The 57,671-nt window shown below is 55.5% G+C and carries 52 protein-coding genes and 1 riboswitch (2 of these 53 cut by a window edge); of the genes, 24 read left to right on the forward strand and 28 right to left on the reverse strand.

Features of this window, described 5'->3' with window-relative positions:
* Both Q0835_RS21915 and cysK read left to right on the forward strand, forming a co-directional pair.
* A protein-coding gene (locus tag Q0835_RS21915; RefSeq protein ID WP_298964288.1) for an HAD family hydrolase crosses the window boundary here: on the forward strand, window positions 1-263 show its 3' portion. It extends 397 nt beyond the left edge of the window; the window shows 263 of its 660 coding nt (coding positions 398-660); its start codon lies beyond the left edge, outside the window; the stop codon is at window positions 261-263.
* Between the two features lie 143 nt (window positions 264-406).
* A complete protein-coding gene (cysK, locus tag Q0835_RS21920; RefSeq protein WP_298964291.1) occupies window positions 407-1,366 on the forward strand; it encodes a cysteine synthase A in 960 nt (319 codons plus the stop codon).
* A gap of 50 nt (window positions 1,367-1,416) precedes the next feature.
* On the opposite strand, the gene Q0835_RS21925 is transcribed toward cysK, so the two are convergent.
* Together Q0835_RS21925 and Q0835_RS21930 are read right to left on the reverse strand one after the other, a co-directional pair.
* Window positions 1,417-2,007, reverse strand: coding sequence for a GNAT family N-acetyltransferase (locus Q0835_RS21925; protein WP_298964293.1), 591 nt, complete (start codon window positions 2,005-2,007; stop codon window positions 1,417-1,419).
* Between the two features lie 8 nt (window positions 2,008-2,015).
* Window positions 2,016-2,333, reverse strand: coding sequence for a heavy metal-binding domain-containing protein (locus Q0835_RS21930; RefSeq protein ID WP_298812290.1), 318 nt, complete (start codon window positions 2,331-2,333; stop codon window positions 2,016-2,018).
* 225 nt (window positions 2,334-2,558) lie between these two features.
* On the opposite strand from Q0835_RS21930, the gene Q0835_RS21935 reads away from it, so the two are divergent.
* Complete coding sequence (locus tag Q0835_RS21935) at window positions 2,559-3,599, forward strand: zinc-dependent alcohol dehydrogenase family protein (RefSeq protein WP_298964296.1); 1,041 nt, start codon at window positions 2,559-2,561, stop codon at window positions 3,597-3,599.
* Between the two features lie 38 nt (window positions 3,600-3,637).
* Here the strand turns inward: Q0835_RS21935 and Q0835_RS21940 are convergent, their stop codons facing one another.
* From Q0835_RS21940 to Q0835_RS21955, 4 genes are all read right to left on the reverse strand, one after another.
* On the reverse strand, window positions 3,638-5,164 hold the full coding sequence (locus Q0835_RS21940; RefSeq protein WP_298964299.1) for a YifB family Mg chelatase-like AAA ATPase: 1,527 nt from the start codon (window positions 5,162-5,164) through the stop codon (window positions 3,638-3,640).
* 88 nt (window positions 5,165-5,252) lie between these two features.
* Window positions 5,253-5,483, reverse strand: coding sequence for a hypothetical protein (locus Q0835_RS21945; RefSeq protein WP_298812296.1), 231 nt, complete (start codon window positions 5,481-5,483; stop codon window positions 5,253-5,255).
* A 114-nt stretch (window positions 5,484-5,597) separates the two neighbouring features.
* Window positions 5,598-6,797, reverse strand: a complete 1,200-nt coding sequence (locus tag Q0835_RS21950; RefSeq protein WP_298964302.1) for an MFS transporter — start codon at window positions 6,795-6,797, stop codon at window positions 5,598-5,600.
* Complete coding sequence (locus Q0835_RS21955; RefSeq protein WP_298964304.1) at window positions 6,757-7,815, reverse strand: hypothetical protein; 1,059 nt, start codon at window positions 7,813-7,815, stop codon at window positions 6,757-6,759. The genes Q0835_RS21950 and Q0835_RS21955 overlap by 41 nt, the downstream gene beginning before the upstream one ends.
* An 84-nt stretch (window positions 7,816-7,899) precedes the next feature.
* On the opposite strand from Q0835_RS21955, the gene Q0835_RS21960 reads away from it, so the two are divergent.
* Window positions 7,900-8,883 carry a LysR family transcriptional regulator gene (locus Q0835_RS21960; RefSeq protein WP_298964306.1) on the forward strand — a complete coding sequence of 328 codons (984 nt, stop codon included), beginning with the start codon at window positions 7,900-7,902 and terminating at the stop codon, window positions 8,881-8,883.
* 56 nt (window positions 8,884-8,939) lie between these two features.
* On the opposite strand, the gene Q0835_RS21965 is transcribed toward Q0835_RS21960, so the two are convergent.
* Complete coding sequence (locus tag Q0835_RS21965) at window positions 8,940-9,719, reverse strand: LytTR family DNA-binding domain-containing protein (protein ID WP_298964310.1); 780 nt, start codon at window positions 9,717-9,719, stop codon at window positions 8,940-8,942.
* 41 nt (window positions 9,720-9,760) lie between these two features.
* Between Q0835_RS21965 and Q0835_RS21970 the strand changes: the two genes are divergently transcribed.
* Together Q0835_RS21970 and Q0835_RS21975 are read left to right on the forward strand one after the other, a co-directional pair.
* A complete protein-coding gene (locus Q0835_RS21970) occupies window positions 9,761-10,906 on the forward strand; it encodes a linear amide C-N hydrolase (RefSeq protein WP_298964312.1) in 1,146 nt (381 codons plus the stop codon).
* 71 nt (window positions 10,907-10,977) lie between these two features.
* Window positions 10,978-11,799 (forward strand): cyclase family protein, encoded by an 822-nt coding sequence (locus Q0835_RS21975; protein WP_298964314.1) that lies wholly within the window; start codon window positions 10,978-10,980, stop codon window positions 11,797-11,799.
* A 33-nt stretch (window positions 11,800-11,832) separates the two neighbouring features.
* Here Q0835_RS21975 and polA read toward each other — a convergent pair whose 3' ends face one another.
* Window positions 11,833-14,805 (reverse strand): DNA polymerase I, encoded by a 2,973-nt coding sequence (gene polA, locus Q0835_RS21980; protein WP_298964315.1) that lies wholly within the window; start codon window positions 14,803-14,805, stop codon window positions 11,833-11,835.
* Between the two features lie 161 nt (window positions 14,806-14,966).
* A riboswitch (cobalamin riboswitch) is annotated at window positions 14,967-15,194 on the forward strand.
* A gap of 32 nt (window positions 15,195-15,226) precedes the next feature.
* Between polA and Q0835_RS21985 the strand changes: the two genes are divergently transcribed.
* The 3 genes from Q0835_RS21985 (at window position 15,227) to Q0835_RS21995 (ending at window position 16,701) form a co-directional block, all read left to right on the forward strand.
* The gene (locus Q0835_RS21985; RefSeq protein WP_298812315.1) at window positions 15,227-15,397 is read left to right on the forward strand and encodes a CbtB domain-containing protein; all 171 of its coding nucleotides are present in this window, start codon (window positions 15,227-15,229) and stop codon (window positions 15,395-15,397) included.
* A gap of 1 nt (window position 15,398) precedes the next feature.
* Window positions 15,399-16,097 carry a CbtA family protein gene (locus Q0835_RS21990; protein WP_298812318.1) on the forward strand — a complete coding sequence of 233 codons (699 nt, stop codon included), beginning with the start codon at window positions 15,399-15,401 and terminating at the stop codon, window positions 16,095-16,097.
* A 79-nt stretch (window positions 16,098-16,176) separates the two neighbouring features.
* Complete coding sequence (locus Q0835_RS21995; protein WP_298812321.1) at window positions 16,177-16,701, forward strand: hypothetical protein; 525 nt, start codon at window positions 16,177-16,179, stop codon at window positions 16,699-16,701.
* On the opposite strand, the gene Q0835_RS22000 is transcribed toward Q0835_RS21995, so the two are convergent.
* The 3 genes from Q0835_RS22000 to Q0835_RS22010 form a co-directional block, all read right to left on the reverse strand.
* Complete coding sequence (locus tag Q0835_RS22000) at window positions 16,698-17,042, reverse strand: DUF1636 domain-containing protein (RefSeq protein ID WP_298812324.1); 345 nt, start codon at window positions 17,040-17,042, stop codon at window positions 16,698-16,700. The genes Q0835_RS21995 and Q0835_RS22000 overlap by 4 nt on opposite strands.
* Window positions 17,039-18,070, reverse strand: coding sequence for an acyltransferase family protein (locus Q0835_RS22005; RefSeq protein ID WP_298964316.1), 1,032 nt, complete (start codon window positions 18,068-18,070; stop codon window positions 17,039-17,041). Before Q0835_RS22005 ends, Q0835_RS22000 begins: the two co-directional genes overlap by 4 nt.
* A 119-nt stretch (window positions 18,071-18,189) precedes the next feature.
* Window positions 18,190-18,711, reverse strand: a complete 522-nt coding sequence (locus Q0835_RS22010) for an FxsA family protein (protein WP_298964318.1) — start codon at window positions 18,709-18,711, stop codon at window positions 18,190-18,192.
* A 238-nt stretch (window positions 18,712-18,949) separates the two neighbouring features.
* Between Q0835_RS22010 and Q0835_RS22015 the strand changes: the two genes are divergently transcribed.
* The 11 genes from Q0835_RS22015 to Q0835_RS22065 all read left to right on the forward strand — a co-directional run bounded on the left by Q0835_RS22015 (window position 18,950) and on the right by Q0835_RS22065 (window position 34,322).
* On the forward strand, window positions 18,950-19,681 hold the full coding sequence (locus Q0835_RS22015; protein WP_298812333.1) for a Tim44/TimA family putative adaptor protein: 732 nt from the start codon (window positions 18,950-18,952) through the stop codon (window positions 19,679-19,681).
* Between the two features lie 62 nt (window positions 19,682-19,743).
* Window positions 19,744-20,871, forward strand: coding sequence for an MltA domain-containing protein (locus Q0835_RS22020; RefSeq protein ID WP_298964481.1), 1,128 nt, complete (start codon window positions 19,744-19,746; stop codon window positions 20,869-20,871).
* Window positions 20,872-20,874: 3 nt separating this feature from the next.
* The gene (locus Q0835_RS22025; RefSeq protein WP_298964321.1) at window positions 20,875-21,444 is read left to right on the forward strand and encodes a Smr/MutS family protein; all 570 of its coding nucleotides are present in this window, start codon (window positions 20,875-20,877) and stop codon (window positions 21,442-21,444) included.
* 3 nt (window positions 21,445-21,447) lie between these two features.
* The gene (locus tag Q0835_RS22030; RefSeq protein WP_152499120.1) at window positions 21,448-21,819 is read left to right on the forward strand and encodes a helix-turn-helix transcriptional regulator; all 372 of its coding nucleotides are present in this window, start codon (window positions 21,448-21,450) and stop codon (window positions 21,817-21,819) included.
* A 183-nt stretch (window positions 21,820-22,002) separates the two neighbouring features.
* Window positions 22,003-24,837: a [protein-PII] uridylyltransferase gene (locus Q0835_RS22035; RefSeq protein WP_298964323.1), complete on the forward strand. Its 2,835-nt coding sequence runs from the start codon at window positions 22,003-22,005 to the stop codon at window positions 24,835-24,837.
* Window positions 24,838-24,870: 33 nt separating this feature from the next.
* Entirely contained in the window at window positions 24,871-26,433 is a 1,563-nt protein-coding gene (gene murJ / locus Q0835_RS22040; protein ID WP_298964324.1) for a murein biosynthesis integral membrane protein MurJ, read from the forward strand.
* A 121-nt stretch (window positions 26,434-26,554) separates the two neighbouring features.
* Window positions 26,555-27,634 carry a tryptophan--tRNA ligase gene (gene trpS / locus Q0835_RS22045; RefSeq protein WP_298964326.1) on the forward strand — a complete coding sequence of 360 codons (1,080 nt, stop codon included), beginning with the start codon at window positions 26,555-26,557 and terminating at the stop codon, window positions 27,632-27,634.
* Between the two features lie 40 nt (window positions 27,635-27,674).
* Entirely contained in the window at window positions 27,675-28,154 is a 480-nt protein-coding gene (locus tag Q0835_RS22050) for a hypothetical protein (RefSeq protein ID WP_298964327.1), read from the forward strand.
* 90 nt (window positions 28,155-28,244) lie between these two features.
* Complete coding sequence (locus Q0835_RS22055; protein WP_298964329.1) at window positions 28,245-30,659, forward strand: PAS domain-containing hybrid sensor histidine kinase/response regulator; 2,415 nt, start codon at window positions 28,245-28,247, stop codon at window positions 30,657-30,659.
* Window positions 30,660-31,060: 401 nt separating this feature from the next.
* Entirely contained in the window at window positions 31,061-31,891 is an 831-nt protein-coding gene (locus tag Q0835_RS22060) for a GNAT family N-acetyltransferase (protein WP_298964483.1), read from the forward strand.
* Between the two features lie 175 nt (window positions 31,892-32,066).
* The gene (locus tag Q0835_RS22065) at window positions 32,067-34,322 is read left to right on the forward strand and encodes a transglycosylase domain-containing protein (protein WP_298964331.1); all 2,256 of its coding nucleotides are present in this window, start codon (window positions 32,067-32,069) and stop codon (window positions 34,320-34,322) included.
* 57 nt (window positions 34,323-34,379) lie between these two features.
* Here Q0835_RS22065 and Q0835_RS22070 read toward each other — a convergent pair whose 3' ends face one another.
* The 8 genes from Q0835_RS22070 to rph form a co-directional block, all read right to left on the reverse strand.
* On the reverse strand, window positions 34,380-34,814 hold the full coding sequence (locus Q0835_RS22070; protein ID WP_298964333.1) for a hypothetical protein: 435 nt from the start codon (window positions 34,812-34,814) through the stop codon (window positions 34,380-34,382).
* A gap of 63 nt (window positions 34,815-34,877) precedes the next feature.
* Entirely contained in the window at window positions 34,878-35,615 is a 738-nt protein-coding gene (locus tag Q0835_RS22075; protein WP_298816529.1) for a SprT family zinc-dependent metalloprotease, read from the reverse strand.
* 209 nt (window positions 35,616-35,824) lie between these two features.
* The gene (locus tag Q0835_RS22080; RefSeq protein WP_298816531.1) at window positions 35,825-36,253 is read right to left on the reverse strand and encodes a DUF2852 domain-containing protein; all 429 of its coding nucleotides are present in this window, start codon (window positions 36,251-36,253) and stop codon (window positions 35,825-35,827) included.
* A 161-nt stretch (window positions 36,254-36,414) separates the two neighbouring features.
* Window positions 36,415-37,110 carry a glycosyltransferase gene (locus Q0835_RS22085; RefSeq protein ID WP_298964336.1) on the reverse strand — a complete coding sequence of 232 codons (696 nt, stop codon included), beginning with the start codon at window positions 37,108-37,110 and terminating at the stop codon, window positions 36,415-36,417.
* Between the two features lie 143 nt (window positions 37,111-37,253).
* Window positions 37,254-38,813 carry a polyhydroxyalkanoate depolymerase gene (gene phaZ / locus Q0835_RS22090; RefSeq protein ID WP_298964339.1) on the reverse strand — a complete coding sequence of 520 codons (1,560 nt, stop codon included), beginning with the start codon at window positions 38,811-38,813 and terminating at the stop codon, window positions 37,254-37,256.
* Window positions 38,814-39,096: 283 nt separating this feature from the next.
* Window positions 39,097-40,251, reverse strand: a complete 1,155-nt coding sequence (hemW, locus tag Q0835_RS22095) for a radical SAM family heme chaperone HemW (RefSeq protein WP_298817062.1) — start codon at window positions 40,249-40,251, stop codon at window positions 39,097-39,099.
* 15 nt (window positions 40,252-40,266) lie between these two features.
* Complete coding sequence (gene rdgB, locus Q0835_RS22100; protein WP_298816537.1) at window positions 40,267-40,905, reverse strand: RdgB/HAM1 family non-canonical purine NTP pyrophosphatase; 639 nt, start codon at window positions 40,903-40,905, stop codon at window positions 40,267-40,269.
* 21 nt (window positions 40,906-40,926) lie between these two features.
* Window positions 40,927-41,640 (reverse strand): ribonuclease PH, encoded by a 714-nt coding sequence (gene rph, locus Q0835_RS22105; protein WP_298816539.1) that lies wholly within the window; start codon window positions 41,638-41,640, stop codon window positions 40,927-40,929.
* Between the two features lie 176 nt (window positions 41,641-41,816).
* Between rph and hrcA the strand changes: the two genes are divergently transcribed.
* Window positions 41,817-42,866, forward strand: coding sequence for a heat-inducible transcriptional repressor HrcA (hrcA, locus tag Q0835_RS22110; protein ID WP_298964341.1), 1,050 nt, complete (start codon window positions 41,817-41,819; stop codon window positions 42,864-42,866).
* Window positions 42,867-42,923: 57 nt separating this feature from the next.
* On the forward strand, window positions 42,924-43,727 hold the full coding sequence (locus Q0835_RS22115) for a molybdopterin-synthase adenylyltransferase MoeB (protein WP_298816543.1): 804 nt from the start codon (window positions 42,924-42,926) through the stop codon (window positions 43,725-43,727).
* Between the two features lie 19 nt (window positions 43,728-43,746).
* On the opposite strand, the gene Q0835_RS22120 is transcribed toward Q0835_RS22115, so the two are convergent.
* The 8 genes from Q0835_RS22120 to Q0835_RS22155 all read right to left on the reverse strand — a co-directional run bounded on the left by Q0835_RS22120 (window position 43,747) and on the right by Q0835_RS22155 (window position 56,264).
* Window positions 43,747-45,543: an IlvD/Edd family dehydratase gene (locus Q0835_RS22120; RefSeq protein ID WP_298816545.1), complete on the reverse strand. Its 1,797-nt coding sequence runs from the start codon at window positions 45,541-45,543 to the stop codon at window positions 43,747-43,749.
* Between the two features lie 109 nt (window positions 45,544-45,652).
* Window positions 45,653-47,218, reverse strand: coding sequence for an HAD family hydrolase (locus tag Q0835_RS22125; RefSeq protein WP_298964344.1), 1,566 nt, complete (start codon window positions 47,216-47,218; stop codon window positions 45,653-45,655).
* 661 nt (window positions 47,219-47,879) lie between these two features.
* A complete protein-coding gene (locus Q0835_RS22130) occupies window positions 47,880-49,601 on the reverse strand; it encodes an ABC transporter ATP-binding protein (protein WP_298964347.1) in 1,722 nt (573 codons plus the stop codon).
* A gap of 7 nt (window positions 49,602-49,608) precedes the next feature.
* Window positions 49,609-50,586: an ABC transporter permease gene (locus tag Q0835_RS22135; protein WP_298964350.1), complete on the reverse strand. Its 978-nt coding sequence runs from the start codon at window positions 50,584-50,586 to the stop codon at window positions 49,609-49,611.
* Between the two features lie 15 nt (window positions 50,587-50,601).
* Window positions 50,602-51,576: an ABC transporter permease gene (locus tag Q0835_RS22140; protein ID WP_298816551.1), complete on the reverse strand. Its 975-nt coding sequence runs from the start codon at window positions 51,574-51,576 to the stop codon at window positions 50,602-50,604.
* 71 nt (window positions 51,577-51,647) lie between these two features.
* The gene (locus tag Q0835_RS22145; protein ID WP_298964353.1) at window positions 51,648-53,231 is read right to left on the reverse strand and encodes an ABC transporter substrate-binding protein; all 1,584 of its coding nucleotides are present in this window, start codon (window positions 53,229-53,231) and stop codon (window positions 51,648-51,650) included.
* A gap of 132 nt (window positions 53,232-53,363) precedes the next feature.
* Window positions 53,364-54,521, reverse strand: coding sequence for an acetylornithine deacetylase (gene argE, locus Q0835_RS22150; RefSeq protein ID WP_298816555.1), 1,158 nt, complete (start codon window positions 54,519-54,521; stop codon window positions 53,364-53,366).
* 18 nt (window positions 54,522-54,539) lie between these two features.
* On the reverse strand, window positions 54,540-56,264 hold the full coding sequence (locus tag Q0835_RS22155) for an adenylate/guanylate cyclase domain-containing protein (protein WP_298964356.1): 1,725 nt from the start codon (window positions 56,262-56,264) through the stop codon (window positions 54,540-54,542).
* A 211-nt stretch (window positions 56,265-56,475) separates the two neighbouring features.
* Between Q0835_RS22155 and Q0835_RS22160 the strand changes: the two genes are divergently transcribed.
* Complete coding sequence (locus Q0835_RS22160; RefSeq protein ID WP_298816560.1) at window positions 56,476-56,835, forward strand: ArsC family reductase; 360 nt, start codon at window positions 56,476-56,478, stop codon at window positions 56,833-56,835.
* A 9-nt stretch (window positions 56,836-56,844) separates the two neighbouring features.
* On the opposite strand, the gene Q0835_RS22165 is transcribed toward Q0835_RS22160, so the two are convergent.
* Window positions 56,845-57,261 (reverse strand): D-Ala-D-Ala carboxypeptidase family metallohydrolase, encoded by a 417-nt coding sequence (locus Q0835_RS22165; RefSeq protein ID WP_298816562.1) that lies wholly within the window; start codon window positions 57,259-57,261, stop codon window positions 56,845-56,847.
* Window positions 57,262-57,454: 193 nt separating this feature from the next.
* Here Q0835_RS22165 and Q0835_RS22170 point away from each other — a divergent pair, with 193 nt between their 5' ends.
* Window positions 57,455-57,671, forward strand: the 5' end (the start) of a protein-coding gene (locus Q0835_RS22170; protein WP_298964359.1) for an aspartate aminotransferase family protein. Its footprint extends 1,100 nt past the window's final position; 217 of the gene's 1,317 nt are visible here — the first part of the coding sequence; its start codon is at window positions 57,455-57,457; its stop codon lies off the right edge, out of view.

Below are 57,671 nucleotides of genomic sequence, written 5' to 3' on the forward strand. Positions count from 1 at the left end.
TTTTCTCCGCACAGGACTGCGAACGGGGCAAACCTTCACCGGATGTCTTTTTGCTCGCTGCGAAAACAATGGGGCACCCGCCTGAAACCTGCGTCGTCATTGAAGACAGCCTGCCCGGCGTCCGGGCTGCTGTCGCTGCAGGAATGACCGTTTTTGCGTTTGCGGAAGATCCTGCGTCTGACAAAAAGGCACTGCACTCGGCCGGTGCTGTTCTCTTTGAGGAAATGGCTGGCCTTCCCGATCTTCTCTTTTCCAATACTTAGGTAATTCCTAGAAAATGGTTCCGCGGTCCACCGCGGATAGGCGATCTGCACCCCTTATATCTTTGCTGGGCGCATACTATCTTATCGCACTAGACCAAGGATACTGCCGGAAACGCGAATGCCCGGCAAACAGGGAGATTGCCATGTCCATGACGACCAGCGGCCGCGGAAAGATCTATTCCTCGATTACCGAAACCATTGGCGATACACCGATCGTGCGGCTCAACCGGCTTGCCCAGGCTCACGGCGTCAAAGGCAACCTTCTGGCGAAACTTGAGTTCTTCAATCCGATCGCAAGCGTCAAGGACCGCATTGGCGTTGCCATGATCGAAGCGATGGAAAAGGACGGCAAGATCGCTCCAGGCAAGACCACACTTGTCGAGCCGACTTCCGGCAACACAGGCATTGCATTGGCCTTTGTCGCAGCGGCCAAGGGATACCGCCTCATTTTGGTGATGCCTGAGACCATGTCTGTCGAACGCCGTAAGATGTTCAAGATCCTTGGCGCCGAACTGGAACTGACAGAGGGTCCAAAAGGCATGAAGGGCGCAATTGCGCGCGCAGAAGAACTGCTTGGCGAAATCGACGGTGCCGTTATGCCCCAACAATTCGAGAACCCCGCCAACCCCGAAATTCACCGCAACACAACTGCGCAGGAGATCTGGAACGACACCGATGGCAAAATCGATGTGTTTGTTTCAGGAATTGGAACCGGCGGCACAATTACAGGCGTAAGTCAGGTTCTGAAGGAGCGCAAGCCGGACCTTCACGTGGTTGCCGTCGAGCCGTCAGACAGTCCGATCCTGTCGGGTGGCAATCCTGGCCCGCACAAAATCCAGGGCATTGGAGCGGGCTTCGTCCCGGGTGTCCTTGAAACATCGATCTATGACGAAGTTCAAACCGTCGAGAATGACGCCGCTTTTGCGATGGCCCGCGAAGTTGCCAAGCTTGAAGGCGTGCCCGTCGGCATTTCCTCCGGAGCTGCGCTGACCGCGGCCATTCGTGTTGGGAAACGTGACGGGATGGAAGACAAGAACATTGTCGTGATCATCCCGTCTTTTGCGGAACGCTACTTGTCGACAGCGCTCTTTGACGACGTCTGATGACATCCGTCCCGCGGCAACCGCCGTGGGGCGGCCTGCCGGTAAGAACGTCAGACCGGCCTCTCCATTCTGGTTGCTGAGGAAAACCCGAACACGTATTTGAGCGGGCCTGTTTCCTCGCGGCTCAATGGCATGAACCCCTGCCTTTCGTAAAGAGCACGCGCGCGGGGATTTGTGTCGATCACGTCAAGGCGCACCCGAGACAGTTGCTGTCTTTGTGCTTCAATGCAAACTGCGTCCAGCAGCTTTGTGCCGATGCCCTGACCTCGCGCCCGCTCGCTGACGAAAATACCATCCATCAACAAGATCCCTGGCTCCACGTCACGCTCGAGCACATCAAGCACCATACCACGCCAGAAGCCCCCGAAGGGGCCGAATACGGCCGTCATGTCCGACAGCTCACCGGCAACCAGAGCTCCTTTGGCGGTCTTGAAACCGGCGAGACCAAGCAAGTCTCCCTCTTGGCCGAGTGCGCTGATGGCAAAGTCCGGATCCAGGATCCTCTCGATCAACTGCATCGCTTTGCGTTCAGGTGACAGGACCTTGCCGAGCTTTCCCCTGAAGGCCTGCCAGAAAAGGCCTGCTGCAACAGGCCGCTGATCTTCCGGAAACCCCGGAACAATTGTTATGCCAGCCGACATAAACAGGCCTAACGAACGATGACAGCTGTTCCCGTTGCGCTGACCATGAGCATCGATCCGTTCTGGCCAACCGTTTCGTAGTCAAGATCAACCCCGATGACGGCATTTGCACCAAGTGCCTGGGCTTGTTGACACATTTCATCAACGGCAATCTTGCGCGCCTTGGCAAGTTCTTCCTCGTATGCACCGGAGCGACCACCGACAATATCTCTGATGCCTGCGAAGAGATCCTTGAACAGGTTGGCTCCCAAAATCGCCTCGCCTGTCACGAGACCCTTGTAGTCCAGGTCCCGGCCTTGAATTGTGTTGGTGGTGGTGACAAGCATCCTGTTTCTCCGTTTACGGCATCCGCGCAATGACATGGGTTGGCCGATCGAGCATTGCAAGGAAATCGGGCAAATGCCAGATGCCGTTGGTTGTCCCTCTGGGCACGGGAATACATTTGAAGATCCTAGGCCTGATCAAGACAAAACAATTCTTCAAGTCTTTTCCGATGAAAAATGTAGTCTGGCACAAAGCCGTCAATTCCTCATTCCTCAAAAGGAAACGCCATGAAGGCCGTGTTCTTTGAAGCCTTTGCCCAGACACCGAAACTCGCCACCCTCCCGGATCCGGCACCGGAAGCACACGGTGCTGTTTTGAAAGTTGAGGCCACAGGTGTCTGCCGAAGCGACTGGCACGGCTGGATGGGCCACGATCCGGATATCGTTTTACCGCATGTTCCGGGCCATGAACTTGCCGGCATCGTTATGGAGGTTGGAAAGGACGTCCGCCGATGGAAGCCGGGCGACCGGGTAACGGTGCCCTTTGTCGGCGGATGCGGCACTTGTTCCGAATGTCACGCAGGTCATCAACAAGTTTGCGAAAACCAGTTTCAGCCAGGGTTTACACACTGGGGGTCATTTGCGGAATACGTGTCCATTCACAACGCCGACCTCAATCTCGTTGCTCTGCCCGATGACATGGCTTTCGCAACGGCCGCCAGTCTTGGATGCCGCTTTGCCACGTCATTTCGCGCTGTCGTTGATCAGGCAAGAACATCTGCCGGAGAATGGGTTGCCGTTCATGGGTGCGGCGGTGTCGGTCTCTCGGCTGTCATGATCGCAAATGCCATTGGCGCCAACGTTGTGGCAATCGATATTGCGGATGAGAAACTTTCCCTTGCCCGAGATCTTGGCGCCGTTGCCACGATCAACGGCGCCTTGGAACCAGATGTGGCCGGCGCGGTCATTGAGCTCACGCGCGGTGGCGCTCACGTCTCGGTCGACGCCCTTGGCCATCCAACGACCTGTTTCAATTCCATACAGAACCTGAGGCGCCGAGGACGGCATGTCCAGATCGGCCTGATGCTGGGCGACCAGAGCACCCCGCAGGTTCCGATGGCGAAGGTGATCGGGCAGGAACTGGAAATTTTGGGCAGCCACGGCATGCAGGCTCATCGATATGACGCCATGCTGGACATGGTAACAACCGGAAAACTGAACCCCTCCCGCTTGGTTGGCGAGGAGATCAGCCTCGAACAGTCAATTGCGGCACTCACGTCGATGGACCGCTTTCAATCCGTCGGCGCGACTGTCGTGACTCAGTTCTGATCTTTGGAAGCACGGTCGCTTGAGCGCGCTATTCCTGCTCAGGCCGCACGGCGCGACATGTCCTGGCCACGATAACTGAGGGCTTCCGTAAGATGGATACGGCCAACGCTGTCCATGCCGTCCAGATCGGCCAGCGTACGGGCCAGCTTGAGAACGCGATGATAGCCGCGTGCACTTAGATGCAGCCGTTCGGCGATTTCGTGTAGGAAAGCCAACCCTTTGCTGTCAGGTTGGGCGATTGTCTCAACGGCAGAAGCCGGAGCCTGGGCGTTGGTCCGGCAGGGCAATCCCAATGCCAGAAACCTCTGCTCCTGTATCCGGCGCGCCTCTGCCACCCTTGCTGCAACTGCCGACGACGCCTCACTTGCGGCAGGACCAATCAGATCAGACGCAGTAACGGCCGGCACGTCGATCCGCAGATCAATCCGATCAAGCAGCGGCCCGCTGACCCTGGCCTGATAGTCGGTCACACACCGCTCGCCGCGCCGGCACTGGTGGCCGGGCTCCCCAGCATGCCCGCAGCGGCACGGGTTCATCGCGGCAACCAGCTGAATGCGGGCAGGATAGGTCACCCGGTGGTTGGCCCTGGCAATGACGGCTTCACCGGATTCAAGCGGCTGGCGCAAACTGTCGAGGACCTGGGGATTGAACTCCGGCAACTCATCCAGAAAGAGCACACCATTATGCGCCAGAGACACTTCTCCGGGTTTTGCCTTCAGGCCGCCACCCACGAGTGCGGCCATGGACGCTGAATGGTGCGGTGACCGGAAAGGCCGCCTGTCGGTCAGTTTCCCTTCCGCAAGCTCTCCGGCCAAAGACGCGATCATCGAGACCTCAAGCAGTTCGCGCGGTGTCAACGCGGGCAGTATGGAGGGCAGACGACTGGCCAGCATGGATTTGCCGGAACCGGGCGGGCCGGTCATCAGCAGGTTGTGGCCCCCGGCAGCTGCAATTTCCAAGGCCCGGCGTGCACTTTCCTGACCTTTGACTTCGGCAAGGTCAGGCATGATGCCTGCATTGCTGTGCAGCTTTGCGGTCGGTCGGGACAGAACCTGGGTTCCCTTGAAGTGATTGGCCAGCTGAATGAGCGATCTGGGTGCAAGAACATCCATGTCCTTGTCCGCCCATGCGGCCTCACCTCCGCTTGCCTCGGGACAGATAAGACCCTTGCCCAGCGCATTGGCGCCCATCGCGGCAGGCAATACGCCCGTGACCGGTGCCAGGGTTCCGTCGAGCCCAAGCTCACCAAGTACGACATAACTTTCCAGGAATTCTGCCGGTATCGCACCAATTGCCGCCATGATGCCGAGGGCGATGGGAAGGTCATAATGTGATCCTTCCTTGGGCAAGTCCGCAGGCGCCAGGTTGACCGTCACCCGCTTTGCCGGCAGTGCAAGACCGGAGGCGCTGAGCGCTGCCCGCACGCGTTCCCTGCTTTCAGCAACTGCCTTGTCCGGAAGACCGACAATATTGAACATCACCGCGCCCGGTCCGACATGCACTTGCACATCCACCTTCACTGCATCGATGCCCTGAAACGCGACTGTCGCTATCCGGCTGACCATAACCTGCTCACTACCTTAAGATGCAACGCATCGAAGCATATCCGTGATCAGGATTCAAGAACAGAAGAAGAACAAATTATCCTGACAGTCAGCAAACCATTGCAGGCCGTCCGGGATAAAAGTTGCAGGGCCGCTCCACGCCGGAAAGAACGTCCTGCAAATAGGGCGGAACACAATAGTGTTCATCCAAAGTCAGACGATTCGCCTCAAGCCATTGAGAAACAAGTTCGATCAGCATTTCCGGGTCTTTTTCAAACATCGCCCGGCACACTTCCATCTCGAGCTGCGCACTTGTCTTCACCGCCTGTGTAATAATCATTGGCCCAATCACTGTTCTTTATTATCAATTTATACGTGCTTATATCGTGCCTGCAATTTTAGGAGTTTTCCAGCAAATAGCAGTTATGCGCACATCCGGCGCCATAACTGAGTGTTATGCATGCGGTGGCATCACGGCTTTGCCGCGAACGGCAATCACGGCGAGACTGCAACAGAGCAGACCGGCTGCCATAAACAGGGTTGAATGACCGGTTACCGGGATCAGGAACCCGCTGATGACCGGCCCGATACCTTGTCCTAGCGAGATCAAAAAGAAGGTGAAGCCGAAGCCTATTGACGGAGTTTCGAAAAAGATACGCATGCTCCACATGCCAAATAGCGCCGTCATCACGATAAAGCCTGCACCGAAACACGCCGCAGACACATAGATACCGACCTTTGTCCCGATCAAAAGCGGCAGCGTTCCGACCGCAGCACCGACGATCAGAGACAGCATCACGTAGGTTTGGCGAAGGCCCCAACGGTTCACCAGTCCGCCTGCAAAGCAGCCTGTAACGCCAGCTATGCCAAGCACGATCCAGAACAGCACTGCATCGCGCGGGTTGCCGGTGAGCATGTAAAGAAGTTCAACAGCATAGGTCCAGTAGACCGCAGTGATGATGCCGAACAGAAATGCGGCTATGAATAGCGGCCGGGCGGTCCGTTCCCCGAGCAGTCTGAAAGAGACCGTCAGTGCTGCGGGTTTTGTCTGCGCGCTGCGCTGTGGCAATGCCAGCAAATTCCAGACCGTGATAAGCAATGCCAGTGCTGCAAAGGCCATCCAGGCAAGCCGCCAGTCTTCCCCGGCATAAAGAGCAAGAGGCCCCGCAATGGCGACACCGAACCCGGTTCCGGAGTTGATCCAAGCATATACCGTGTTCTGACGGCCGGGTGCGGTGTGACGGACAATGACATCGGAGAACGGCGGATAAGCAAGACCCGGGCTGGTGCCGGCCACAAAGACCCCGAAGGCCAGCGTCCAGGGGTCCGGCGCCAAGGCGATGATCGCCATTCCGAGAGCCGCTGCAAGGCCGCCAAGCAAGATGGGAAGGCGTGGCTCGACAAAAGTCGACAACCAAGATCCGGCGAAGGTCGCCGCCAGATACCCCAGATAGGAAGCACCGGCGATCAGCCCGATAGTCTCGGGAGAGAGGCCGAATTCCTGGCGAATGTCGGGGAGAAACAATCCGAAGCAGTACCTGGCCAGTCCGTAAGTGACGGCAACAATGGCTAGTCCCGCGGCAGTCAGACCACGGGTTTGTGCTGCGGACACCTCACACCCGGCGGGAGAGCTGGAAATGAAGTGTCTGGTCATCGGTCATGGTCTCACCGGTGATTTCGAAATGACCGCCAAGCTGTCTGTAGTGGCGATACTGCTCAAGTGTAAGTTTCAGGCAGAAGTTGGAAACATGCAAGATTCTTCCATTGATTGCATCCTCAAACTCCTCACCCAGAATGGCGACGAAGGCACTTTCCCCATCATGAAACGCCACGGGCAGCAGAAAGAACCGATTCAAGCTTGGCAAATCCCTATGGACGGCCCGCTCAAAAGCAATCCTCGAAAAGCGCTGCATGGCGGCATGGGCATAAAACCCTGGGATCTTTTCGATCTGTCCGGCAGCATAAAGCTGGCTCTCGGACAGAAGAAGATCACCCGAACGCGCAATCGATCTGAGCCACTTGTTCACCACATATGGGTCGTCATTGCCTTCCTGAAAGCCGAGCATGGTAACCAGTGCCGTAGGCGCGCCCGGTTCCAGAATGTCCGTGAGACGAAAGGCTTCAAACGGTGCTGTGATGAATTGCATCGGCAGATCAGGCAGCATCTGTTTCAATACCGACCGCATCGGGGCTGCCGACATAGGGTTTATATCGACGGCAACATAGCGATCGATTTCAACTCCGAGCTCGGTCAAGGTGCTCAGAATAAATGCGGTTTTGACCGGTTCCGGACCCAGTTCGACATAAACGAGACTGTTGCCGCTCAGCGACGAGACAACAAGGTTCAGGCATTGCCGCAATGCCAGTTTGAACGACATGCCATCGTCGTGCAGGCGACCCAGGTCGTCGGAACCGACGCCAAATTGGTTAAGCTGGCGCATAAGCTGGAACACTTCGTCGAGATGTTCGGTTGCTGTCTCCGCACTACCGGCATTTGTGTACTTGACCCGATTGTCCTGGGTGAGGATGCGCTCGAGGCCAAATTCCGTATGGGAGGCGATGGACTGATGAACTCTGTGCTGCAACGTCAGCGTCTGGCCCTCAAAATTCAATAGATCAGGCTGGCTTTCCGCCTGTCGGCCTGGAGTGTCGATCGAAAAGGCAAAGGTCATGGAAGTTACTCGAATTGACTGTACCATTTCCCGGATTACGGGATATTGAAGCGCTTTCTAAATTTATAATTGAACAAACTCATAATGAAACGTTATGATTGTCCTGCGCTGGAAGAGAGGCTTGGAGAACGGGTTCCGCGCGAAAACGGAGGCAGGGACGTGACCATCGGCCGATTTAACATCGAGTTGCTGGAGGCCTTTGTGGCGGTTGCCGAGGCCGGCAACGTGACCCATGCGGGATCGAAGCTGAACCGGACCCAGCCCTGTGTCAGCACCCAGTTGCGACGTCTAGAGGACCGTGTTGGCAAACCTTTGATCGAGCGCACGGCCCGCACAATGAACCTGACACCCGCCGGACGCATTCTCTACCAGCATGCCACTGAAATTCTGCGGTCACACGAAGAAGCCCGCCTTCGCCTGTCAGCACCTGAATTGACCGGAACTGTGCATGTTGGGTTGCCCGAATGGTTTGCGACCGGACAGCTACAGTCGATTTTCTGCAATTTTGTGCGCATTCATCCCAACGTCAAACTCGAGATGACCGTTGCCGACAGCGCAACGTTGCACGATATGCTGTCAGCCAACGAGATCAATCTGGCCATCGCATTGGTATCGCCTGTGAAACCTTCACCGAACGGCTTGGTTGAGGAACCTCTTTATTGGGCCGTCAGTGAAACCTGCGCTTTGGCCGACCCGTTGCCGTTGATCCTGTTTCCAGAACCCTGTCCTTTCCGCGAGCTTGCCTTCAGCGCATTGGCGCGGGCCGGACGGCAGTGGTATGAGCGCATTACCACGACCAGCGTTGCCGCGGCACAGGTTGCCGTCCGATCCGGCGCAGGTCTATGCTGTCTTCCCGCAGGAGCAATTGTCGACGGGATAAAGATACTGAGAGAGCAGGACGGTTTTCCAGATCTGCCTGCGAGCCAACTGGCGATCTATACACCTTCCAAAACACAGTCTCCTATTGTCGACTATCTGGAAGAGCATCTGACCGCTCTGCTTCAAAACGCGATTTCGCCAGGATCCGCCCTCGCGGGCAAGGTGCAACCGGATCTAAGAGTGGTGTGAGCCCTTTGATCCTGACAGGATCAGGAACTTGTCGGCTCTAGCAACGATGGCCAGCATCATTTTCGGGGCATTCGATTTTCGACAGCAGCCCTGAACGTCCGACCAACCGGCACTTCGTGGCCATTCTTCAACAACAACACAGTCCTGCCGTTCAGCCGGCTGCGTCCCGTCACGGCGTGCAAAGCCACCCAGTGAGATCTATGTGTCTGGACACCTTTTTCGCCTGCCGCCTCCGAAACGGCATCCCGAAAACGCATAGCAAGAAGGGCGGAACCCCTCTCTGTTTCAACCTCGACATAGTGGTCTCGTGCCGTCAATCGCAGAATACGACCGCGAGTGTGCAGCGGCAATCTGTCCAAAAGCTTTGGACGGGACCACTCTTTGGTGGTGATCGCAGGTGCTGCGAAAATATGAAAAAAGACGGTCAGGCATCCAATCGCGACAACGCACTGCCCATAAAGTGGCAACATGTCGCCATTGAGCGGGTTGGTGCCGAAAAGTGCCCAGATCAGGGAAACCACAAGACAAACGGGTATCGCGGTCAACGCTGAAACGGCAAAGATCTCCACGAAAACCGGAACATTCCTGCACCTTAGAAATCTTTCGATTGCCGTTGCGGTCGCGTGTCCGATCGAAGCGGTTCCGATGACGATCATACCCCAATAAAGCAACCGCATGGCTGGTGCATATGCGCCATAGGTCCCAAACGGGCCAATCAACGCGAGAAATACCGCCACCGTGACCAGGAGCGCCAGTGTCTGCCTCGAGACAAACGGCGCCGCGCAATCGCGCGCGAAGTGGCGCAACAAGACGTCGTTCGCGAAATCTGGCTGCATCTGGCGAAATCCTCCTTGTTACAAGCTTTCTGGCGCGGTCAATGACGAAACAGGAAGTTTACTTCAGAAGCGAGAGAGAGGCCATGTTCCCGACCCGTTCGAAGCCGTTTATGGCGATGATTTTGCCGGTATTTTTTTGTTTGACCAGCCTTTCCTTAACCGAAGGCGCTCCAGCCTGCTCGACCGTTGCCTTTGAAAGCGCTCAACGTCCGATGCTCGCCTACAATTTCGATTTTGAAGCCACCGGCGCAGGTTTTCTGACCGCCAACTCCGCAGGCAGCAGAAGGCAATCCATTACCGAAGGCCGTCCTGCAAGCTGGACAGCCAAATATGACAGTTTGACCATTAATCAGGTTGGCCCAGGCATGCCCGCCGCCGGGATGAATACGGCAGGACTTGTCGTTACCTTGATGTGGAACAAGGAAGCCGTTTTCGGAGGGCCGGAAGACCTGCCTTCGGTCAGCGAACTGGAATTCATTCAGCGCTTGCTTGATCTTTCAGGATCCGTGGAAGACGCTCTGCAGCACGCAAACGACGTTCGGATCGACGGACTTGTGCCGATCCATTATTTCCTTTTTGACTGGACAGGAGAAGCTGCCGTTCTCACCCCCGGAAAATCCGGTTTGCTTGTTCATCAAGGCGTCGACCTGCCTGTACCTGCATTGACCAACACGCCTTATCCGGAAGCTCTCCTTCATCTTGGTCAATCGAGAGGATACGGCGGCACATTACCGGTTCCTCAGAACCAAAGCCTGGGCACCCAAAATAGCCTTGACCGCTTTGCCATCGCGGCCAATGCGGCACGTCAGTCCAAAGGCCGGACAAGCACAGACGAAGCCTTTAACCTGCTGAACAAACTGGCCAACTCGGACACACGCTGGCAAATGGTGTTCGATCCGAAGGGCCAAAAGATCTGGCTGCGCATTACAGGCTCATCACTGGAACACCTGCTTGATCTCTCAAAGCTGGACTTTGCTTGCCAGGTACCGCCCCTTGCTATCGATTTGCGTCAGTTGAGCCCGGAGTTTAAGGCGAGGAACCTGTCGCCAATTCAGCCAGATACGCTCGGCGAAAGTCTCGCCGAAGTGCTTTCCTCCATGCGTCAGACGGCGCATCTTGGCCGCGCGGAAATTGCCGGCGCGATCGCAACCGGTTTGATTTTCTCATCGAGCTGCACCGCAAAGTGATTCCTGCTAAAGTTGACGTCGCGTAGGGTCAGCGCGCTGCCCAGCGCTGCGTCAACCGGAGGGGACTAGCCATGTGCGATTTCTGCGTTATCAATTCCGTCAAACAGCGCATGCTGTCCCGACGCGACTTCTTCAAGGCGACTGCCGCCGGCGCCGGTGTTGCTGCCGCGACGGCCCTTTCCGGCGCCATGCCGGCCATGGCGCAAACGCCAACAACCATTTCGGACATGACCCACGAGCTGCACCCGGCCTTTCCGACTTTCGGCGGCGAGCAGCAATTCGAACTGAACCGGATCTTCGACTTTGCAAAGGACGGCTACAATTTGTTCGAGATGCGCGTCAACGAGCATACCGGCACCCATCTGGATGCGCCGCTGCATTTTTCCGCGGACGGACAGTCGGTTGCCGAAATCCCTGTCGAAAACCTGGTCGCACCACTTTGCATCGTCGATATTCGTGCCAAAGCGGCAGAAAATCCCGACGCGCAAGTGACGCCGGACGATCTCAAGGCCTGGATGTCCTCGAATGGCGATATTCCGCAAGGGGCTTGCGTCGCAATGGATTCCGGCTGGGCCGCCCATGTCGATAGTGACAGGTTTCGCAATGCCGATGCCGATGGGGTTATGCATTTTCCCGGCTTTCATGTTGAAGCCACCAAAATGCTGATGGAAGAAGCCGATGTGGTCGGCATCGCGGTTGACAGTCTGTCGCTTGACCACGGCATCTCAAAAGATTTCGCCGTCCACTACGATTGGCTGCCGAGCAATCGCTGGGGCCTGGAATGCATCGCCAACCTCGATGCGCTTCCCGCCACGGGAGCGACACTGATCGTTGGTGCACCCAAAAATCGGGGCGGGACCGGTGGACCCGCGCGCGTTATGGCGATGGTCTAACGGCTCCTAAGCTCCGAGTTACAATAACAGCGTTTAGTGCGCATCGTCCCAGTTGTCGGCCGCGCGGGCGTCGACTTGCAGCGGTATGGAGAGAGTGAGCGCTGGATCGCAGGCATTTTCCATGACGTCCCTGATCACCGGGATCGTCTCGTCAACCTGCGCATCCGGGACCTCAAAAATCAGTTCATCATGCACTTGCAGCAGCATTTGAGCATCCAGCTTGGCGCCATTCAGTGTGTCTTCCATGCGCACCATCGCGCGGCGCAGAATGTCGGCGGCTGAACCCTGGATCGGAGCATTGATGGCCGCGCGTTCATAGAAGGCGCGCATGTTGGGGTTCTTGGTGTTCACTTCAGGATAATGCGCCTTGCGGCCGAATATCGTCGACACATAACCATCTGCATGGACCTTCCTTTTGGTCGCTTCCATATAGTCCCGGATGCCCGGGAACCGTTCAAAATAGGTCTTGATGTAGTCACCGGCTTCACCGCGCGATATGCCCAGCTGATTGGCAAGACCAAAGGCAGAGATACCGTAAATAATGCCGAAATTGATGGCCTTTGCCTGACGGCGAACCATCGGGTCCATGCCCTCAATCGGTGTGCCGAACATCTCGCTAGCCGTCATGGCGTGAATATCGAGCCCGTCTTCAAAAGCCTTCTTGAGCTGAGGGATATCTGCAATATGGGCGAGAACCCGCAGTTCGATCTGGCTGTAATCGGCCGAAACCAATTTATGTCCTGCTTCAGAGACAAACGCCTGGCGGATCTTTCGCCCCGCCTCGGTCCGCACCGGAATATTCTGAAGGTTCGGTTCAGAGGAAGACAGCCGGCCCGTTGTGGTCGACGCGAGCGCGTAAGACGTATGCACCCGTTTGGTCTCGGGATTGATGTAACCCGGCAATGCATCGGAATAGGTCGACTTCAGCTTTGACAGCTGGCGCCATGCGACAATTTTCGACGGCAGCTCGTGCCCTTCGGTAGCCAGGTCCTCAAGGACCTGAGCCGAGGTTGACCAGGCACCCGTCTTGGTTTTCTTGCCACCGGGCAATCCCATCTTGCCGAACAGAATGTCGCCCAGCTGCTTGGGTGAGCCAATGTTGAAAGTCTCACCCGCCAATTCGTAAATCTCAGATTCCTGCGCGGCCATGCCCTGCGCAAAATCGCCGGAAAGCCTGGACAGCATTTGCCTGTCGACGGAAATGCCGCGTTTTTCCATTCGCGCCAGCACCGGAACCATTGGACGTTCGAGTGTTTCATAGACTGTCGCCATGCGATCAGACGCTAGGCGCGGCTTGAGGATCATCCAGAGCCGTAAGGTCACGTCGGCGTCTTCCGCTGCATAAGCTGTCGCCTTGTCGATAGCTACCTTGTCAAAGGTGATCATCGACTTGCCGGAGCCGCAGACTTCCTTGAACGGGATCGGCTTGTGGTCGAGCCATCGCTCCGAAAGCTCATCCATGCCATTGCCGCCCTTACCGGCGTCAACCGTATAGGAGAGCAGCATCGTGTCGTCGAACGGACCGATGTCGACACCGTAGCGGGTCATGACCAGCCAGTCGTATTTGAGGTTCTGAGCGATTTTCAGCACCGACGGGTCTTCGAGCATCGGCTTCAGAACGTCCAGTGCGTCCTGAATGGGTATCTGGTCCGGCAAAAGACCTCCGCCACCCAACAGGTCGCCTTCGCCGTCAACATGGGCAAGCGGCACGTAGCAGGCTTTCCCGGGTTCGGTGGACAGTGACAGGCCGACAAGATCCGCCTGCATGGCGTTCAAAGACGTGGTTTCGGTGTCGAAGGCGACATAGCCTTTTTCAAAGGCAGCTTCACACCATTCTTTCAGGCGATCGATCGACGTGACGGTTTCATAGGCACTGGAATCAATCGCAATTGCCTTGACGCTTTCGGCACGCGCATCAGCAACCGCCTGCGGCACCATCATGCCTTCAACGCCAGCTGCACCGTCACTCGGAATCGCACCAGAGCTTGTGTCGACGCGTTCAGCCATCCGGCCCTTGTGATCAGGAACATCCCATCCCGGAACCTGGAACTCACTCACCTCGACATTGGTAACGTCGGCCCCGGTTGTTTCAGCAACCCGTTTTGTGAGCGTGTTGAAGCCCATGGCCTTGAGAAAACCAACCGCTTTGGGGCCATCCATTTCGATGACAGAGAGATTGCCGACAGGTGTTTCCACCGGAACATCCTGTTTGAGCGTCACGAGTTCCTTCGAGACACGGGCCTGATCGGCAAACTCAATCAGGTTTTCACGGCGCTTCTTCTGCTTGATCGTATCGGCCTGGGCAAGGAGTGTTTCCAGATCGCCGAATTCGTTGATCAAAAGAGCGGCGGTCTTAAGGCCAATACCCGGGACACCCGGAACGTTGTCGACACTGTCTCCGGCCAGCGATTGAACCTCGATGACCTTGTCCGGACCAACGCCAAATTTTTCGAAGACTTCAGTCTCGCCGAAGACCTTGTTTTTCATCGTGTCGATCATGCCGACTTTGGGACCGATCAACTGCATCAGGTCCTTGTCGCCCGACACAATCGTGACCTGCGCACCCTGTTCAGCCGCCTGACGGGCGTAGGTTGCGATCAAATCATCTGCCTCGAACCCTGCCTGCTCTACGCAATGCACCGAAAATGCGCGCGTTGCCTCGCGGATCAGCCCGAATTGCGGCACCAGGTCTTCCGGTGGCTCGGGCCTGTGGGCCTTGTATTCGGGATAGATCTCGTTTCGGAACGTTTGTGCGGAATGGTCGAAGATGACAGCAAAATGAGTCGGTTCATCGCCTTCTTCCGGGGTCAGGCCCTCCTGCAACAGCTTCCAGAGCATGTTGCAGAAACCCGAGACCGCCCCAACCGGCAGTCCGTCCGGCTTACGCGTCAGCGGTGGCAACGCGTGGTACGCACGGAAAATGAATGTGGAACCATCGACCAGAATCAGGTGGTCGTCAGCGGTGAGGGCGGGGGAAGAGCTTTGCGTCGACATGGCGCGGATCATGCCCGGAGCATGCGCGAGAGAAAAGTCCTAATGTCAAAAATTCAAAGGGCGTCCCGACACGCGCTGGCAATCCAACGCTTTCGCACAAGTGAACCGCACCAGCTTCTCGTTCAAGCGCGCATAAATGTCGGATTTTTGCTTTCACGTTGAAAATAAATGGTTCATTATAGTCATTGCTTGGTTTTCCATTCGGCACAAAGTGCCGGGAAACGAACAGGGAATTCGGACGCGGCGGACCCATATCGGGCGCTGAATGCCGAAGCCGCCCCCGCGACTGTGTGCGGAGAGCGCTGACCGGACATGCCACTTGCAGCAAAAACTGCAGGGAAGGCCCGGCCAAGTGCCTTGACCCGCAAGCCAGGAGACCTGCCAGGCATATCTTGCAAACCGGGCCGTCGGGTGTGACGGCGACGAGGACATCATGACGACACAAACTTCAAAAGCCACGCTTTCCCTGACAAAGATCGTACCGCTCGCTTTCGCAGCGGTTCTGGGAATTGCAATCATTTCGATTACCGGTCACGTGCAGGCGAGCGCCTTGCATGACGCGGCACACGACGTGCGCCACGCGACCGGATTCCCGTGCCACTAAAATGCTATCGCGATTGTTGATCAGCGGCTTGTTCGCTGGCGCTGCTGCCGGGCTTATTGCGGCCCTGCTGCAGCTTTATTTCGTGCAACCCGTCCTTCTGCATGCTGAACTTTATGAGTCCGGCGAGCTGGTGCATTTCGGCGCCCAGGCCGTCAGTGCGCATCAGGACATTGGGGGCATTGATCTCGTGCGTGACGGGCTGAGCGTGGTGTTCACGATGCTCACTTATACAGGATACGCCTTCATTCTGCTGGTTCTGATGGCCATTGCTGAAATGCGCGGTGCGACAGTGAACGGGCGTACCGGACTGATCTGGGGTCTTGCAGGCTTCGTGGCATTTCATTTTGCACCAGGCTTTACGCTGGCGCCGGAAGTGCCGGGTGTTGCGGCAGCCGATGTCTATGCAAGACAGATCTGGTGGTGGGCAACAGTCCTTTCGGCGAGTGCCGGCCTTTGGCTGATTGCATTTGGCGGCAATTGGCTGGCTTGGGGTTCAGCTGCGGTTCTTTTGTTGGCTCCGCATGTGATCGGTGCTCCTGAGCCGGATTCTTTTACAGGGCCGGTTCCAACAGAAATTGGTGCGCTCTTTGCCAGCCGCGCCTTTGGTGTCGGAATGGCCGCCTGGCTGCTGCTTGGTTGCTTTGCGGGATTCTTCTGGCAGCGCGAAGGTGCCAGGATCAGTTCAATCCAGACTGCCTGAACCCGATCTCAGACAAGAAACGACCGGGCGGAACCAGGTGTTTCGCCCGGCTTCTTTTTTGCAGAAACAAGGGACACGAATGGAACGTTCACTCGCACTTTTCGTCATCGGCCTGATCTTTGGTGGCGGCATCGGCTTCGTTGCAGCAGCCAGCAACGGCATCACGCTGGACGGGCACGACCATTCCGATCCGAACGCTCACCAGCTGCACGCAGCGTCAAATCAGCGCGATTCCGATCACTCCGGTCACCACGCCGGGCACAACCACGACGAAATAGTTTCCGTGCCTTCTGGTCCGGAGGCACCGACACTCGAGATCAGCGTCTCACCTGATCCGGCGAGCGGCTTCAATCTCCACATCAAGACCGAGAATTTTACCTTCGCCCCCGAGCGGGCAAGTCTTGATCACGTGCCGGGCGAAGGCCATGCGCATGTTTATGTCAACGGTGCGAAAGTCACCCGGCACTATAGTTCCTGGCTCCATTTGCCGACCCTGCCGGAGGGAGACACCACAATTGAAGTGACGTTGAACACCAATGATCACCGCATGCTTGGCGTCGACAACAAACCGCTCAAGGCTACAGCGATTGTGCCAGGCAATTAAAGCGCCGGTATACGCGCCCGCAAACAAAATCGAAGCCGTCCACAGGGCCGGGCGTCTTCGATCCACCCGTCCTTGGCGTCCAGGTAGGCACGGGCAGTTGCGACAATGTCATCGAGATCATCCGGGATAGTCAGGCCTGCAAAGAGATAGGCTGCGCGTGCCTTGCCCTGAAAGGCCAGGGACACAGGCTGTTCACAAGCTCCCATACAATCGACGGTTTCGATCTTGAACACTTCGTCAAGCGCAGCGTTCTGCATGGCTTTTGTGAGTGAGATAAGCGCAGCTTCTACCGGTCTGCCGTCCTGTTGCTTGCACGTCCGGCAGATAAGAATGCGGTTCATTCAGCCGCCTGCGGCTGCCGTTTCTTGCCGAAAGTTCCGGTCAGATAAGCCCATTCGGGACGGCGGAACAGGAACCAGCCAAAGCCGGTTTTCCGGATCAGCCAGAAAAGGATCATAGGGCTGACGGAAGCGACAATGGTTACGATGAGTGAAACTGTTCCGATATCCAGGATACCCAGTTTGAGCAGGATCACACGACTGACACCCATTGGAAAGAAGAACGCCAGGTAGATGACGATCGAGTTTTCGCCAAAGTGGCGGAGAAAATCCAACCGGCCCAACTTAACGATCAACGCGCTTGTCAGGATGATTGCACCGGCACCGGCAGCACCAAGTGCAAGGGCCACCACAGGAAGCGCCGCCCAGCCGAGATAAACCAGGCCGCCATTTATGACGCCCCAACCTACCAGATAGGCAAGGCTGATGCCGATCCGTTCCCGCGCCCAGGCAGCAAGGTGGAATATCTGCGGCGCAAAGATGTAACCAGCGTAGAAATAGACGAACCTTGAAGCGAACTCGTCCACCAACAGCCAACCGGTATGGATCGGTGCAATTTGCAAAAGAGCGCCTACTGCCAACATGACCTGCCAGGGAATTCCCTTGTCGTGGGCCAGCTTACAGACAAGGAAGAACACCGGCAGCATGTAGATAAACCACAAGGTGCCGAAGGGCTGCACAAAACTGAGGAAATAGAATTCCAGAGTGCCTGCTGTGCCCATTTCTCCGACAAATACCGGAGCTTTGACGGCGAACTGAATAGTCATCCAGAGGACATAGAAATAGGCGAAATGGACGACTTTACGGTCCAGATAGAGCTTCCAGTCACGGGTGATCACATTGGAGAGGAACAGACCGGAGATCAGAAAGAAGTCCGGCATGCGGAACGGTGCCGCAAAGGCAACTACGGCATGCATCCAGCCGGTGTCGCCGGCTGCAGCCTCAACGCCCAACACCGAGTGCATCATCACAACAAAGATGATGCAGATGCCTTTCGCCGTATCCACCCAGTCGATGCGTGCCGCGCTCATAGTCCGTTTCCTCCGCCTCCACGGGCTATTTCCCGCAGATTTCAGAGGACTCCTAACTGAAACTGGTAAAAATTCAGCATACACCCGGTCTCACGATTTGGTGACCGGATTAAGGTTTATCAGGGCTTTGTGTCGTCCGAGTCGTCCTTCCACGGACTGATCCGGGGTTGGCCGGTGCCGGTTGGCCCACCTTCAGTTCCGTCGCCTTTTTCTGACCAGTCGTCGGCGTCCAGGTCGACAACCCCTTCACCGGACGTCCTGCCTGTCTGGCCGTTTTGGACAATTACAACGTTCGATCGCGAGATGATGAACCTTGCAAGAGCCTCACGCACCGGCGGAACGAACAGCAACAAACCGATGGCATCCGTGACAAAACCCGGAATCAGCAGGAAAATGCTGGCCAGAACAATCATTGCGCCCTGCATCACTTCGTTGCCAGGTGAGCGGCCCGCATCGAGCTCCTGTTGCATGCGCATAAGCAGGGATAGCCCCTGCTGACGCAGCATAAAGGTGCCGGCAAGTGCCGTGATCACAGTCAGCAATATGGTCGGAATCACGCCGATCAAACCGCCGACCCAAATGAAGACCGCGATCTCGATCAGGGGCAGCAGAAGAATGGCTGCAATGATATAAAGTCCCACGGGACCTCCATCGTCTGATAAGCTTGTTTGGGATAAGTTAGGCGTTCGTTGCTAAAAATGCGAGCAGACTGACATGGGAAAGAGCGACTTTACGCAAATTCAGTCTTGCTCTTGGGTCTGGATGCTGGTTCAAGGACCCCCTAAATAGGATAGTAACAGACTTTGCGTATGGGGCGGCGTGCACCTTTCAACATCAAGGGGCGGCGCTAAGGCCTGAGAAGGGTAACCGGAAGCTAAGATGAACGAGATTTTTGACCCGTTAAACCTCCTCCTTATGGGACTTGCGGTTTTCATTCTGTTCAGACTGCGGTCTGTGCTTGGCAAACGCACCGGCAATGAACGTCCGCCTTTCGATCCATATTCGAAACCGGAACAAAAGCCGGGCGATCAGGTTAATGGCGGCGACCAGGATAACGTGATCCCGATGCCGGGCCAGACCCAACAGCAGCCTGAGCAGATGGAGCAACCCTCTGCTGATGGTGACGTCGTCATCGACAAGGTCGCTCCCGAGGGCTCAGCGCTCAACAGCGCCCTGAAGCAGATCCTTTCGGTTGATCGCAGCTTCGAGCCCGAGCCGTTCCTCGAAGGCGCACGAGCAGCTTACGAAATGATCGTGATGGCATTCGCTGATGGCGACAAGAAAGCGCTGAAGAACCTTCTTTCGCGCGAAGTCTACGAGGGGTTTGTTGCTGCAATCGACGACCGTGAGAAACGTGGTGAAACCGTCGATTCGACCTTCATTGGCATCGACAAGGCCGAAATTGTTGAAGCGGCGCTGAAAGATGCCACAGCACAGGTGACTGTGAAGATCCACAGCCAAATGATTTCCGCCACGCGGGACAAAGACGGCGAAGTCGTCGACGGCGATCCGGCGAAAGTTTCCGAAGTGGTCGATATCTGGACGTTCGCACGGGACACAAGCTCCCGCGATCCCAACTGGAAGCTGGTCGCGACCGAATCCGCTGAATAGCAATGACGTGGCATTGGACGGGGTCCCGCCTCTTCGCCAGGTGCAGGGGCGCGGCTTTGGCCGTGCCGCTTTTCTTTGTCGGAGCCGCCGCAGCAATGCCGCAGACCCCGCAATTTTCTGAACGCCTTGAGAGGCTCTCGTTTGACGCTTTGCCTGGCTGGGCGGCGGACAACCATCAGGCTGCGCTGTCAAGCCTTCAGCGTATTTGCTCCAAACCAGAATTGCTGAAGAACACAAGCGCGGACCTTGTCTGGAAGACTGACGAGTTCAAGGCGCACTGCCCTGAAATCGAAGCCGCGCTGAAAACGACGAAGGCCGCGCGCACCTTCCTTGAAACCCACTTCGCACCTTACCGGGTCGTTCGGAAGGGGTTCGTCACGGGCTATTTCGAACCTGAACTTCGAGCGTCTCGCCAGAAAACAGCAGGCTTTCAAACACCGCTTCATAGAAAACCTTCAGGCCTCGAAGCCGTTTCGGCCGAAAATCGACCGCACGATTGGCCCTCTAGTCTCAGCCATGGCCGTCTCCACAACGGCGTCTTGACCGAAATGCCGGATCGCGGTGCCATCATGGACGGAGCTCTGGACCGGGAAGCGCTCGAGCTGGTCTGGCTGGAGAGTCCGATCGACGCATTTTTCGTTCATGTTCAAGGATCTGCACGCCTGCGCCTGGACGATGGTTCTGTCATGCGTGTCGGCTATGCAGGAAAGACCGGGCATCCCTATACGGGGGTTGCTCGCTTGCTGGTCAAGCGCGGAGAAGGAACTCCGGAGGACTTCACCATGTCCGGATTGCGCACGTGGCTGGAGGTCAATCCGGATAGGCGGGATGCGCTCTTGAAGGAAAATCGTTCCTACATTTTTTTCCGGGAGGTTACGGGTGCGGCGCCGGAACAGGGTCCTGTCGGTTCTGCAGGTATCGCTTTGAGTGCGGGCAGGAGCCTGGCGGTCGACCCGTCACATATTCCATTTGGTGCGCTTGTGTTTGTTTCCGCAGATTTCAAAGACCCAGAAACGCCGGCGCGCTCTTTCGCCCGCCTCATGGTTGCCGACGACAGCGGCTCTGCAATCAAGGGACCCGTTCGAGGCGATATTTTTGCAGGATCGGGACAGGTTGCGGGTGATGTCGCCGGCGACATCAGGCACGAGGCAGAATTCGTCTTGCTTCTACCCAACACCCTAACGGACTGACACATGGGAAAGCGGGGCAAAAAGGGGGCGCTTTCCCCAGAAGATCGTGAACTTTGGGGCAAGGTTGCCAAAACCCTGACCCCGCTTCATCCGGAGCGCGCCCAGGTTCTGGAAGCCGAGCTTGCAGACGCCGTCAAAGACACCCCGGCCAAATCCGTCAAGGCACCCAAAACAGCCACGGCGATCAAAGCGCCCCCGGAGGAGCAAAAAGCCAAGGCTCCCATGCCGCTTCACCAGCTTGAACACCGGTTCCGGCGCAAAATCGTTCGTGGCGTCAGGGCAATTGATGCCCGAATTGACCTGCATGGGCTGACCCAGAACCAGGCACATGACAGACTGTTAGGCTTCCTCTATCAGGCACAGGCCAGGCGCCACAAAGTTGTTCTGGTGATTACGGGAAAAGGTGGCGGAGACTCGCGCGCCTATATGGACGAGCGCGGGATTTTGCGCAGAATGGTTCCACAGTGGCTGTCCATGCCTGACATGCGCCCCGTCGTCCTTGGTTATGAAGAGGCGCATGCGAGCCATGGCGGAGCAGGGGCGCTTTATGTCCGGATTCGGAAGAAAAGGTAGATCGTGACACCGCTTGGGGCAAAAATCCGGGAACTGAGGACAAAGCAGGGTGTGTCGCTGAAAGAAATGGCCGCTGCACTCTCTGTTTCCAGTGCCTATCTTTCCGCACTTGAACACGGCAAGCGTGGCAAGCCCACCTGGTTTCTAGTGCAACGGATCATTACCTATTTCAATGTGATTTGGGATGAAGCGGAAGAAATCCAACGCCTTGCAGAGCTGTCCGACCCGCGCGTAACCATCGACACGGCAGGCATGGACCCCAAGGCAACCGAACTTGCCAACCAACTCGCCTTGAAGATTGGCGGATTGTCGGAAGAGTCCCTGAACGGACTGCTGCATCAGTTGCGCGTCGCCGCCGTGAAGGACGACATCTAGCTTCGCAGACCCTGCCAGAACGTGTCACGCCGCAACGCGACTTTCCTGGCCATGGCCGTGGGTGCTGCGGCGGGTTTCCGACTGTCCGTCAGATCAGGATTTACGTGTCCTTAGACGGAGTTCCCTATATAACCGGCAACCGACAATGACACCCGCATTTTTTGAACGGACCTGCATACCAGCATGAAACTCTCTCAAGAAGACCTTGCCGGACTGATTGACTCGGACGCGTTGCGTACCCGTTTGAGCGCGCTGACAGAAAAGCATGACGGCGACGGATCGGACATGAAGATCCGGGCCGAAGTTCTCAAAGAGCTGAAATCACAGGTCAAATCCGCTCGGTCTGAAGCACAGAAGCGCCTGAATGAAGACGGTGGCGGAATATTGTGTGCAGGGCGACTGTCGTTCATCCAGGACGAACTTATCCGCGTGATCTACGACTTCGCGCGTCATCATGTCTATCGGATCAAAAACCCGTCTGCTGCCGAACGCATGTCGATTGCCGCTGTCGGCGGATATGGCCGCGGCACGCTCGCACCGGGCTCAGATATCGATCTGCTGTTTATTCTGCCTTACAAGCAGACGCCCTGGGGCGAGCAAGTGGTGGAATACATCCTCTATATGCTCTGGGACCTTGGCTTCAAGGTCGGACATGCAACCCGCAATATCGACGAATGCATTCGTCTCGCCAAGACCGACATGACCATTCGGACCGCTATTCTGGAAGCCCGGTTCATCTGGGGCGACAGGCCACTCTACGACGAAATGGAACAAAGGTTCGATGCTGAAGTCGTCGATGGCAGCAGCTCGGAATTCATTGCTGCGAAACTCTTAGAGCGGGACGAGCGACATCAGCGACAGGGCACCTCACGATATCTGGTTGAACCAAACATCAAGGAAGGCAAGGGAGGGCTGCGAGACCTCAATACCTTGTTCTGGATCGCCAAGTATCACTACCGTGTCGAGCGACAGGCCGAGCTGGTCAAGAAAGGCGTCCTGACCCGGTCGGAATATGCCCGTTTCAAAAAATCGGAAGATTTCCTTTGGGCTGTGCGCTGTCACCTCCATTTCCTGACCGGCAGGCCGGAGGAGAGGCTTTCCTTTGATGTACAAAGAGAAATTGCCATTCGGTTGAGCTACACACAGCATCCCGGCATGAAAGATGTCGAGCGGTTCATGAAGCACTATTTCCTTGTTGCGAAGGACGTGGGTGATCTGACCAGGATCATCTGTGCGGCGCTGGAAGAAGAGCATGTGAAGGAACCGCGCGGCAAAGGACTGACCGGTATGATGCGCCGCCTGCGCAGCGGTCGAAAGTCAAATACGGTAACGCCCATCAAGGGCGCTCCGGGCTTCGTGGTGGAGAACAACCGCATCAATGTGACGGCCGACACGATCTTTGAAAGCGACCCGACCAACTTTCTGCGTGTGTTCCAGGTCGCGGACAAGCACGACTACAACTTTCACCCTCGCCTAACGCGTCTGATCCGGCAGTCCCTTAAACTCGTCGACAAGGATCTGCGAACCAACCCCGAGGCGAACAGGCTTTTCCTGTCGGTTCTGACCTCCCGGTATCAGCCGGAAAAAACCTTGCGGAAGATGAACGAAACCGGCGTGCTCGGCCGGTTTGTTCCGGAGTTCGGCAAGGTCGTCGCGATGATGCAGTTCAATATGTATCACCACTACACCGTGGATGAGCATCTGATCCGGTCCATCGGCGTTCTGGCGGAAATCGAGCGCGGCAATTCGGGTGACGACCACCCGCTTGCAACTGATCTGATTTTAACCCTGCAGAATCGCAAGGTGCTTTTCGTTGCCATGTTCCTACACGACATTGCCAAGGGACGGCCGGAAGATCATTCCATCGCGGGCGCCAAGGTTGCACGAAAAATCTGCCCGCGCTTCGGTTTGAATGATGCGGAAACGGAGACCGTCGCCTGGCTGATCAAGCACCATCTCGACATGAGCACAATTGCGCAGTCTCGCGACCTTTCAGACCAGAAGACAATTCAGGACTTTGCACAGACGGTTCAATCACTTGAGCGATTGAAACTGCTGCTGATCCTCACCGTTGCCGATATACGCGCCGTCGGCCCCGGGGTTTTCAATGGCTGGAAGGGTCAGCTGTTGCGCACACTCTACTATGCGAGTGAACCACATCTTTCAGGTGGTCACACCAAGATGTCGCACAATGCGGCCATTGCCGAAGCCAAGGAAGGCCTCAGTAAAAAACTGGGACACTGGCCGGCAAAGGACAGGAAAGCGTATCTCGACCGGCACTATCCGGCTTATTGGCTGCGTACCGAGCCGGATCGGCTGGTCACACACGCAGAGCTGCTTCATCAGGCTGACAAGGAAGGCAAACAGCTGGCCTTCCAGGTGATCCCGCGCGCCTTTGAAGGCGTGACGGAACTGAACATCATGGCGCCCGACCATCCGCGATTCCTGTCGACCATCGCAGGAGCATGTTTTTCGACCGGCGCCAACATTGTTGATGCGCAGATCGACACCACGACCGACGGATTTGCTCTTGATACGATTTTCATCGGCCGGGAATTGCCGGACGATGAGGATGAGCGCCGCCGAGGCGAACGGATTACCGCGCTTATTCTGAAGACCCTGCGCGGAGATGAGCGTTTGCCGGAGCCCGTGTCCAAAAAGGGCTCCATGAAAGGGCGCGTCAAAGCCTTCAAGGTTGCAACGGAAGTGCTGGTGAACAATGCCCTGTCAGATGACTATACCGTGCTGGAAATATCCGGTCTTGACCGGCCCGGCCTGCTCTATGACCTGACACGGAGCATTGCCACACTCAATCTCAACATCGGTTCTGCTCACATTTCGACGTTCGGCGAGAAGGCCGTCGACGTTTTTTATGTGACCGATCTGACCGGTCAGAAGATTGCCAATATTGGCCGTCAGGACATTATTGGCGAGCGGCTTGCCAATGCAGTTGAAGGTGAGGTCGAATTGGACCCCGCCGCGCCGGTTGCGCGCAAAGTCCAGCGACAGGCCTCCTGACTTGTGCTGCCTTAACACAGGAACCAACCCGGCATGAGCCTTGTCCGCAATTTCGCTACAGTCGGCGGCGCGACGCTTCTCAGCCGCCTGCTTGGATTTGTGCGCGATGTGCTGCTTGCCGCAGCTGTGGGGGCCGGACCTGTCGCAGACGCCTTCGTGGTGGCATTCCGGCTGCCGAATTTGTTCCGGCGATTGTTCGCCGAAGGTGCGTTCAATTCCGCTTTTATTCCACTGTTCGGCAGAAAAGTGGAAGAAGAAGGTGACCAGGGAGCAAGGCAGTTTGCCGGTGAAATCGGTGCAGCGCTACTGCTTTGCCTGCTTGTCCTGACGGCACTGGCGCAAATCTTCATGCCCTTTGTTGTCTGGGCCTTGGCACCCGGTTTCGTGGCAGATCCTGAGAAATACGACCTGACCGTTCTTATGGCCAGAATCGCCTTTCCCTATCTCATTTTCATGTCCCTGCTTGCGTTCATTGGCGGCATTTTGAACACTTATCACCGCTTTGCCGCCGCGGCTTTCGCACCTGTGATGCTCAACGTTGTCATGAGCCTCGTGTTGGGCATCGTTCTCCTAACCGGTGTCGACGACAACATGACGCTCGGAACCATTCTCGCGATCGGCGTGACCGTTGGCGGCATTGTACAGCTTCTGGTCGTGATCATTGATCTGAAACGGCTCGGCTTCCGCATTCCGGTTTTTCGCCCACGCTATACCAAATCGGCCAAACGCCTGCTGGCACTCGGAATTCCGGGCGTCATTGCCGGTGGTGTCACGCAGATCAACATTGCCGTCGGGCAGATCATCGCGTCCATGCAGGAAGGCGCCAATGCGCTACTTTATTTCGCGGATCGCCTCTACCAACTGCCGCTTGGCGTGATCGGAATTGCAATCGGCGTCGTGCTCCTGCCAAGCCTGACACGACAATTGCGGGCCGGCGAAACCGCCGCTTACCAGCACAGTCTGAACCGCGCACTTGAATTCTCGCTGGTACTCACCTTGCCTGCTGCTGTTGCCCTGGCTGTCGTGCCACATGAAATCGTTTCCGTGTTGTTTCAACGGGTCCGGTTCGATGCGCAAGCGGTGGACGGAACTGCGGCAGCGCTTATGGCTTTTTCCTTTGGGCTACCTGCCTTTGTTCTCAACAAGGTTTTTTCACCCGGCTACTTTGCCCGCGAAGACACAAAAACACCGATGAAATTTGCTGTGGTCGGGATGGTCGTAAACGTGATTTTGTCGATCGTGCTCTTTCCCTGGCTCATGCATGTCGGCATCGCTCTGGCCACAACATTGGCAGGGTGGGTCAACACGGCCCTGTTGATCGCTGTTCTTTGGAAACGCGGTCACTTCAAGCCCGATTTTTCACTGCTACGGCGCCTGTTGCTTGTGCTGATGGCAAGCGCCGTGATGGGCGTGAGTGTTCATTTCACCGCCATTTTCCTGGCGCCGTATCTCAGCGACGGCTGGCTCCTTGTACGTGCCGCAAGTCTGGGTCTTCTCGTTCTTGTCGGGGTAGTGACATTCGCGCTTATCGCCCAGCTGAGCGGCGGTGCCGACCTTCTAGGCATGGCCAAAGCGTTGAGAAGGCGCAACACCTAGCCGCGAAACGCCACAACTTGATCATTCCAGCTTGCATCGAGGCATTTGCGGGCTTAAACCCGGCGCGCCCAAATGTTCACAGCGCCCTTCCAACCGGCCGCACTAATAAAAGGGATTGATCATGGCGGAGTTCCAGCCCCGTGTATTTTCAGGCGTTCAGCCAACCGGCAACCTCCATCTAGGAAATTATCTTGGCGCGGTTTCGCGTTGGGTCCCGCTACAGGACCAAATGCCGACGATCTTCTGTGTTGTCGACGCTCATGCGATCACTGCCGGTTTTCCAAACCCCCAGGAAATGACCGATGCGACTCGGGAAGTGACCGCAGCCTATATGGCGGCTGGTATTGATCCGAAAAAGTCGATCATCTTCAATCAATCCCAGGTCCGCGAACATATGGAGCTCGCGTGGATCTTCAATTGCGTGGCGCGGATGGGCTGGCTCAACCGCATGACCCAGTTCAAGGAAAAGGCCGGCAAAAACAAGGAAAACGCTTCCGTTGGCCTGTTCGCCTATCCAAATTTGATGGCTGCCGACATTCTGGCCTACCGGGCAACCCACGTACCGGTTGGCGATGACCAGAAACAGCACCTTGAATTGACACGCGACATTGCTGCCAAATTCAACAATGACTTTGGCGACAGGATCAAGGAACTGGGCGTCGGTGTACCGAACCCGACGCCTTCCCCTGAATTGCCGGAACAGCTTTATTTTCCTCTGACAGAGCCAATGATCGCCGGTCCGGCGACCCGGATCATGTCTTTGCGTGATGGCACCAAGAAGATGTCCAAATCCGACCCTTCGGATCTGTCACGGATCAACCTGACTGACGATGCGGATCTGATCGCCAAGAAGGTCAAGAAAGCCAAGACCGACCCTGATGCACTTCCCAGCGAGACAGACGGTCTCGATGGCCGGCCCGAAGCAGACAATCTTGTAGGTATCTATGCGGCACTCGGCGGGACCAGCAAGGAAGACGTGTTGCGAGAATTTGGCGGTCAGCAATTTTCGGCCTTCAAACCGGCTCTGTCCGATCTTGCCGTCGCAAAACTGTCGCCCATGACAGACGAAATGCGCCGGTTGATGGAAGACAAGACCCAGATCGATGCCGTTTTGAAAGACGGTGCGGAAAAGGCATCTGCCATTGCTGAGCCGGTCCTGAAGGACGTGAGAAAAATCATAGGTTTTCTCGAAGTGCACTAGATCCTGTTAGGGTTCAGCACACTCCAAGCAGGCTGAATTCATGCAGAAATCTATTCAAACAATCGATCTTCAGCGTTACCCGGAACGGACTGTGTCTGTTCTGGGTACGATGCCCTTTGCCGCCTTTAACCTGAAAACATACGTGCTTTGTGTTGACGACAACTCTTTAATCGATGAGGAACTTGACCGCGCACGCGGCGTTTTTGCTTCACGTCTGGCCGATATTTCCACTACAGAAGGTGAAAATTATCTTGGTTTTGCCCTGATACACAAAGGAACTGAAGGGCTGACACTATCATCCTTCTGGTGGGTTCAGGGATGCGTATTGTGTCATGATCACGTGCGAGTTCCATTTAACGGCGTCGACCCAATTTCGGGCATCCGTGCTCATGTGCTCGGATGCGTTTGGGAACTCGATTTGATTCATTTCGAACGGAACGCCTGGCAACAGTCAATGATGCAGCCACAACCAAACGCAAAAGACTATCTGAAAGCCTGGTTCAAGCCGGCTGATGCCTGATTTCGCATATGTTTGAACGATCAGTGAAACGGTTTCTCAAAGATTAAGCGGCACTCTCTCATCACTTGGGGTCTTGATGAGAGTTTGAACTTGGCCAACCGAAACAGTGACCGCGCCGCAGATACAGAAGTCGGCGGTAAAAACACTCAGAACGAAAGAGGTCGCGGCGAGACCGCGCAGCCTTCGCAGGGTTCCGCAACCGCTTCTTCGACAGAAAGACGTTCTCGGGCAACCGATGCAAACGAGCTCGGGCCCGATGTCGGCCCTGGCCGCCGTGCCACTGACCGGCCTGTGTCGCCGCCGGCCAAATCATTGCAACGCCTGGCCGTGGTCGCTTTGGTGGTGGGGCTCACCGCAGGTTTCCTTCTGGTGTCAGCAGATGGAATGAACCGCTTTTTAGGCGTTGGACTGGCATTTTTCGCTGGAGGTCTGGCTGTGTGGCGCCTGCTGGCTGACGACATGCACCGGTCGGTTGCCGCAATTCAGGTCAAGGACGACAAGATCCGCAGGCTCATGGCTCGCTGCGAGGAACTTGAAGACCGGGCATGGGAGTTAGGAGAATCCGACGAGCGGCATGCCAGTATATTGGCGACACTCGGCGATGTAGTGATCCGGCGCGATCAGGCCGGTTTGGTAACATATGTGAATTCAGCAGCCGACGATGTCTTCGGCTCAAACCATAGTTTGCAAACTGGCAACGCGTTGCAATTTCCACTTGTTGAAGCCACGGTGACCGATGAGAAATACCCCCACGAGAATGCCGCAAGAATGGGCGGTATGGGCTTTGAGGATCTTCACATTGAAACGTTGCAAGGCAAGCGCTGGTTTTCGCGAATAGACATCCCGGTGCGCGATTCGTCGACAGATCGTCAGCTTGTTCAGACCGTTTTACGAGACGTAACGGAACGCCGCTTGATCGAAGAGGACTTGTTGGCAGCCCGGCACTCAGCTGAAAACTCCAACGAGGCCAAATCCAGGTTTCTGGCAACGGTGAGTCATGAGATCCGAACGCCTTTGAACGGCGTTTTGGGCATGGCAGCCCTATTGCGCGACACGCGTCTTACAAAAGAGCAGCATGCCTATATCGAAGCGCTCGAAACGTCCGGTGAAACCCTGCTCCTGCTGATTGATGAAGTGCTTGACTTCTCCAAGGTTGAAGCCGGCAAACTGGACATTCATGCGGCCCCAACACCACTTGGCACTTTGGCTGAGAGCGTTGTTGAACTTCTTGCGCCCAAGGCACATGCCAAAAACCTCGAAATCGGGGCAATTGTGGCAGCAGATCTACCAGCCGAAGTAACAATCGATGCCACCCGTGTCCGGCAAATCCTGTTCAATCTGATAGGCAATGGCGTCAAATTCACGGATCAGGGCGGCGTCGCCGTGGACATTTCTGGGCGACCGAATCCGGCTGGCGGCAGTTTTCTGGATATCGAAGTTCGCGATACGGGTATCGGTTTTGACGAAGCAGAGGCTGAACGCCTCTTTCGCGAATTCGAACAGGTTGATCACGGCCCCGCCCGAAAATTCGGTGGCACAGGTCTCGGTCTTGCCATTGCGCAAAAACTAGCGGGTCTGATGGGTGGATCCATTTCTGCCGGACCGAATGCCGACGGCGGCGCTGCCTTTTGCGTCAAATTGCCAATTCCCGAAAGTTTGGAGTGCGGGTCCGATCCCCGGTTTACCGCCTTGGACGGGCGCAATATCGTGTTCGTCAGCAACAGTGTTGTCGAAGGCCCGTTGCTCGCCAAACGCCTCGATCAGCACGGCGCTGATGTTGCAGTTCTCGCACCCGGCGACTATGCGCTTGAAGACAGGCTCGCATCTGCAGATCTGCTGGTAGTCGACAATGCAGCCCTTTCAGACAGCGGCGGCTGGCTTGCTACGGCGCGGCTGGCGGGATGCGAGGCGCCTGCCATAGTGATGATCGCTCCACCCGAACGGGATCGCCTCGAGCACCTGCGCGCAGCAGGATATGCCGCTTATCTGATCCGGCCTGCCCGTATTGAGACAGTCGCCCAGATTTTTTCTGGTCTTCTGGAAGGCACCGGTATTGAGAGCGCCTGGGATGTCAGTGCAGAACCGGCCAATAACGGACTGCTGGCAAATCGCGCTGCTATACCGGCAAGACCATTGCGTCTTCTGGTGGCTGAAGACAACGATATCAATCGACTTTTAAGCGAAGCGCTGCTTCGCAAGCTCGGCCATGTCCCCATAATGGTCAACGACGGCGAAGAAGCCGTGGAAGCAGCAGCACACGGCTCCTTTGACGCCATCTTGATGGATCTGCATATGCCAGGCCTTGATGGGTTTCAGGCAATCGACAAAATTCGCGAGGACGAGAAGGCAGCAGGCAGAACACCAGTCCCTGTACTGATCGTTACGGCCGACGTGATGAAAGACGCCAGAGACAAAGCAAAGGACGTCGGCGCTGCCGGATACCTAACCAAACCACTGTCGGTGGATGCGATTTTTGATGCTCTTTCTGAGATCACCCGCAATTGACAGCAGAGCGAGGAAATACCCGCCGGCCGCCTCATCAAGAGAACATGAACCAGGGCTTGCCAAATTTCACAATTTCACCCTATTCGGCTAAGCTTGCCCTTGATCAAAACAAAGTAAATACACACGTGTCATCCAGCTGTCGGAAAACTATGGTCTACGGCAGCTTCGAAGCACATAACCTGACACCGGAATTGGCATTCCGGCAAAGGCAATACGATTGGTGAAACAGCCGCCAAACTGTAAAACCGGACGTAGTGCGCTTGAGAGGAAATCGCGAGGGTGGAATGTCCATAATGCGGCAAGGGCTTTTTTCTCCCAGAAAACTGGTGAGGAAGTTCACTCCAGGAATGCGCCCAGGCGCACCAATCAGCGTGGTTCCAGCGCGCGCAACCTCTCAGCGTATGCCAGCAAAAACCGGAGAAACGCTGGGTAGAATCGGTTCTTTGGAAGTGCGTATGGCGCGCAATTTCAAGGAAGTCAAAAAGGCCCAACACCTGCGCTATCAGGTGTTTTACGAGGAAATGTCGGCGATCGCCGATGCGAACACCTTGGCCACACGGCGCGATGCTGATCCATTTGATGCCTATTGCGATCATTTGCTGGTGGTCGACCACGCCTCGATGAAGCGAAACAAGCTTGGACGCCTGAAACCGGAAATCGTCGGAACATACAGGATCCTCCGGCAGGAAATTGCTGATCAGCATGCCGGGTTTTATACAGCTGCCGAGTATGACATCCAGGCCTTGATTGATGCCAACCCGGGCAAAAGGTTCATGGAACTTGGACGGTCTTGTGTCTTGCAGCCTTATAGAAACAAAAAAACCGTCGAGCTGCTTTGGCACGGCATCTGGGCCTATGTCCTTCGTTACAAGATTGACGTCATGCTTGGTTGTGCGTCGATCGAAGGTACAGATCCGGACGCGCTTGCCGGCCAATTGTCCTTCTTGCACCACAACGCACGTGCGCCTGAGAAATGGCGCGTTCGGGCCGTTGAGCACCGTTACATTGAAATGAACAGGCTGCCGTCGGACCAGGTCAATTCCAAACAGGCTCTTCGCACGCTGCCACCACTGGTCAAAGGCTACCTGCGTCTTGGAGCTTTCATAGGCGATGGCGCCGTCATCGACCCCCAGTTCGGCACCACCGACGTTTTGATCATCATGCCCGTTTCCGAATTGAACACACGCTACGTGAACTACTACGGTGCAGATGCCAGCCGATATTCCAGCTGAATTTGACAAACCTTGTGACCGCGCGTGACCGGCTGAGATGCTCAGCCGGTTTTTTGGAACCGCCAAGCAAGTCTTAACGCCCCCTTAAATTGCCCATTCTAGGATCATCTCCGGGAGCCGGCGCGTCTGACGGGTAGAGACCCGTCTGGACCGGTAAGTACGGGACGGATGATCTATGGCGACACGGGCGAAACGCCAGCCGCGGATTGAACCGACATTTGGAGAAACGGGCAGCAGTCTGCTCGACCTGCGTCTTGGGCCGCAGGACCGTTCTTCTGCGCCTTCAGGAAAGAAAACAAGCAAAACCAAAGGCCGAAAGTCCTCAAAGACTAACAGCAGCAAAAAGCCCGCCGCAAAGAAATCCTCCCCATCACGGCGCGGACAGCCAAAAAAAAGCACAACATCTCGGCGAAGCGGACGGTCGGGTTCCAAGAGGCGAAGCCAAAAACGCAAAAATCGTTTTCAGGCACGCACTGCGTTTGGACGCCTGCTCAAACGCGGCCTTTATTGGAGTATGGTTCTAGGGATCTGGGGCTCAATCGCCGTTGTTTGCATTATCGGTTACTATGCGGCCTTTCTGCCGCCAACCTCCGAGTGGCAGGTTCCGGCCCGCCCACCCAATGTCAAGATCGTTGCGTCAAACGGCGGCCTGATCGCCAATCGTGGCGACACGGGCGGCGAAGCCGTGCGCCTCGAACAGTTGCCGCCTTACCTTCCAAATGCCGTCATAGCCATTGAAGACCGGCGCTACCGATCTCACATTGGCGTCGACCCCATCGGACTTGCGCGCGCGCTTTATACCAACGTCACTGCAGGTCGATTGACACAGGGCGGGTCAACACTCACCCAGCAGCTTGCCAAAAACCTTTTTCTGGAACCCGATCGAACCATCAAACGAAAAATCCAGGAACTGGTGCTGGCCTTCTGGCTGGAGGCTGAATACTCCAAGGATGAGATCCTGGAGATGTATCTCAACCGGGTTTATCTCGGCTCGGGAGCCTACGGCGTGGATGCCGCTGCACGACGCTACTTCGGCAAGTCCGCTCGGTTGCTCACCATTCCCGAGGCGGCCACCATTGCCGGGCTTCTCAAAGCACCATCCCGCTATTCGCCTGCACGAAATCCAGATCTTGCCGAAGACCGTGCCCAGCTTGTTCTCGCCGCCATGCATGAAGAAGGATACATTACCGCAGGTGAGGCAAAGAATGCTCTAGCGGCGCCGGCACAGGTCGTCAGGCGCTATACCACCGCCAGCGAGAACTACGCAGCTGATTGGGTGATGGACGTTCTGCCGCATTTCGTCGGCTCCATTGAGAAAGACATCATCGTTGACACGACCATTGACCCGGCCATGCAGAGTGCTGCCGAAACAGCGCTTCGCTCAGCACTTGAAGAAAACCGGCAGACACTCGGCGTCAGTCAGGGCGCTATAGTCACCCTTGATACGGCAGGTGCGGTGAAGGCCATGGTAGGGGGTGCAGACTATTCAAAGAGCCAGTTCAACCGTGCCGTTTATGCCAAGCGCCAACCGGGTTCGGCCTTCAAGCCGTTTGTCTACCTGGCCGCGCTCGAAAACGGGTTGACTCCACAATCTGTGCGCCAGGACAAGCCGATCACAATTGGTGGCTGGTCCCCGAAAAACTACACCAAACAACACTATGGCGCAGTAACACTGACACGTTCGCTCAGCCTCTCGCTCAACACCGTTGCCGCACAATTGGCATATGAAGTCGGCGTCGGAACTGTCGCAAGCACTGCGCAGCGGCTCGGTATCACTTCAGACATGAAGAAAAACCTGTCCCTGTCCCTTGGAACTTCTGAAGTGACCCCGCTGGAAATTGCATCTGCCTACGTGCCGTTTTCCAACGGCGGATATGGCGTCCTGCCGCATATAATTCGCCGCATCCGGACGGTGGACGGCAAAACCCTTTATTCGCGTTCCGGTGATGGCCGCGGGCGCGTCGTGGCGCGCGGTGCCGTTGGCAACATGAACCTCATGATGGCGGAAACTCTGATGACGGGAACCGGCCGTAAGGCCAGACTGGACAGCGGGCGGCCGGCAGGAGGGAAAACCGGCACCAGCCAGGATTTCCGCGACGCCTGGTTCATCGGTTACACCGGCAACCTCACCACAGCCGTTTGGTTCGGAAACGACAACAATTCACCAACCAAGAAAGCGACCGGCGGCAGTTTGCCTGCAATTGTCTGGAAAGAGGTCATGGACAAGTCGCATGATGGCCTGCCTGTTGCAGACCTGCCAGGTGTTCCAAACCTGCCGGCAAGCGTGTCGGCACCTCGAAAGCCTGTATCTGATGCGACCGTTGGATCAGGCAGCGAACCCATACCGCCAGCACCGATAGGCGGTGACCCAGAGCCAGGTGAACGCCGCGGGCCTTTGAACCTTTTGCGCAACCTTTTTGGCGGCGGCTAACGGCGTCTTTGAAAACTCAGTTCAGCTGGGTTCGTTTAAAACCGCAATGCGCTTTCATCAGCACTGGTGGCTGTAGGTAAAGACCAGCGTGTCAGTGGTGTACTGTCCCGTCGGACGGCACCGATTAAAGACTTCGCGTGTTCCCGTCACTGTCACCTGCAACTGGTCCCCACGGACTGGACCCTCGACGAAATACTCCAGAGGCGAACCAGGGCAGAACTTTGAGAATACGCGCGCTGTCCCAGAGTACCAATTGCCATTCTTCACGCCGCTGAATAGCAGAGTTCCACGCTGGACACCTGCATTGCGCAGAACATTTCTTGGAACTTCATAAGACAACCATCGTTGATTGCCCTGCGCTTGCAATCGCATGAGGGATCCGTTGTGATTCCAGCAGCTGTCGGCAAACGCTTCGCCTGAAATAGCTGTGACAAGTCCAACCAGCACAGCCAGGCTCAAAACTTTGGCCCACAAAAACTTCAGATAAAACATGCATCGCCTCCCAATTAAGCCCGGGAAAGCGAAACATATTCTCTGGATTTTGCAATTGGCAAATTAACCGAACCCGTGAAGGTGAAGCCCGTTTTCTTTCAACCATACTCTGGCGCGCGGCGTTTGAGGGGCCAAGCGCTCACACAAACGCCAAAATCGGGTCGAGTGATTCATTTCGCGCAAGTGTGCCACTTCGTGCGCTGCGACATAGTCCAGGATGTCGGGGGGTGCCAATATCAGACGCCATGAAAAGGAAAGTCGCCCATTGGACGCGCAAGAACCCCAACGGCTCTTGGTATCGCGAATACTGATTGCCGCGATCTTCTCATCAATTGCCGCCGCGTGAATCCTTGCCCGATCTGTCAAGTCGGCACGCGCCTGCGCCTTCAGCCAGGTCGTGACCTTTCGTGGAATGTGGTCCTCCGCGCCCGGCACAAAGAGAGCAGGGAACGCATCTTCCGTTGCACCGACCGACACCAAACCTCGCAATTTGCCGGTCGACACAATGACATGGTCCTCTCCGCGCAATGGCAGAATATCGCCAGTTTGAAAAGCAACATGATCCGGCCGGTCCTGAAGCCGTGCGACCAGCCAATCGATGTGCTGTCTTGCGAAATGCTCCGCACGAGCGAGATTGCCGCCTCCCGGAACCGTGAGAACAGGTCCTGAACTGTCAGCCGGAAGCCGAAGCAGATATCGTTGAGCCCTCGGATTGGCACGCAAACGAATGCGCACTTCGCTCGTTTCTGTCTGAATATCGATGTGTTCCGGCAGGCGCTTTTTACCGAGGCGTGAAAACATGCTGTACGTGTATCCGGCGAATCATAGGCTTCGATCTTAAGACGTTTTTGCAAGCAATTCTCGCAAGAAACGCAGCCGTTTTAGCGCGGCGATGGTATCTGATTGATAAACAGGACTGACCGAACCAGGCACAGAAACGACGAAAGCGGCGCTTCAAAAAAGCGCCGCTTTCGGTCAGGCCGCCCGGAGGTGGGTCTGGGAGGAAAGACTTACAACGGTGCGGGTTCCGCGCCGCCGGTGTTCCGTCCCCGGTTGGCCATGAAGCGGTCGAATTCTTCCTGATCACGTGCCCGACGCAACTCACGAAGGAAATTGTCGAATTCAGCACGCATCTCATCGAGTTTGGCGCGTTCTTCTTCCAGCCGTTTCAGCTCAGCTTCGCGGTAGTCATCGAACGCAACATTTCCGGTGCGCGCGGCGCCAGTCGAGTTTGACATTTGATCAAATGCTCCCTTTAGCGGACTCCCCCGCCATTGATCTTTCGCATCGCGGAACATTCCCTCGAAGCGATCGCCCCAGAGAATATAGGCGAGCATAGCCAGGCCAAGTGGCCAGAAAACCACGAACCCCAGAACCATCAGGCCGATGGTTGCAGGCGTCCAGGCAGGTTTGATCATGCAACTTTTGGTCGTCGTCATCATCCTATCCATTTAAGACATCCACGATCAACAGGTGGGGATTGTCGTCGCACGCTTCAAGGATTTGTGATGTTCAACACAGGTCAAAAGACAACAGAAAACCCGGTCACCGTTGCAGAGGATCGGGCTTAAGATACTCAAATGATTGGGGTTAATTTGATCTAGTCTTCAAAAGGACCATCGATCACATGTTGGGCGGAATAGTTTGCCAACAGCTTTTCCCGATGCCATTCACCCGCCATTGGCGCGTTGGCATATTCATGAAAACACGGTGTTCCAAGAGTGAAGTGGAGCAGTTTCGCATCCGGGTTCGGACCCAGTTCGTCGGGCAGCCAGTTCCATTCGATCGGCAACTCGCCAATCAGGTCATCTTCAAGCCAGGTGAAGCGATGAAGCTGTGCACCGGTTGCATTCATGACGAAGTCCGGCGTCACGGCCCGGTTGGCCGGGTGCCCACAATTCCAAAGAACGACAGAAGACCAGTTCTTGCGAGGGTAATTCTCGTTTTTCGATCCAAGGTATTTTGTTGTTTGCTTGGTCTTGTAGTCATGATGCACACACATGACGGCCTTGCTCTCGTCGCGTAGCGCGAACAATTTGGCGATGTCATCCCGGACAATCATATCCCCATCCATGAACAACGCCCAGCCGTTGTAGTTCATCAGGTTTGGAATGAGAAACCGGGTGTAGATGAAATGGTTCGAGCCGTCCGTGTGCGTTTCGTTGTAGGTTTTCAGGTTGTGCAGCGACAGAGGCGTGATTGCCAGAACATCGCTGGACTGCCGTGTGAGACTGTTGGCACAAACATGATAAGCGACCGCCTCACGCGGATCGTAACCAATGAAAATATTCAGCACTTGGGGAACCTCCGGCCTCGCTTCATGACCGGTCTTGTATTGGTCAAAATGGGTGGAATCAACCACAGCTATCAGCAAGTCAGAAAATACTGGACTTTTAGAGACAAGTTTCAGGCGTCTTGAAGACGCCTGAAACAGTTCAATCAGCCGACAGCTTCAGACAACTGCTTGGCTTGTTTGATCCAATTGTCACGTGCAATCCGGCCTCGAAAGTCAAGTTTGCCATCCAAGGCTAGGATCTGCTCTTTGGTCAACGAGGCGATTTGCCAAAAGTGAAAGATACCTGCCTCATTTAGTGCCGATTCCAGCTTGGGGCCAACCCCTGTGATTTCTTTCAAGTTGTCCGCAACTCCATCTGGCTTGGTCAACAGGATTTCTTCCAGCGGACCAGCTTTTTTGCCAGCGGTCTTCTTGGGTTTCGGCGGTGCAGGCGAAGTCGCTTTCTTGATCGGCTTCTGTTTCGGCGCCTGCTGCCCGTTCCTGTTTGAGCGGATGAAATCCATAACCCGCGGCGCGATCTCCGAACGCCATCGTGAACCATTGAAGACACCATAGTGGCCCACATTGGGTTGCTCGTAATGCGCTTTCATGGAATCCGGCAAACTTACGCATAGGTCATGAGCCGCACGGGTCTGACCGCGTCCGGTGATATCGTCTTTCTCGCCTTCTACCGTAAGAAGGGCTGTCCGCGTGATCTTGCTGCAATCGACCAGTCGGCCGTTATGCGTCATGGTTCCGTTCGGCAGTGCGTGCTCAATGAAAACGGTTTCGACGGTCTGAAGATAGAATTCTGCCGTCAAATCCATGACCGCAAGATATTCATCATAAAACTCCCGGTGTTTTTCCGCGCTGTCACCATCACCTTCGACCAGATGCTGGAAAAACTCTCGATGGGCTGTGAGATGCCGATCGAGGTTCATGCTCATGAAACCTGACAGCTGAAGAAATCCCGGATAGACGTCGCGCATGAATCCCGGATGCGGGAAGGGCACCTTCATCACGACGTTTTTCTTGAACCAATCAAGACCTTTGGCGACCGCCAGATCGTTCACAGCCGTCGGTGCCACCCGCGTATCGATTGGGCCACCCATCAGTGTCATGGTTGATGGGATATAGGGATCCTCTCGATCTTCCATGACCGCAACCGCGGCCAGCACCGGAACAGATGGCTGACAGACGCCCAGAACATGTGCATCGGGTCCAAGGAAATGCAGGATCGAAATTATGTAGTCGATATAATCGTCCAGATCGAACTTGCCCTCTTGCACAGGCACCATACGGGCATCGATCCAGTCGGTGATGAAGACATCTGCATTCGGCATCATTGCTTCGACAGTGCCACGCAGAAGCGTCGCATAGTGCCCGGACATTGGCGCAACAATCAGCACCTTCGGATCATTCCGATGGGACGTTACGCCCCGTTCAAAATGAATGAGATCGCAGAACGGGCGGCTCCAGACAATGTTCTCGCGCACTGGAACCCTGACGCCACCAACACTGGTTTCCTTCAGGCCGAAATCGGGTTTTCCATATCGACGAGTTGTGCGTTCCAGAACCTCACACCCAGCAGCAATCTGGCGCCCGTAACTGGTGTGCGTCAACGGATTGAGCGGGTTCTGAAAATAGAGCCGTGTCATGTCGGCGACCGCACGCCACGGTGCCATCGCCGCGTGGTTCAACTCGTAAAGGTGATAAAATGGCAAAGGCGCATCTCCTTGGTTTACGAAGCCGCCGCCTGCCCCTTTGTTGAAATCAAAAAACATCTTGCCCACGGCCCGTCTGTTGTTGCACCATCTATTGCATCGCAACAGGATAGCTAGGTGCGCTGCCACCCGCAATACTGCTAATTGTTAGGCGGTTGCGGTGCTAAGTCCAAAGAATAACGGCCAAACTTGCGCGCTCGGGCTGCTTTTTCGCACCGCAAAAACACAGATTAGGCTGTGATATCATACCGGTAGGACTTGGTATCGCTTTTGGATTCAACGCTCAGGCAGCCAAGTCTGCGACAACGGCATCGAGCACAAAAAAACCTTCTCGCGTCGCACGTACCCGGTTTTCCCCTACTCGTTCCACCATATTATGCTCAAGAAGCGCATTCAGGCGTTTAGGATCGATGGATCTGTGAGCAAATCGCTCATACCGGCCAAGGTCGATGCCTTCTTTAAGTCTCAGGCCCATCAGCAGAAACTCGTCGCCCTGTTCCTCTTCCGAAAGGCCGGAATTCTCCACCAGTGCATGGCCGACCTGCTCGACATTTTCAAGCCATGTTTCCGGGTGCCGCTCGGTCGCCGTTGCGAGCCTGTTGACCCCGACAGTCAACCGGCCATGCGCTCCGGGACCAACACCGACATAGTCTCCATAGCGCCAATAGACCAGGTTATGCCGGCATTCAGCGTCAGGTCTGGCATGGTTGGACACCTCATAAGCCGGAAGGCCGGCTGCGGTTGTCACGTCTTGGGTAAGTTCATAAAATTCTGCGCCCAGGTCAGGTTCCGGCATCTTTAGTTTGCCAGCCTGGTAAAGATTGAAAAACGGCGTCCCTTCTTCAATCGTCAGTTGATAGAGCGACAGATGATCGGCAGCCAGCCCGATCGCCTCTTCGAGTTCTTGGCGCCAACCATCAGGTGTTTGGCCCGGCCGGGCATAGATCAGATCAAATGAAAGCCGCGGGAACGTCGCTCGGGCGGTTTCGATCGCATTTCTTGCAGTTCCGGCATCGTGCAGGCGGCCAAGAAGTTTCAAGTCCGCGTCAATCAACGATTGAACCCCAAGCGACACCCTGTTTACACCTGCAGCGCGATAGCCCTTGAAGCGGTCTGCCTCAACGGAAGAAGGATTGGCCTCCAGGGAGATCTCAGCATCAGCGTCAAGGGACCAGAGCTCTGAGACCTTGTTCAGAATTCGCCCGACTGTTTCGGGCTCCATCAAAGACGGTGTTCCCCCACCCAAGAAGATGGATTCAACTGTCTTACCCTTTGTCAATTCTGCAAAGTGACTGAGTTCCCGCTCAAATGCCGAGGCAAACCTCGCCTGATCGACACCTTGATGGCGCACATGCGAGTTGAAATCGCAATACGGGCACTTTGCTGCACAGAAGGGCCAATGCACATAAATGCCGAAGCCGCCTTCCGTCTCCCCCAATCCCCTCACTTTGGTCTAGCCCTCCAGGCAGTTTGCCGCGAATGTCTGAAAAGCACGCGCTCTGTGGGACAAAGCTGGTTTGTCTTTTGACCAGCCGTGCTTTTCCTCAGATGACATTTCACCAAAGGTTCTGGTGTGACCGTCCGGCTGGAACACCGGGTCATATCCGAAGCCCTGAGTACCGCGCGGCGGCCAGACGATTTCGCCTTCGACTTCACCCCTGAACGACTCTTCGTGCCCATCGGGCCACGCCAAACACAGGACCGCAACAAAGGAGCTGCGCCTTTGAGCCGCCGATCCCCCTCCTGCGGACTGAAGTTTTTCCTCAATGGTGCGCATCGCCATGGCAAAATCCTTGTCCGGGCCTGCCCATCGCGCTGAATAAATACCTGGATCACCACCCAGTGCCTCAACGCAGAAGCCGCTGTCATCTGCAAGCGCCGGCAGCTGAGAGGCCTTTGCAGCTGCATGCGCCTTCAATGCAGCATTTTCCTCAAAGGTGACACCGGTCTCTTCCGGCTCCGGCAGATCAAGATCGGAGGCTGAAACCACATCAAACCCGTAGGGCTGAAGCAACTCGTTAATTTCCCGGATCTTTCCCTTGTTGTGGCTCGCCACGACAAGTCTGCCTGGATCCAATTTCCGGTGACCCATGTTCAATACCCTTCAAGGCTCCTAGAGAATGGCCATCTTCTGGAGATCGACCAACCGTCCAATTCCCGACTTTGCAAGGCCGAGCAGTTGACCAAATTCTTCTTCCGAAAATGGTGCACCTTCTGCAGTCCCTTGGATTTCAACAATCCCACCGGAGCCGGTCATAACAAAATTGGCGTCGGTTTCCGCTGTGCTGTCTTCCGCGTAATCCAGATCAAGCACAGTTGCGCCTTCATAAATTCCGCAGGAAATCGCGGCGATGTGGTCTTTCAGAACCTCACCTGAGACCATATCCCGAGCCTTCATCCACTCAACGCAATCCCGCAATGCCACCCAGGCACCTGTGATGGAAGCCGTCCGTGTGCCGCCGTCCGCCTGAATAACATCGCAGTCGACACTGATCTGAGCTTCGCCAAGTGCTTGCAGATCAACAACTGCGCGCAGAGATCTTCCAATCAGACGTTGGATTTCCTGGGTGCGGCCAGACTGTTTTCCGGCGGCCGCTTCTCTGCGCATACGGTCGCCGGTGGCGCGCGGCAACATTCCGTACTCAGCGGTTACCCAACCGCGATTCTGACCGCGCAACCAGGGCGGTACACGCTCTTCCAGGCTGGCGGTGCACAGAACGTGCGTGTCACCGAATTTCACCAGGCAAGACCCTTCGGCATGTTTGGAGACGCCCCGTTCCAGGGTGACTGCCCGCAGTTCGTCGGCTGCACGTTTTGACGGACGCATGGATTTCCTTTCAAGCTTGGCGCATTCGTTCTGCGCCTTGTAGACCTCAACTTTGTTCGGCGTAAAGGCCTCGGTCAGATCTTGTTTTACGCTTGGAGCATTTTGCGCCTATATCTATGGGTCAAAGGCAGGCGTCAAACAAAGACGTCAGCTGTCTGACCTACGGAGAACAAACCTTGAGCTTGAGCGACCTCGACAAGAGATCACGCGAAATCTTCCGCTCGATCGTTGAAACCTACCTTGAGACCGGAGAGCCGGTGGGTTCGCGAAATGTTTCTCGCAGTCTTGCCATGTCACTTTCGCCCGCTTCGGTAAGAAATGTCATGTCAGACCTTGAACACCTGGGCCTGTTGCATTCACCTCACACAAGCGCCGGGCGACTGCCAACCGAAATCGGTTTGAGGTTTTTCGTGGATGCGCTTCTGGAAGTCGGCGACCTGACCCAGGATGAACGCCAACAGATCGATGTGCAGGTGAGGGCCTCGCAACAGACAAATTCTGCCGAGCAGGTCCTGACCGAGGCCAGTCAGATGCTTTCGGGTCTTTCGCATGGAGCGGGAGTGGTGCTGACTCACAAGTCAGATATGCGTCTGAAACACATCGAATTCGTGCGCATCGAACCTCAAAAAGCACTTGTCATTATGGTCAGTGAAGACGGGTCGGTAGAAAACAGGGTCATCGATTTGCCGGCGGGCCTGCCTTCTTCGGCGCTGGTCGAAGCGACAAACTATCTTAACGCGCAGATCCAGGGCCGCACTCTTTCCCAGATCCGAACCAAACTTGAAAAAGTCAGAGACGCAGATCAGGCGGAGCTCGACCTTCTTAGCCAGAAGGTGATTGATACAGGTTTGGCTGTCTGGAGCGGCGATGGCGTCAACGATCCGGGAACACTAATTGTCCGGGGCCGCTCAAATCTCCTTACCGATCTCGACGCCGTGGAAGATCTGGAACGCATCCGTTTGCTCTTCGACGATCTGGAGAACAAGAAAGACCTCATTCAACTGCTTGGTCTTGCCGAGAAAGGCGATGGTGTCCGTATTTTCATCGGATCGGAAAACAATCTCTTTTCCCTGTCAGGATCTTCGCTTGTCGTTTCTCCCTACAGGGACAGCAGCCAACGCATTGTCGGCGTTCTTGGTGTCATCGGTCCAACCCGGCTGAACTATGCTCGCGTCATCCCCATGGTGGACTATACAGCGCGGCTAGTGAGCAGGCTCCTGGGCTAGACACTTATAAGATACAACCCGGTGATATGACGTTTTGTACCCCAAACAGGACTAGACATGCTTTCACCTGCAGAACTTGAGCGCTACGCCCGCCATATTGTCATGCGCGAAATCGGAGGCGCAGGACAGCAGAAGCTCAAAAAAGCGCGCGTTCTGGTGATTGGGGCCGGCGGCCTTGGAGCGCCGGTTCTTCAGTACCTTGCCGCAGCAGGGATTGGTACACTTGGAATTGTCGATGATGACACGGTATCTTTGTCCAACCTCCAGCGACAGGTTATTCACGATACCGACCAACTGGGTGAACCGAAGGTCGCGAGCGCGGCCGAAGCCATTGCCAGGTTAAACCCGAATGTAAAAGTGGAGCCGCATCCGACCAGAATTGCCGGCCACAATGCCATTTCTCTGATCAGCGGATATGACTTTGTTGTCGATGGTTCGGATAACTTCGATACACGCTACCTTGTTTCAGATGCGTGCTTTTTTGCAGAAAAACCACTGATAACAGCCGCAGTCGGGCAATTTGACGGATCCATCACGACCTTGCGTCCATTTGAGGACAATAAGGACGGCGAGGCAAATCCGACCTATCGCTGTCTCTTTCCTCAGAAACCACGTGATGGACTGCTGCCCACTTGTGCCGAAGCCGGAGTTCTTGGTGCGCTCACAGGTATTGTCGGGGCGATGCAGGCCATGGAAGTGATCAAGGAAGTTACGGGAACTGGGGATAGCCTGGTCGGCCGTATGATGATGTTCGACGCCAGAGCGTTTCGAATGGAGACCATTCGCTACAAATGGTCTCCAAAAAATCCGCTCAACGGTATCTCACGCAAGAACTGGTCAGAGATGCTGGAAGACACCTGATCAGCTGCCGGGGATGATATCAGTGATTGTCCCGCGGCAGACCTTTGTGCGCAACGTCCTGATATTTCACCGCAGGCTCAAGGACCATGCCCTTGTCGAATTGTCCAATCATGGACCGCTGGATCTCTTGCCATGGCGTCTGACTTTCAGCAACCTTGAACCCACCCGCAGCTTCCAGATCTGCTCGGCGTTTGGCCAGTTCCTCCTCCGAAATCAGAATATTTGCGGCGCCTTTTCTGAGGTCGATCCGGACCGGATCGCCGGTCTTGAGCAAGGCCAGCCCACCCATGGCAGCAGCTTCTGGAGATGCATTCAGGATCGATGGTGATCCCGAAGTGCCGGATTGGCGGCCGTCACCAATGCAGGGCAGCGAGGTGATGCCGCGTTTGATCAGCGCTGCAGGCGGCTGCATATTGACAACTTCAGCACCGCCCGGATAGCCGATCGGACCCGTACCGCGAATGAAGAGCATGCAATGCTCGTCAATCTCAAGATCGGGATTGTCGATGTTGTGATGGTAATCTTCCGGCCCTTCGAAAACGATGGCCCGGCCTTCAAAAGCTTCAGGATCATCTGGATTGGACAGATACCTGTTCCGGAACTCTTCCGAAATGACGCTTGTCTTCATGATCGCGCTGTCGAACAGGTTGCCTTTGAGATTGAGGAAACCGGCTTTTTCTTTCAGTGGCGCGTCATAAGCCTTGATCACATCCGGCAGATCCGTGGTGATGCCTTCACAGTTTTCAGAAATTGTTTTGCCATTGGCAGTGATTGCACCGGGATGCGGCAGCTTGCCGTTTCGGATCAACTCGGCAATGACGGCCGGAACGCCGCCCGCGTGAAAATAGTCTTCACCAAGATATTCACCGGCCGGTTGCAGGTTCACCAAGAGAGGGATGTCCTGACCGATCGCCTGCCAGTCATCATTGTCCAGTTCGACACCGAGATGCCTGGCAATTCCGTTCAGATGGATCGGCGCGTTGGTCGACCCGCCAATCGCAGAGTTGACGACAATCGCGTTTTCGAACGCTTCGCGGGTCATGATATCCGAAGGCTTCTGATCGGCCCGCACCATCTCGACAATCCGCTTGCCCGTTTCATAGGAAATCGCACCGCGCTCACGATATGGGGCCGGAATCGCAGCAGAGCCAGGCAGCTGCATGCCCAGCGCTTCAGCCAGCGAATTCATGGTCGTCGCCGTGCCCATGGTGTTGCAGTAACCAACTGACGGCGCCGAAGAAGAAACGAGGTCCATAAAGCCATTGTAATCGATCTCGCCTGCAGCCAGCATCTGGCGTGCTTTCCAGACAATGGTGCCTGAGCCGGTCCTTTCACCTTTGTGCCAGCCATTCAGCATAGGCCCGACCGAGAGTGCAATTGCCGGGATATTTACGGTTGCGGCTGCCATCAGACATGCCGGTGTCGTCTTGTCGCAACCGATCGTCAAAACGACGCCGTCGATCGGATAGCCATAAAGGAGTTCAACAAGGCCCAGATAAGCGAGATTGCGGTCCAGCGTCGCTGTTGGACGTTTCCCGGTTTCCTGGATTGGATGAACAGGGAATTCAAACGCAATTCCGCCTGCTTCGCGAATTCCTTCGCGAATGCGATTGGCGAGTTCCAGGTGGTGTCTGTTGCACGGAGAAAGATCAGATCCCGTCTGTGCAATACCTATAATCGGCTTTCCAGACTGCAATTCTTCCCGTGTGATTCCAAAATTGAGATAGCGCTCGATATAAAGCGCAGTCATGCTTGGATTGTCCGGATTGTCGAACCAGGCGGCGGATCGCAGACCTGCTTTTTTTGTGTCGCTCATGGCGCCTCGTCCCTCATTAATTCGCTTCAAGCGTTGCGACCGATAAACACCAGCTCACGGTTGCTGTAAAGGCAAGGACAGCTCCAATTGACACTCCAACAACGGGAAATCAGGCGAGTGCCGAAGATTTCTTCAAAGTATCTGCGACCGAAAATCGCGCGAAGACCCAAAGGATTGCAAGACATACTCCGAGAAGCATTGACGCTGCTCCCAATGGAGCAAGGAGAAAAACACCGCTCAAACCTGCAAGCGCCCAAAGTGCGGTCAACAGCCTTTTTGCTTGAACCGCCAGCGTCTTTCGCCGTGTTGCCAGCGCCTTCAATGCCGGAAAAGCACCGATATCATTGGTGTCACTGACGGCGATTGGTTCAATCGAAACTCCATTTCCCTGCGCATTGCCGGTGGCGCACACACTCAACTCCAGTGCAGACCTATCCTGCGACAAGCTCAAAACAAGCGGATACGTGTCGGTCGCTGATCTGGCAGCGGCTTCTTGCACCTTTTCGCCAGCGAGAGGGTCATCCATCAGCTCCAGGCCCAGCATTCCGGCAAGCGCTTCCCGGGTCTTGTGGCTATCGCCGCTGAACAGTCTTGGTACAAGACCTTCCGCACGAAGCATTCTGCCAGCAACCCCCGCATCCTGACGCAGTGTGCCTTCCAGCCCGAGAACACCCACGACACGGCCCCCAACGGCTACTCTTAGAACCGTCTTCCCATCCGCTTCCAGTGATCGCGCAATTGCATCAGCTGTGAAACTATCGATTTTCAGCTCCTTCAGAAGATCCGTGGTCCCGATCACAACGGTCTGACCGCCCAACAGTGCAACGACACCCAGTCCCGCGGCGGGTTTGTAGCGATCCGGATCTTTCACAGCTACATGCCATTGAGTGGCCAGTTGCCGAAGTGCATGTGCGACGGGATGATCGGACCGGGCTTCGGCCGAAGCCGCCACGGCAAGAAGTGTCTTGGGTTCATTGTTGAACGCCATCACATTCGTCACCACAAGGTCCGGTCCAGACATCACAGCCGCCTTGTCGATAACGATTTCCTTGGCATTGGCGATCCTGCTGAATGCATCCGGTGCCAGTTCACGAGCGCCCGACGCAAGTGCAGCCTTTTGAAAGACCTTGTCCGCAAATGCATTGATACCGTCGATCAAGTTTGGCCAGGACATCAGAAGCGTAACCGACGCTGCCATGGGAGCCGACGCAGGATCAATGGCCCACCAACCGAGAGCTGTTGCAACGGACAGCCCGATTGAGCCAGCGGCCTCTTTGAGGCCGCTAATATCCCCACGAGGCGGCAGCACGGCCACTCCGAGAGAACGCAGCAACATGAGAAAAGCCGCAGCCAGCGCTGGCCAGTTCGCCGATACCGGTTCAGCACCGGCCAGGACAAGCAGCGTTGTAACCGTCAACAAAATTGTGCTCACGAACAACGTTGTCAGCGTCAATGGACGGCCCACGACGCGATTTATCGAGTATGACAGCGCAAGAAACGAAAAAATCACCGAGAAACTGCTGAAAATCAGTGCACTGTACTTACCGAATACAAGAACCGATGACGTCGGGCTGATCAAATCAGGGGGCGCTGCCTGCAAAGCCGCCACGAGCATGCAAAGTGACAGGCTCATAAAGGTGAGCCAGAAGACAGATATCAAGGGGGTTTTCGGCATGGCCGGAGGCTTTCGTGCGTAGGGTTCCTCGAATGTTCGGAGAAGCCACTTGCCGGGATGGCACACTTGTGTCTGCCTCTGAACACCTTCAAAAGTGCTGGACAGCTTTCAAGACCGCAATGGCTTGAAACCACTTGAACAGGTGGAATGCCCGGCCCAACGGCAGTTCTTAAGCAGTCTTGCCCATGTTTTGGGCGGCCGGCCGGTTGATGCGATCAAACATCATGATAGTGTTCGCTCGCATCTTTTAATACTGGCTCGCCGATTTTGAGAGCCTCACCCAATATTGACTAGGGTTCTTTTCAAATTCTTCGGGGCATATACTTTAAGTGGAGGGCACAATTGCCCTCCTTTTTTGTGAATGTTCCAACTTGCGACAAAAGGCCAGGGCATCCACACAATTCTGTTTCCAACGACACGTTTTCAGCTTGGTTTTATTCAAGCAAAAAATTTGCTTTGCCACCTTGTCGGATTCAGACGGCAGAAACTGCCGGGCAGACACTCCCTTGTGGTTATCCAAAAGCGGCAAGGTCGGGAATCAGGAGGTGTCGACGAGTCAAGTGCTGGCTCGCAGTGATCCAGAAAAAAGACCCCCATTTAATCGCCTGACAGATTCGCAAAGTGTTGCGATCGCCAAGGATTGCCGCAGCACTTTCAGGATCTAGGCGCTTTCGAGATTGGCGCGGGAAAGAAGTTCCATAGATGGCATAAGGTCCAGCAACTCCCGCGTATAAGCGTGTTGCGGTGCTTCAAAGAGCTGATCGCAGTCTGAAACCTCACACAATTCGCCATTTCGCATGACGCCGATGCGGTTGCACATCTGCCGGATTACAGCGAGATCATGACTGATAAACAGCATGGTCAAACTCAACTCCTCCTGCAGGTCTTTCAAAAGGTTGAGAATCTGGGCCTGGATCGAAACGTCGAGAGCCGATGTGGGTTCATCGCAGATCAAAAACCGCGGACGCGTGGCGAGAGCCCTTGCGATGGAAATACGTTGGCGCTGCCCGCCGGAGAACTCGTGCGGATATTTCTGACCAGCAGCAACACCCAAACCCACATGGTCGAGCAGATCGTCGACAATCTGGCGAACCTCTGAATTGCCGGAAGCCAGCCGGTGAAACTTGATTGGTTCCGCGATGATATCCCTCACGCGCATGCGCGCATTCAAGGAGGAGTAAGGGTCCTGGAAAATCATCTGCATCTGGCGACGCATTGCCAGGACGTCTTTCCGGTTTTTAAGTGATGTCAGTTCCGTTTTGCCGAAAAGGATGGACCCGCCCGTCGGGTGATAGAGACCGGTGACCAAACGGGCAATGGTCGACTTGCCGGACCCGCTTTCACCGACCAGACCGAAAGTTTCGCCTTCCTGGATGTCGAAACTGACCTTTTTGACGGCCTGAAAATATTTCCGCCTTGATGGAAACACCGAACCTCTTGTTTCAAAGCGCATATCAAGATCACGGATTTGCACCAGCGGTCCCGTAACCTTGTCGTAGTCTCGTGCTTTGCCAAGCCAGTGGGTCGAAATGTCGATCTGCTTTTGAGGCGTTCCGGCTTCTTCAATGTAGTTCACAACCGGGAAGCGCTCGACCTTTATGTCCGGCCTTGGAACCGCGGATATCAGGCTTTGCGTGTATGGATGATTGGGCGCTCCGAGCACTTGGCTGGTTTCGCCATATTCCACAAGCTCGCCACGATACATCACTGCGACATGGTCGGTTATGTCTGCAATGACCCCCATGTCATGTGTGATGACCATCATTGCGACGTTGCGTTCAGCGCACAATGATTTCATCAATTCAAGGATTTGCGCCTGAATTGACACATCAAGAGCTGTCGTCGGCTCATCGGCAATCACGAGTTCCGGTTCGGCACAAAGCGCGAGCGCAATAACAACACGCTGCCGCATACCACCAGAGAACTGGTGAGGATACTGCTTGATCCTTTCGCCAGCGTCGGGAATTCCAACCGCATCGATCAATTCAACAGCCCGCTTTTGCGCATCGGAATTCGACAGCGGCAAATGAGTCTTGATCGTTTCAACCAATTGGGATTCTACCGTCTGCAATGGATCGAGCGACGTGAGCGGGTCCTGAAAGATCATACCGATCTTGCGTCCCCGCAGGCGGCGCTTTTCCTTGTATGGCAGTTGGTCGATCCTCTGGCCGTGCAGATAGATCTCACCTTCAGCGATACGACCGGGTTCCTGCAGCAATCCAATAACCGCATTGCCGACGGTCGACTTGCCAGCACCCGATTCACCGACCACACCGAGGATCTTGCCCGCTTCCACGCTGAGATTAACATCGTCAACCGCCACGAAGACAGAATTGCGACCTGGAAATTCCACCGTCAGGTCTTTGACATCAAGAACACTCATACCGCCCTCACCGCAATTTCGGATTGAGCGCGTCGCGCAGCCAATCGCCTAGAAGGTTGACGTTCAAAACCAGAAGCGCCAAGGCCAGACCAGGGAAAATGGCAATCCACCATTCACCCGAATAGAGAAAATCATTGCCGACGGCGATAAGAGTGCCGAGCGAAGGTTGGGTGGGCGGCATACCGACACCAAGAAAGGAGAGGGTCGCTTCGGTCACAATGGCGAGCGCAAGATTGATCGTTGCGATAACCATCACCGGTCCCATGACATTGGGCAGGATATGGCGCGCCATGATGATGACAGATGGGATACCGATCACGCGCGCGGCCTGAACATATTCCTTGTTCTTTTCAACCATCGTGGAGCCGCGCACGGTACGGGCATATTGCACCCAGAACGACAATGCGAGCGAGACGATCAGAATGTAAAACGCGAAGACTTCCCGATCGAGCGAGCCGAAGATGCCGTTTGCGACACCGTCAATCAGCAGTGCGATCAAAATGGCCGGAAAAGTGAGCTGGACGTCAGCGATACGCATGATGACGGCATCCGTGCGTCCGCCCATGTAACCGGCGACAAGGCCGAGTGTGATCCCAAGGACCGCTGCAGCGATCACCGAGCAAAATCCGACGATAAGCGAGATCCGCATACCGTAAAAAATACCGGACAGCAGATCCCGTCCCTGATCGTCAGTGCCGAGCAGAAAGCTCGGATCGGAGTATTCCATCCAGACCGGCGGAACGCGGGCATCCATGATGGAGATGGAGGCAAGATCGAACGGGTTGTGAGGTGCGACCCAGGGCGCAAGGATAGCCAGCAGGAACAGGATAAATGTCCCGCAGGCCGCGACGACCGTCACCTTGGACCTTAAAAAGGAGTGGAACAGATCACTGTCGACAATCTTTGATAGCCGTCCGGGAGCCTCTTGGGAACCGGACCGATCGGCAACCGCCGCTTTTGCTTCTTCGTTGGAGACATAAGGCATGGTCGGTCAGTCCCCTTATGGCCGGCCAACCCGCAGACGCGGGTCGATGAAGAAATAGAGCATGTCGACAATGTAGTTGATTGCGACAAAGAGAAACGCCGTCAAAAGCAGGTAGGCCGACATGATCGGGATATCGACGTTTTGCACCGCCTGCAGGAACATCAGACCCATGCCGGGCCACTGGAACACCGTCTCGGTGATGGTCGCAAAGGCGATGATCGCACCAAGCTGCAGTCCGGTGATAGTAATCACGGGAACCAATGTGTTCTTCAGCGCGTGCCGGAAATGGACCAGCCTGTCCGGCAGGCCGCGCGCTCGGGCAAACTTGATGTAGTCGGTGCGGATAACTTCCAGCATTTCTGCCCGGATAAGACGCATGATAAGCGTCATCTGATAGAGGCCCAAGGTGATGGATGGCAAAATTAGCGCTTTGAGGCCGGAAACGGTCAAAAACCCGGTTGTCCACCAGGAACCTATCTGGACGGTCTCGCCGCGCCCGAAACTTGGTAGCCACTGAAGCGTTACTGAAAACAGGAAGATCAACAATATACCGATAAAGAAGGTCGGCAACGATATCCCGACCAAGGACACGGACAGGAACAGTTTCGAAATGGGCGACTCCCGGTTAAGACCGGCATAAATGCCCATTGGAATGCCGACAATCAGTGCAAATAGGGCGGAGGTCAAACTGAGTTCAAGCGTCGCCGGAATGCGTTTGGCGAAGAGCTCGGATACCGGCTGCCGGAACTGGTAGGAGGTTCCGAAATCAAACCGGGCCGCCTTGGAGATGAAGCGATAGAACTGAACCGCAATCGGATCGTTCAGACCGAGCCTTTCCCTCAAGGCTTCCCGTTCCTCGATTGACGTTTCGATCCCGACCATCTGATTGATGGGGTCTCCGACGAAACGGAACATGGTGAACGCAAGCAGTGCGACCACCAGCATGACAATCACCGCCTGAAGCAAACGGCGTGTTGCAAAACCAATCATTACGGCTCTTTGGGTTCAGAAAGGAAAAAACGCCCCCGGCAATGCCGGGAGCGCGCGTTGGCAATGGCCGATCAGTTCTTGGTCACAAAGCGGAACTTGAACTGGTTGTCGGCCCGCTGAACCAGCTCGACATTATCAGCGACACCCCAAGCAAGGCCCTGCTGGTGAAGCGGAACGTAGTACGCATTGTCGTGGCTGATCTGATAGGCATTCTCGATCAGGCCATCTCGCTTTTCCGGATCGACTTCAACAAGGATTTCCTTGGTCAGGCTGTCGATTTTCTCGTCGCAGAAACCGCCGAGATTGAAAGGAGAACCGGTTCCGGCTTCGTCGCGGCAGTTCATCAGGTTGGACAGCACGTTCCAGCTGTCCAGGGAGCCGGGTGTCCAGCCCAGCAGATAGAACGACGTGTCGAAATTGCCTGATGCAAGAACCTTGGCAAAGTACTTTGCCTTCGGCTGTGCGTTCAGATCAACTTTCACGCCGATGCGCGCCAGCATGGCGGCCACTGCCTGACAAATTGCTTCATCGTTGACATAACGATCATTCGGACAATCCATGCCAACTGTAAAGCCGTCCGCATAGCCTGCCTCTGCAAGAAGAGCCTTTGCAGCATCCGGATCATAAGGATAGCGCTCGAATGCGCCCGCCTTCGAGAACAGGAACGGCGAAATCATGATCGCCGACGGTGTCGACAGATCCCGCATGACCTTCTTCTTGATGCCTTCAATATCGATCGCCTGATAGAAGGCCTTCCGTACCTTGGCATCTTTGAACGGGTTCTTGCCCTTTACGTCCGAATAAAGCAGCTCGTCACGCATCTGATCCATACCGAGGAAGATCGTGCGCAATTCGGGACCGGTCAGTGCAACGGTCCCGGCGTTGTCGTTGATCCGTTTGATGTCCTGAACCGGGATCGGGTACACCATGTCCAACTCACCGGACAACAAGGCGGCAACCCGTGTTGCATCAGAAGAGATCGGCGTAAATTCAACCGTGTCGAGATTATGCGTTGGGGTATCCCACCAACCGTCGTTTTTCGCATAGACCGTTTTCACACCGGCTTCATGGCTGTCTACTTTGAACGGACCGGTGCCGTTGGCATTGAGAGCCGCGAAGTTTGCCGTGGAATCGGAAGCGGAGGTCACCTTGACCGCGTCGTTCTCGACCGTCCACTCCTTGTCCATGATGTAGAAAGTATCCCACTCATAATGCAGGATGGGATTTGGACCTGAGAGAACAAAATCGACGGTGTGGTCGTCGACAATCTCGACCTTTGCGTCGGCAGGTACACGGGTCGTCAGATCAGACCCCTCGGACTGAACGCGCTCGACCGAAAATGCCACATCTTCTGCAGTGAAGTCGTTGCCGTTGTGAAACTTCACGTCTTTGCGCAAATAGAAACGCCAACGGTTCGGTTCCACAATCTCCCATCGTTCTGCCAACGCTGGCTCGATAGCCAGATCTGAACCTCTGCGTGTCAAACCCTCATAGACATTGCCAAGCGACGACAATGTGAATGTCTCGTTCAAAGTATAAGGATCCAGGTTGTTCAAAGTGCCCTGAAACGCAAACTTGAGTGTTTCAGCCTGCACGGCCGAACCTGCTCCTGCCGTCAGCAATGCTGCGGCGGCCACGATTGATTTGGTTTTCATTTTCCCCTCTTTTTCTTCCGAAAGCCGGAAATCACAGATGCGCGGCTACTGGTTTCAGTATTGTCCGCACGCCTGAATTGATCGAACTATGACACTGTAACTGTCTGTGTTCAAACCCGTTTGGGCAGGAATTTAGTTCAACTCTCCCACCAGCCTGTCCAGAAAGGCCGAACATCGATCGAGTTCGGCCAGCTCAATATACTCGTCGGCCTGATGCGCCTGGTCGATCGACCCCGGGCCACAGACCACTGTTGACAGTCCATGTTCCTGAAAAATACCACCCTCCGTGGCATAGACCACGACATGCCGGGCGTTGTCGCCAGTCAGCCGCCGCACTGTCCGTTCCGCCAAACCGTCGTCCTCCTCGGTCAGCCCCGGAACATTGGCGATCAGCTCGATATTGATCCGGCAATTTTCTGAAACGGCCTGCATACCCGGCAGGACATCAGTCTCGATAAAGCCGCGATAAGCATTCAACCAGTTTTCAGCTTGGTCCCCTGGAAGCAGGCGGATGTCGGTCACAAACTCGCAGCGTTCCGCGGTAATATTGTGTGCTTCTCCGCCAGCAATCTGTCCACTGTGCAGCGTTGTGTAAGGAGGCTCAAAGGGACATTCGGGATCGGCCGCAGCCTTGTTTTCAGCCGTCTTGGCATCCATCCAGGAGATCAGCCGAGCTGCCGCGGAAATTGCCGATACGCCGCGATGAAGCTGGCTGGAATGAACCGGATGCCCTTGAATACTGGTTTTGAAAACCACAATCCCCTTGTGACCTGTGACGACTTTCATATTTGTCGGCTCGCCAACGACAACGAGATTGGGCCGCGGTCCCCTGGACAAAATATCCTGAATAAGAGGCGGTGCACCGAGGCAACCAACTTCCTCATCATACGAAAGCGCAATGTGTATAGGACTTTTGAGATCCGACGCCAGGAAGTCCGGCACCTTTGCAAGAACAGTCGCGGCAAAACCCTTCATGTCAGCTGAGCCCCGGCCAAAAAGCCGATCACCATCCACCCAGGCCGCAAAAGGATCCTGCGACCAGGTCTGACCTTGCACCGGCACCACATCCGTATGGGCGGACAGAACGACACCGCCGTCCCGCTCGGGACCTATGGTGGCATGGAGGGCTGCCTTTTGACCGGTGTCATCCGGCACCCGTGTCGACGAAACCCCATGGCTTGCCAGATAGTCTTCGACAAAGGCAATCAAACCAAGATTGCTTTGATCGGATACGGTGTTAAAGGAGATCAGCTTCTCCAGCATCTCCCGCGGCGTATAGATACGGCTCACGTAACCTCCGGTTTGTCGTCAGGCATCGGCGGGAGCATCCCCCGGCAATCTGAGTCCATCTAAACTTTTCATAGCAAAGATCTGCAAGGGAATTTCCTTGCCTCTGAGCTTGATTTCCGCTGTTTCTGCACCGGTAATGCTAGCTTCCGCAGCGTCGACGACAGCTTTCGAGACAGCCAGAAAACTGCCATGGTCCTTGTTTGCGGTCTCCAGGCGGCTTGCTGTGTTCACAACGTCACCAAGCGCGGTAAGGCCGCCGGCTGAACCGGCCGAACCGATGCGCCCCAAAATAGCCGGTCCGAGATGAAGTCCGATGCCAAGCCTGATCGGGTCATGAAACTGCGGCCCCTTTTCGGTGTCCAGCGATTGCATCACCGCTTCTATGCGCCTTGCTGCCCGCAGCGCCTGGCAGGCGCCCGTTTGCGGTCCGGTGTCCATTCCGAAAATCGCCATGATGCCATCGCCAATAAACTTGTCGACATAACCGCCTTCCGCACGGATGGCTGCAGACGCCTGATCGAGGTACTCGTTCAGAAGATGCACAACATCATATGCCAATTGGGATTCGGTAATGCCGGTGAAGTTGCGCAAGTCCACAAACATGACCGCGACTTCCTGTTCAACGCCCCAGTAGTAAGCATCCTGAAGGTTTTCGCCGCTTGTGCCTTGGGCTTTGACAGGAACCAGGGGCTGCACCGAAATATTTTTCTGTGGCCGGACCTGGCATGCCAGCCTTACATCCTCGTTTGCGCCAATCCTTGCCAGAACGGACGCCTCGGCATCGCTCGGCTGGCCAAGGGCTGATGCCCCCTCCAGCACCTTGACCCGGCAGGTGGAACAGCGCGCCCGTCCTCCGCAGACCGAGGCAATCGGAATATCATTCATGCGGCTGATTTCGAGGAGCGTCGCACCCGGCTGCGCCTTGATGGAGAGTCCACCGGGATAGTCGATCGAGAGGTTTCGCGCCCTCAAGCTGAGAAGATAGCGGATCAGGATCGCCAGCAGACTGACGGCAATCAGTCCAAAGACGATTGAGCGAAGTTGCACAATCGCCTCTCGGGCCCAGAGCTGCTGCTCTTCGGTGATCTTGACCGCGATGTCCTGGGTCAGGGCCAGCCGACGCGCTGCTTCAATCCATCCCCAGATCGAGGCAACCGGCAAAGCAACTGCAAAAACGGCAAATGCGGGCATCACACGAGAATAAAACGGATAAAGCCTCAGCCAGAAATGCAATCCCAGCATTGAGTGGATCCAGACAATCAGCAACAGGATTGACTGCCCGAGAGCGTGATTGGGCCAAAGCAAGGTGAGCATTTGCGAATAGGTCGGAGAAAAGTCAAATGCGTTCGCAAGGCCCATGGTTGTCGTGATGTGCGGTATCAGCAGCCAGGGGATGTAAAGACCGAGTGTGAGCTGCACGAACTCCCAGCGCGACATCTTCAACGTCCGCCTTTTGCTCGTCCGCCACAAGGCAAGACCGACATGGGTAAGCGCGGCGACGCTGAGTACACTTTCGCCAAGCACGCTGCGCCAGACCCAATAGTGCCAGAAAGACGCCTTGTTCATCACATCAAATGAGATAATGCCGAGGGCATGATTGATGAAATGGCTCAAGCAAAAGGCGAAAAGGATCAAACCGCTCCACAGCTGCAAGCGTTGTGGCCAGGTACCCGATCCCGGGGTTGCCGCATCTTTGGGTGTTTGCGAGTTTTCGGAAACAGATGTTGTTCCGGGAACGGTCATCGTGCCGTAACGTCCTCTCCGCTTGATAGTCTCGATCCAAAAAGGCGCAGGCAAAGCGCCTGAATGCTTCGCGTCTAAAGATCAGTGACCTGAGAGCCAGGTTCGGTCAAGCCGGATAGTGGAAAGATTTCAGCAACAAACGTTGCCCACTTGAAACGTGCTTCTTTACCGGCAAGTGTCCTGCATAGCGAATATACAGGGACACCTTTTCATGAAGCTGTACGGAATCAAGAACTGCGATACGGTCAAAAAAGCGCGGAAATTTCTGGAAGAAGCCGGAGTTTCCTATGATTTCCACGACTACAAGAAAGACGGTGTGGATGCGGACAAACTTGCCCGATTCGTCGGTGAGTTTGGCTGGGACACCATCTTGAACAAGCGTGGAACCACTTGGCGCCGTCTCGATGAGGCAACCCAGGAAGGCGTGACAGACGCCAAAAGCGCGCTCGATGTCATGATCGAGCACCCGTCGGTCATCAAACGCCCGATTGTTGAAGGCGAGGCGAAGAACTTTGTCGGATTTGACCCCGTAGCCTGGGAAATGGCCCTTGAGCTCGGCGAACTGAAATAGCTGCCAAGGTTACCAGGTGCGGCGTGGACCGGTGTCGATGTGATAGTGACCGGAAGAATAGTGCTTGTAGCCGCCGACTTCCCTTTGCGATTTCAGGAATGCAATAACCGAGGACGGGCTTCCGGCCACTGAAAAATCTACGGCCTGACAATTCAGGTGATAGGAATCCTTCGCACCGCCCTTCCACCAGTTTTCCAGCCACCACCGCTTGGTGGAATGTACCGTGACCTTGCCATACCGCTTGGCAACGCGGTTCAGCACCTTTTTGAGCTTGCGCGGAACGCACCACGCAGTGTCGTCATAGTTGATCGAATTGTGGGAGGCCGTCATCCAGCCCATACCGGAGACACCGGCGACGGTGCCGCAACCTGCTAGAGCGGTGATCAATCCGAGGAAAACTGTCCAGGCTAAGAGGCGCTGACGCATAACTGGCGGGCCCTGTCGATTGTCGGTTGTAATACACTCCCCCGCGCCAAGTTCCCGGAATTTGATTAAAATTTGAATGAAAAACGTGGTTAACGCGGGCAAGAAACAAATGTTTCAGCTTTAGGTCTTTTCTGATACAAATGTCACAGATGCGCCTATCATGCTTTCTGACCCACCTTCCGGAATATGAATTATGTCCCATGTTTTTCCCCGCCATACCAAAGCCGAGCCACCAGTCGCCACTCGAGGTGATGGGTGTTATATCATTGATAAAAATGGGAAAAATTACTTTGATGGATCCGGAGGTGCGGCGGTTTCCTGCCTTGGTCACAGCGATCCGGACGTGACGCGGGCCATCAAGACGCAGGTCGATCAAATAGCCTTCGCTCACACAGGCTTCTTCACATCCG

Origin of the sequence: uncultured Roseibium sp. (assembly GCF_947499295.1) — a bacterium.
Classification (GTDB): Bacteria; Pseudomonadota; Alphaproteobacteria; order Rhizobiales; family Stappiaceae; genus Roseibium.

Excerpts from the sequence above, each read along its gene's own strand:
- cysK (WP_298964291.1), top strand. The coding sequence starts at position 407 with ATGTCCATGACGACCAGCGGCCGCGGAAAGATCTATTCCTCGATTACC.
- Q0835_RS21925 (WP_298964293.1), bottom strand. The coding sequence starts at position 2,007 with ATGTCGGCTGGCATAACAATTGTTCCGGGGTTTCCGGAAGATCAGCGG.
- Q0835_RS21930 (WP_298812290.1), bottom strand. The coding sequence starts at position 2,333 with ATGCTTGTCACCACCACCAACACAATTCAAGGCCGGGACCTGGACTAC.
- Q0835_RS21935 (WP_298964296.1), top strand. The coding sequence starts at position 2,559 with ATGAAGGCCGTGTTCTTTGAAGCCTTTGCCCAGACACCGAAACTCGCC.
- Q0835_RS21940 (WP_298964299.1), bottom strand. The coding sequence starts at position 5,164 with ATGGTCAGCCGGATAGCGACAGTCGCGTTTCAGGGCATCGATGCAGTG.
- Q0835_RS21945 (WP_298812296.1), bottom strand. The coding sequence starts at position 5,483 with ATGATTATTACACAGGCGGTGAAGACAAGTGCGCAGCTCGAGATGGAA.
- Q0835_RS21950 (WP_298964302.1), bottom strand. The coding sequence starts at position 6,797 with ATGACCAGACACTTCATTTCCAGCTCTCCCGCCGGGTGTGAGGTGTCC.
- Q0835_RS21955 (WP_298964304.1), bottom strand. The coding sequence starts at position 7,815 with ATGACCTTTGCCTTTTCGATCGACACTCCAGGCCGACAGGCGGAAAGC.
- Q0835_RS21960 (WP_298964306.1), top strand. The coding sequence starts at position 7,900 with ATGAAACGTTATGATTGTCCTGCGCTGGAAGAGAGGCTTGGAGAACGG.
- Q0835_RS21965 (WP_298964310.1), bottom strand. The coding sequence starts at position 9,719 with ATGCAGCCAGATTTCGCGAACGACGTCTTGTTGCGCCACTTCGCGCGC.
- Q0835_RS21970 (WP_298964312.1), top strand. The coding sequence starts at position 9,761 with ATGACGAAACAGGAAGTTTACTTCAGAAGCGAGAGAGAGGCCATGTTC.
- Q0835_RS21975 (WP_298964314.1), top strand. The coding sequence starts at position 10,978 with ATGTGCGATTTCTGCGTTATCAATTCCGTCAAACAGCGCATGCTGTCC.
- polA (WP_298964315.1), bottom strand. The coding sequence starts at position 14,805 with ATGATCCGCGCCATGTCGACGCAAAGCTCTTCCCCCGCCCTCACCGCT.
- Q0835_RS21985 (WP_298812315.1), top strand. The coding sequence starts at position 15,227 with ATGACGACACAAACTTCAAAAGCCACGCTTTCCCTGACAAAGATCGTA.
- Q0835_RS21990 (WP_298812318.1), top strand. The coding sequence starts at position 15,399 with ATGCTATCGCGATTGTTGATCAGCGGCTTGTTCGCTGGCGCTGCTGCC.
- Q0835_RS21995 (WP_298812321.1), top strand. The coding sequence starts at position 16,177 with ATGGAACGTTCACTCGCACTTTTCGTCATCGGCCTGATCTTTGGTGGC.
- Q0835_RS22000 (WP_298812324.1), bottom strand. The coding sequence starts at position 17,042 with ATGAACCGCATTCTTATCTGCCGGACGTGCAAGCAACAGGACGGCAGA.
- Q0835_RS22005 (WP_298964316.1), bottom strand. The coding sequence starts at position 18,070 with ATGAGCGCGGCACGCATCGACTGGGTGGATACGGCGAAAGGCATCTGC.
- Q0835_RS22015 (WP_298812333.1), top strand. The coding sequence starts at position 18,950 with ATGAACGAGATTTTTGACCCGTTAAACCTCCTCCTTATGGGACTTGCG.
- Q0835_RS22025 (WP_298964321.1), top strand. The coding sequence starts at position 20,875 with ATGGGAAAGCGGGGCAAAAAGGGGGCGCTTTCCCCAGAAGATCGTGAA.
- Q0835_RS22035 (WP_298964323.1), top strand. The coding sequence starts at position 22,003 with ATGAAACTCTCTCAAGAAGACCTTGCCGGACTGATTGACTCGGACGCG.
- murJ (WP_298964324.1), top strand. The coding sequence starts at position 24,871 with ATGAGCCTTGTCCGCAATTTCGCTACAGTCGGCGGCGCGACGCTTCTC.
- trpS (WP_298964326.1), top strand. The coding sequence starts at position 26,555 with ATGGCGGAGTTCCAGCCCCGTGTATTTTCAGGCGTTCAGCCAACCGGC.
- Q0835_RS22050 (WP_298964327.1), top strand. The coding sequence starts at position 27,675 with ATGCAGAAATCTATTCAAACAATCGATCTTCAGCGTTACCCGGAACGG.
- Q0835_RS22060 (WP_298964483.1), top strand. The coding sequence starts at position 31,061 with ATGCCAGCAAAAACCGGAGAAACGCTGGGTAGAATCGGTTCTTTGGAA.
- Q0835_RS22065 (WP_298964331.1), top strand. The coding sequence starts at position 32,067 with ATGGCGACACGGGCGAAACGCCAGCCGCGGATTGAACCGACATTTGGA.
- Q0835_RS22070 (WP_298964333.1), bottom strand. The coding sequence starts at position 34,814 with ATGTTTTATCTGAAGTTTTTGTGGGCCAAAGTTTTGAGCCTGGCTGTG.
- Q0835_RS22075 (WP_298816529.1), bottom strand. The coding sequence starts at position 35,615 with ATGTTTTCACGCCTCGGTAAAAAGCGCCTGCCGGAACACATCGATATT.
- Q0835_RS22080 (WP_298816531.1), bottom strand. The coding sequence starts at position 36,253 with ATGACGACGACCAAAAGTTGCATGATCAAACCTGCCTGGACGCCTGCA.
- rdgB (WP_298816537.1), bottom strand. The coding sequence starts at position 40,905 with ATGGGTCACCGGAAATTGGATCCAGGCAGACTTGTCGTGGCGAGCCAC.
- rph (WP_298816539.1), bottom strand. The coding sequence starts at position 41,640 with ATGCGTCCGTCAAAACGTGCAGCCGACGAACTGCGGGCAGTCACCCTG.
- Q0835_RS22115 (WP_298816543.1), top strand. The coding sequence starts at position 42,924 with ATGCTTTCACCTGCAGAACTTGAGCGCTACGCCCGCCATATTGTCATG.
- Q0835_RS22120 (WP_298816545.1), bottom strand. The coding sequence starts at position 45,543 with ATGAGCGACACAAAAAAAGCAGGTCTGCGATCCGCCGCCTGGTTCGAC.
- Q0835_RS22125 (WP_298964344.1), bottom strand. The coding sequence starts at position 47,218 with ATGCCGAAAACCCCCTTGATATCTGTCTTCTGGCTCACCTTTATGAGC.
- Q0835_RS22130 (WP_298964347.1), bottom strand. The coding sequence starts at position 49,601 with ATGAGTGTTCTTGATGTCAAAGACCTGACGGTGGAATTTCCAGGTCGC.
- Q0835_RS22135 (WP_298964350.1), bottom strand. The coding sequence starts at position 50,586 with ATGCCTTATGTCTCCAACGAAGAAGCAAAAGCGGCGGTTGCCGATCGG.
- Q0835_RS22140 (WP_298816551.1), bottom strand. The coding sequence starts at position 51,576 with ATGATTGGTTTTGCAACACGCCGTTTGCTTCAGGCGGTGATTGTCATG.
- Q0835_RS22145 (WP_298964353.1), bottom strand. The coding sequence starts at position 53,231 with ATGAAAACCAAATCAATCGTGGCCGCCGCAGCATTGCTGACGGCAGGA.
- Q0835_RS22155 (WP_298964356.1), bottom strand. The coding sequence starts at position 56,264 with ATGACCGTTCCCGGAACAACATCTGTTTCCGAAAACTCGCAAACACCC.
- Q0835_RS22160 (WP_298816560.1), top strand. The coding sequence starts at position 56,476 with ATGAAGCTGTACGGAATCAAGAACTGCGATACGGTCAAAAAAGCGCGG.
- Q0835_RS22165 (WP_298816562.1), bottom strand. The coding sequence starts at position 57,261 with ATGCGTCAGCGCCTCTTAGCCTGGACAGTTTTCCTCGGATTGATCACC.